Origin of the sequence: Streptomyces sp. NPDC051963, from assembly GCF_044593495.1 — a bacterium.
GTDB lineage: Bacteria > Actinomycetota > Actinomycetes > Streptomycetales > Streptomycetaceae > Streptomyces.
The window spans coordinates 56,936-114,606 of the sequence record NZ_JBIUCC010000014.1 but is presented as its reverse complement, the minus strand read 5'-3'; the positions used below and the strand labels follow the sequence as shown (position 1 = coordinate 114,606).

43 protein-coding genes (2 of these 43 running past the window's edge) are annotated in these 57,671 nt (G+C 71.4%); 34 read left to right on the top strand and 9 right to left on the bottom strand.

Going from position 1 to position 57,671, the window contains the following annotated elements; all coding sequences use genetic code 11:
- The 3 genes from ACIHFB_RS42340 to ACIHFB_RS42330 all read left to right on the top strand — a co-directional run.
- On the top strand, positions 1-594 hold the final stretch of the coding sequence (locus tag ACIHFB_RS42340; protein ID WP_400129660.1) for an ATP-binding protein. It extends 1,524 nt beyond the left edge of the window; the window shows 594 of its 2,118 coding nt (coding positions 1,525-2,118); the start codon falls outside the window, past its left edge; it ends in the stop codon at positions 592-594.
- Positions 595-712: 118 nt separating this feature from the next.
- A complete protein-coding gene (locus ACIHFB_RS42335; protein ID WP_400129659.1) occupies positions 713-2,290 on the top strand; it encodes a PucR family transcriptional regulator in 1,578 nt (525 codons plus the stop codon).
- 241 nt (positions 2,291-2,531) lie between these two features.
- Positions 2,532-3,977 (top strand): aldehyde dehydrogenase family protein, encoded by a 1,446-nt coding sequence (locus ACIHFB_RS42330; RefSeq protein WP_365285625.1) that lies wholly within the window; start codon positions 2,532-2,534, stop codon positions 3,975-3,977.
- Between the two features lie 96 nt (positions 3,978-4,073).
- On the opposite strand, the gene ACIHFB_RS42325 is transcribed toward ACIHFB_RS42330, so the two are convergent.
- A complete protein-coding gene (locus tag ACIHFB_RS42325) occupies positions 4,074-6,890 on the bottom strand; it encodes a glycoside hydrolase family 3 C-terminal domain-containing protein (RefSeq protein ID WP_400129658.1) in 2,817 nt (938 codons plus the stop codon).
- A 326-nt stretch (positions 6,891-7,216) separates the two neighbouring features.
- Here ACIHFB_RS42325 and ACIHFB_RS42320 point away from each other — a divergent pair, with 326 nt between their 5' ends.
- The 7 genes from ACIHFB_RS42320 to ACIHFB_RS42290 all read left to right on the top strand — a co-directional run bounded on the left by ACIHFB_RS42320 (position 7,217) and on the right by ACIHFB_RS42290 (position 18,243).
- Complete coding sequence (locus tag ACIHFB_RS42320) at positions 7,217-8,905, top strand: extracellular solute-binding protein (RefSeq protein WP_400129657.1); 1,689 nt, start codon at positions 7,217-7,219, stop codon at positions 8,903-8,905.
- A gap of 27 nt (positions 8,906-8,932) precedes the next feature.
- A complete protein-coding gene (locus tag ACIHFB_RS42315) occupies positions 8,933-9,973 on the top strand; it encodes an ABC transporter permease (RefSeq protein ID WP_400129656.1) in 1,041 nt (346 codons plus the stop codon).
- On the top strand, positions 9,970-10,905 hold the full coding sequence (locus tag ACIHFB_RS42310) for a carbohydrate ABC transporter permease (RefSeq protein ID WP_400129655.1): 936 nt from the start codon (positions 9,970-9,972) through the stop codon (positions 10,903-10,905). Before ACIHFB_RS42315 ends, ACIHFB_RS42310 begins: the two co-directional genes overlap by 4 nt.
- Positions 10,906-11,049: 144 nt before the next feature.
- On the top strand, positions 11,050-13,230 hold the full coding sequence (locus ACIHFB_RS42305; RefSeq protein ID WP_400129654.1) for a 1,4-beta-glucanase: 2,181 nt from the start codon (positions 11,050-11,052) through the stop codon (positions 13,228-13,230).
- The gene (locus tag ACIHFB_RS42300; protein WP_400129653.1) at positions 13,230-15,209 is read left to right on the top strand and encodes a beta-galactosidase; all 1,980 of its coding nucleotides are present in this window, start codon (positions 13,230-13,232) and stop codon (positions 15,207-15,209) included. The genes ACIHFB_RS42305 and ACIHFB_RS42300 overlap by 1 nt, the downstream gene beginning before the upstream one ends.
- Positions 15,206-17,488, top strand: a complete 2,283-nt coding sequence (locus ACIHFB_RS42295) for a glycosyl hydrolase family 95 catalytic domain-containing protein (protein WP_400129652.1) — start codon at positions 15,206-15,208, stop codon at positions 17,486-17,488. The genes ACIHFB_RS42300 and ACIHFB_RS42295 overlap by 4 nt, the downstream gene beginning before the upstream one ends.
- Before the next feature lie 35 nt (positions 17,489-17,523).
- Entirely contained in the window at positions 17,524-18,243 is a 720-nt protein-coding gene (locus ACIHFB_RS42290; RefSeq protein ID WP_400129651.1) for a hypothetical protein, read from the top strand.
- A gap of 28 nt (positions 18,244-18,271) precedes the next feature.
- Here the strand turns inward: ACIHFB_RS42290 and ACIHFB_RS42285 are convergent, their stop codons facing one another.
- The 3 genes from ACIHFB_RS42285 to ACIHFB_RS42275 form a co-directional block, all read right to left on the bottom strand.
- Positions 18,272-19,459, bottom strand: coding sequence for a sulfotransferase family protein (locus tag ACIHFB_RS42285; RefSeq protein ID WP_400129650.1), 1,188 nt, complete (start codon positions 19,457-19,459; stop codon positions 18,272-18,274).
- A gap of 87 nt (positions 19,460-19,546) precedes the next feature.
- A complete protein-coding gene (locus ACIHFB_RS42280) occupies positions 19,547-21,598 on the bottom strand; it encodes a TIM-barrel domain-containing protein (RefSeq protein WP_400129649.1) in 2,052 nt (683 codons plus the stop codon).
- A gap of 63 nt (positions 21,599-21,661) precedes the next feature.
- On the bottom strand, positions 21,662-22,675 hold the full coding sequence (locus tag ACIHFB_RS42275) for a LacI family DNA-binding transcriptional regulator (RefSeq protein ID WP_365285603.1): 1,014 nt from the start codon (positions 22,673-22,675) through the stop codon (positions 21,662-21,664).
- Positions 22,676-22,883: 208 nt separating this feature from the next.
- Between ACIHFB_RS42275 and ACIHFB_RS42270 the strand changes: the two genes are divergently transcribed.
- From ACIHFB_RS42270 to ACIHFB_RS42250, 5 genes are all read left to right on the top strand, one after another.
- Positions 22,884-24,974 carry a PQQ-binding-like beta-propeller repeat protein gene (locus ACIHFB_RS42270; protein WP_400129648.1) on the top strand — a complete coding sequence of 697 codons (2,091 nt, stop codon included), beginning with the start codon at positions 22,884-22,886 and terminating at the stop codon, positions 24,972-24,974.
- Positions 24,975-25,034: 60 nt separating this feature from the next.
- Complete coding sequence (locus tag ACIHFB_RS42265; protein ID WP_400129647.1) at positions 25,035-27,038, top strand: PQQ-binding-like beta-propeller repeat protein; 2,004 nt, start codon at positions 25,035-25,037, stop codon at positions 27,036-27,038.
- 5 nt (positions 27,039-27,043) lie between these two features.
- On the top strand, positions 27,044-29,218 hold the full coding sequence (locus tag ACIHFB_RS42260) for a protein kinase (protein WP_400129646.1): 2,175 nt from the start codon (positions 27,044-27,046) through the stop codon (positions 29,216-29,218).
- A gap of 66 nt (positions 29,219-29,284) precedes the next feature.
- Positions 29,285-30,094, top strand: coding sequence for an endo-1,4-beta-glucanase (locus ACIHFB_RS42255; protein ID WP_400129645.1), 810 nt, complete (start codon positions 29,285-29,287; stop codon positions 30,092-30,094).
- Between the two features lie 120 nt (positions 30,095-30,214).
- Positions 30,215-32,155, top strand: a complete 1,941-nt coding sequence (locus ACIHFB_RS42250) for an acyl-CoA dehydrogenase family protein (protein ID WP_400129644.1) — start codon at positions 30,215-30,217, stop codon at positions 32,153-32,155.
- Between the two features lie 14 nt (positions 32,156-32,169).
- Here ACIHFB_RS42250 and ACIHFB_RS42245 read toward each other — a convergent pair whose 3' ends face one another.
- Complete coding sequence (locus tag ACIHFB_RS42245; RefSeq protein ID WP_365285591.1) at positions 32,170-32,625, bottom strand: lamin tail domain-containing protein; 456 nt, start codon at positions 32,623-32,625, stop codon at positions 32,170-32,172.
- A gap of 188 nt (positions 32,626-32,813) precedes the next feature.
- Here ACIHFB_RS42245 and dxr point away from each other — a divergent pair, with 188 nt between their 5' ends.
- The 6 genes from dxr to ACIHFB_RS42215 all read left to right on the top strand — a co-directional run bounded on the left by dxr (position 32,814) and on the right by ACIHFB_RS42215 (position 40,731).
- Positions 32,814-34,070 carry a 1-deoxy-D-xylulose-5-phosphate reductoisomerase gene (gene dxr / locus ACIHFB_RS42240; protein WP_365285589.1) on the top strand — a complete coding sequence of 419 codons (1,257 nt, stop codon included), beginning with the start codon at positions 32,814-32,816 and terminating at the stop codon, positions 34,068-34,070.
- 8 nt (positions 34,071-34,078) lie between these two features.
- The gene (locus tag ACIHFB_RS42235) at positions 34,079-35,371 is read left to right on the top strand and encodes a M50 family metallopeptidase (protein WP_400129681.1); all 1,293 of its coding nucleotides are present in this window, start codon (positions 34,079-34,081) and stop codon (positions 35,369-35,371) included.
- A 201-nt stretch (positions 35,372-35,572) separates the two neighbouring features.
- The gene (ispG, locus tag ACIHFB_RS42230) at positions 35,573-36,730 is read left to right on the top strand and encodes a flavodoxin-dependent (E)-4-hydroxy-3-methylbut-2-enyl-diphosphate synthase (protein ID WP_365285587.1); all 1,158 of its coding nucleotides are present in this window, start codon (positions 35,573-35,575) and stop codon (positions 36,728-36,730) included.
- A gap of 764 nt (positions 36,731-37,494) precedes the next feature.
- Complete coding sequence (locus ACIHFB_RS42225; protein ID WP_400129643.1) at positions 37,495-38,343, top strand: GNAT family N-acetyltransferase; 849 nt, start codon at positions 37,495-37,497, stop codon at positions 38,341-38,343.
- A 35-nt stretch (positions 38,344-38,378) separates the two neighbouring features.
- A complete protein-coding gene (locus ACIHFB_RS42220) occupies positions 38,379-38,945 on the top strand; it encodes a GNAT family N-acetyltransferase (protein ID WP_365285583.1) in 567 nt (188 codons plus the stop codon).
- 82 nt (positions 38,946-39,027) lie between these two features.
- Positions 39,028-40,731: a proline--tRNA ligase gene (locus tag ACIHFB_RS42215; protein ID WP_365285581.1), complete on the top strand. Its 1,704-nt coding sequence runs from the start codon at positions 39,028-39,030 to the stop codon at positions 40,729-40,731.
- 63 nt (positions 40,732-40,794) lie between these two features.
- Here the strand turns inward: ACIHFB_RS42215 and ACIHFB_RS42210 are convergent, their stop codons facing one another.
- Complete coding sequence (locus tag ACIHFB_RS42210; RefSeq protein WP_365285579.1) at positions 40,795-41,175, bottom strand: hypothetical protein; 381 nt, start codon at positions 41,173-41,175, stop codon at positions 40,795-40,797.
- Between the two features lie 24 nt (positions 41,176-41,199).
- Here ACIHFB_RS42210 and ACIHFB_RS42205 point away from each other — a divergent pair, with 24 nt between their 5' ends.
- From ACIHFB_RS42205 to ACIHFB_RS42190, 4 genes are read left to right on the top strand one after another with little or no spacing between them, the layout of a single operon-like run.
- Positions 41,200-42,162 carry an FAD:protein FMN transferase gene (locus ACIHFB_RS42205; RefSeq protein ID WP_400129642.1) on the top strand — a complete coding sequence of 321 codons (963 nt, stop codon included), beginning with the start codon at positions 41,200-41,202 and terminating at the stop codon, positions 42,160-42,162.
- Entirely contained in the window at positions 42,159-42,740 is a 582-nt protein-coding gene (locus ACIHFB_RS42200; protein WP_400129641.1) for a ferric reductase-like transmembrane domain-containing protein, read from the top strand. Before ACIHFB_RS42205 ends, ACIHFB_RS42200 begins: the two co-directional genes overlap by 4 nt.
- A gap of 2 nt (positions 42,741-42,742) precedes the next feature.
- Positions 42,743-43,954 carry an NADH-ubiquinone oxidoreductase-F iron-sulfur binding region domain-containing protein gene (locus ACIHFB_RS42195; protein ID WP_400129680.1) on the top strand — a complete coding sequence of 404 codons (1,212 nt, stop codon included), beginning with the start codon at positions 42,743-42,745 and terminating at the stop codon, positions 43,952-43,954.
- A gap of 1 nt (position 43,955) precedes the next feature.
- Positions 43,956-44,156, top strand: a complete 201-nt coding sequence (locus tag ACIHFB_RS42190) for a ferredoxin (RefSeq protein ID WP_365285573.1) — start codon at positions 43,956-43,958, stop codon at positions 44,154-44,156.
- Positions 44,157-44,224: 68 nt separating this feature from the next.
- On the opposite strand, the gene ACIHFB_RS42185 is transcribed toward ACIHFB_RS42190, so the two are convergent.
- The 3 genes from ACIHFB_RS42185 to ACIHFB_RS42175 are packed head-to-tail and all read right to left on the bottom strand — an operon-like array spanning position 44,225 to position 46,149.
- Positions 44,225-45,124, bottom strand: coding sequence for an aminoglycoside phosphotransferase family protein (locus ACIHFB_RS42185; RefSeq protein WP_400129640.1), 900 nt, complete (start codon positions 45,122-45,124; stop codon positions 44,225-44,227).
- A gap of 30 nt (positions 45,125-45,154) precedes the next feature.
- Entirely contained in the window at positions 45,155-45,613 is a 459-nt protein-coding gene (locus ACIHFB_RS42180; RefSeq protein WP_400129639.1) for a ferritin-like domain-containing protein, read from the bottom strand.
- Complete coding sequence (locus ACIHFB_RS42175) at positions 45,610-46,149, bottom strand: hypothetical protein (protein WP_365285567.1); 540 nt, start codon at positions 46,147-46,149, stop codon at positions 45,610-45,612. The genes ACIHFB_RS42180 and ACIHFB_RS42175 overlap by 4 nt, the downstream gene beginning before the upstream one ends.
- A 194-nt stretch (positions 46,150-46,343) precedes the next feature.
- Here ACIHFB_RS42175 and rimP point away from each other — a divergent pair, with 194 nt between their 5' ends.
- From rimP to ACIHFB_RS42130, 9 genes are all read left to right on the top strand, one after another.
- The gene (gene rimP, locus ACIHFB_RS42170) at positions 46,344-46,871 is read left to right on the top strand and encodes a ribosome maturation factor RimP (RefSeq protein ID WP_400129638.1); all 528 of its coding nucleotides are present in this window, start codon (positions 46,344-46,346) and stop codon (positions 46,869-46,871) included.
- A 2-nt stretch (positions 46,872-46,873) separates the two neighbouring features.
- Positions 46,874-47,872: a transcription termination factor NusA gene (nusA, locus tag ACIHFB_RS42165; protein WP_365285563.1), complete on the top strand. Its 999-nt coding sequence runs from the start codon at positions 46,874-46,876 to the stop codon at positions 47,870-47,872.
- 101 nt (positions 47,873-47,973) lie between these two features.
- Positions 47,974-48,252, top strand: coding sequence for a YlxR family protein (locus ACIHFB_RS42160; RefSeq protein ID WP_365285561.1), 279 nt, complete (start codon positions 47,974-47,976; stop codon positions 48,250-48,252).
- A gap of 146 nt (positions 48,253-48,398) precedes the next feature.
- A complete protein-coding gene (gene infB, locus ACIHFB_RS42155) occupies positions 48,399-51,551 on the top strand; it encodes a translation initiation factor IF-2 (protein WP_365285559.1) in 3,153 nt (1,050 codons plus the stop codon).
- A gap of 194 nt (positions 51,552-51,745) precedes the next feature.
- Complete coding sequence (locus ACIHFB_RS42150) at positions 51,746-52,039, top strand: DUF503 domain-containing protein (protein ID WP_365285557.1); 294 nt, start codon at positions 51,746-51,748, stop codon at positions 52,037-52,039.
- Positions 52,040-52,076: 37 nt separating this feature from the next.
- A complete protein-coding gene (gene rbfA / locus ACIHFB_RS42145) occupies positions 52,077-52,523 on the top strand; it encodes a 30S ribosome-binding factor RbfA (protein WP_365285555.1) in 447 nt (148 codons plus the stop codon).
- A complete protein-coding gene (truB, locus tag ACIHFB_RS42140; RefSeq protein ID WP_400129637.1) occupies positions 52,520-53,425 on the top strand; it encodes a tRNA pseudouridine(55) synthase TruB in 906 nt (301 codons plus the stop codon). The genes rbfA and truB overlap by 4 nt, the downstream gene beginning before the upstream one ends.
- Before the next feature lie 257 nt (positions 53,426-53,682).
- Entirely contained in the window at positions 53,683-57,435 is a 3,753-nt protein-coding gene (locus tag ACIHFB_RS42135) for a trypsin-like peptidase domain-containing protein (RefSeq protein WP_400129636.1), read from the top strand.
- Between the two features lie 131 nt (positions 57,436-57,566).
- Positions 57,567-57,671: the beginning of a bifunctional riboflavin kinase/FAD synthetase gene (locus tag ACIHFB_RS42130; RefSeq protein ID WP_365285549.1), read on the top strand. It continues 855 nt past the right edge of the window; 105 of the gene's 960 nt are visible here — the first part of the coding sequence; it begins with the start codon at positions 57,567-57,569; the stop codon falls past the right edge of the window.

The following is a 57,671-nucleotide window of genomic DNA, read 5'->3' as shown; positions in this document are numbered from 1 at the left end:
CGGATCGACCTGCCCGAGCGCGGGCACGCGGACGCCTCGCGGATGCTGGCGCGGCTGGTGCTCGCGCAGTTCACGGCGAGTGTGGCGGTGCGGGAGGACCGTTCGCTGTTCGCCTGTCTGATCCTGGACGACGCCTCGGGTGTCGTCACCCCAGAGGCCGTCAAGGGGGTTCAGCGGCTGCGGTCCGCGCATGCCGGAGTCGTCCTGACCCTGCGCACCCTCGACGACGTACCGAGGCCGCTGCGCGGTCCGCTGCTCGGAGCCGCCGGCTGCCGGATGGCGCTGTCCGGGCTGACGCCGTGGGACGGGCAGGACTTCGCCGAGGTGTGGGGCAAGGAGTGGACCGAGGCACGGGACGTCACCGACCGGCAGATCATCGCCGAGACCCCGGCCGGGAAGGCCGTGCACATGGTGCGGCGCGTGATCACCGGGAAGGCGCCGACCGCGCGGGCCGTGACCGTGCGGCAGGTCGAGCGGGAGCGGTGGTCCGCGTCCGAGCTGGCACACGGCGTCCCGCCGGGACACGCGGTGCTGTCGTTGACGACCGTGCAGGGTGAGCACGCGCCGCCGCTGCTGGTGGATCTGCGCGACTGACGTCCGGGCGAGAGGGCGTGCGGCGACCGTACGGTGAGGCAGAATCGGCATAGGCCGTTCATACGTGGCGGCCAAAGGATCACAATGATCACGCAACCCTCACCGACCTGAAGGCTCCATGCCCCCGACGCTCGCCTCCCTCGTCCACCACTCCGCGCTCAAGCTCACCGTGCGCGCGGGCGAGGACCGGCTGGACGTGCCCGTCCGCTGGGCGCACGTCAGCGAGCTGGCAGACCCCGTGCCGTACATGGAGGGCGGGGAGCTGCTGCTGATCACCGCGCTGAAGCTGGACGCGGAGGATCCGGAGGCGATGCGGCGCTATGTGAAGCGGCTGGCGGGGGCGGGGGTCGTCGGGCTCGGCTTCGCCGTCGGCGTCAACTACGACGAGACCCCCAAGGCCCTCGTCGACGCCGCCGGGGAGGGGGGTCTGCCGCTGCTGGAGGTGCCGCGCCGCACGCCCTTCCTCGCCATCAGCAAGGCCGTCTCGGCGGCGATCGCCGCCGACCAGTACCGGGCGGTGACGGCGGGGTTCGCGGCACAACGCGAGCTCACCAAGCAGGCGTTGACGGACGGGCCCGAGGGGCTGCTCGCCGCGCTCGCCTCGCAGGTCGACGGATGGGCGGCGCTCTACGACGCCTCGGGCGCCGTCGTCGCCACCGCCCCGGAGTGGGCGGGACGCCGGGCCGCCCGGCTGACGGCGGACGTGGAACGCCTGCGGGAGCGGCCCGCGCCGGCCTCCTCGGTGGTGGGCGGGCCGGAGCACGAGGACCGGGTCGAACTGCACTCGCTGGGCACCGGCCGCCGCCCGCGCGCGGCGCTCGCGGTGGGCACGGCGGCGGCGCTGGGGACCGCCGAGCGGTACGCGGTCCACTCGGCCATCGCCCTGCTCACCCTGACCACCGAACGCTCCCGTGCCCTGCACGCCGCCGAGCAGCGGCTCGGGGCGGCGGTGCTGCGCATGCTGCTCGCCGGGGAGCCGGACCACGCCCGCACGGTGGCCGGTGACCTGTACGGCGCTCTCCTCGACGCCCCCTTCCGCGTGATCGTCGCCGAGCCGGCCACCACGAACGGAGATCCGTTGGCCGGCCTTGCGGAGGTCATCGAGTCGGCGGGCGCGCGGTCGGGGGAGGCCGTACTGGTGGTGCCCGAGGGAGAGCGGCTGGTGGCGCTGGCCGCGGACGGCGGGGCGGCGGTCGAGGCCTGCGCGGAGTATGCGGCGGCCGTCGAGGCGGCGCGGGCCACCGGGCCGGAGCAGCCGCTGACCGACGAGGACGAACTCGTCATCGGCCTGTCGGCCCCCGTGGGACCCATCGCCGCGGCGGCCGCCTACAAGCAGGCCGAACAGGCGCTGTCCGTGGCCCGGCGGCGGGGGCGGGTGGCCGTGGAGCACGAGCAACTGGCCGCGGGGTCCGTGCTGCCGCTGCTCGCGGACGACGCGGTGAAGGCGTTCGCGGACGGTCTGCTGCGGCCGCTGTACGAGCACGACGCCACCGGTCGGGGTGACCTGGTCGCCTCACTCCGGGCCTGGCTCTCCCGGCACGGCCAGTGGGACGCGGCGGCGGCCGACCTGGGCGTCCACCGGCACACGCTCCGGTACCGGATGCGGCGCGTGGAGGAGATCCTCGGCCGCTCGCTGGACGATCCGGACACACGGATGGAGCTGTGGCTGGCGCTGAAGGCGACGTCGGCGGAGTAGGCGCGCGGGGTTGGTGCCGGGCGGGGGTGGGTCGCGCAGCCCGGCGCTGACGGGGTGCCGCCTGTGCCCACCCGTGCCGCCCCAGGCGGCACGACTGCCCGCAGCCTGTGCCTGCCATTCCGGCACACTCGGCCCCCCGACCACTACGCCCCGGACAAACGCCTCCTCCCCTCCCCACCCCTACCGTGGACCGCGAACGCCAAGAACCATCACCCCCAACGCGGAAGGGCCGGGACTCCCAATGACTTCCACCCATGCCTTCTGGCTCGCCGGCCGCCAGGTCACCGGTGAGGCCACCTTCGACGTCACCTCCCCGTGGGACGGACGCCTCGTCGGCAAGGTCGGTGTGCCGACCGACGCGCAGGTCGAGGAGGCCGTGGCCGCCGCGTACGCCGTACGGGACGAGTTCGCGGCGACACCCGCGCATGTCCGCGCCGCCGCCCTCGACCACGTCAGCCGGCGTCTCGTCGAGCGCACCGAGGAGATCGCGCGGCTCATCTCCGCCGAGAACGGCAAGCCGATGAAGTGGGCCCGGGGCGAGGTCGGCCGCGCGGTGTCCGTGTTCCGGTTCGCCGCCGAGGAGGCCCGGCGCTTCAACGGCGGCGAGGCCCAGCGCCTCGACACCGACCTCGGCGGCCAGGGCCGACTCGCGCTCACCCGCCGCTTCCCGAAGGGCGTCGTCCTCGGTATCGCGCCCTTCAACTTCCCGCTGAACCTCTGCGCCCACAAGATCGCCCCGGCGATCGCGGCAGGCGTGCCGATCATCCTGAAGCCGGCCCCGGCCACCCCGCTCTCCGGCCTGATGATCGGCGAACTGCTCGCCGAGACCGAACTGCCCGCGGGCTCCTGGTCCGTCCTCCCGGTCGCCAACGACCGTATGCCCGCCCTCGTCCAGGACGAGCGGCTGCCCGTGATCTCCTTCACCGGCTCCGAGAAGGTCGGCTACGCGATCATGGACTCGGTGCCGCGCAAGCACTGCACGCTGGAGCTGGGCGGCAACGGTGCGGCCGTGGTGCTCGGTGACTACGCCTCCGACGCCGACCTCGACTGGGCGGCCACCCGGATCGCCACCTTCTCGAACTACCAGGGCGGCCAGTCCTGCATCTCCGTGCAGCGGGTCATCGCCGACGCGTCCGTCTACGACCGTCTGCTCCCGCGCATCGTCGCCGCGGTGGAGGCCCAGGTCACCGGCGACCCGTCCGACGACGCGACCGATGTCGGCCCGCTGGTCAGCGAAGACGCCGCCAAGCGCGTGGAGTCCTGGGTCCAGGAGGCCGTCGACGCCGGTGCCACGCTTCTCGCCGGTGGCAAGCGCGACGGCGCCTCGTACGCGCCGACGGTCCTCACCGACGTACCGGCCGACACCACGATCTCCTGCGAGGAGGTCTTCGGACCCGTCCTCACCGTGCAGAAGGTGGACGGCGAGGCGGCGGCCTTCGCCGCGGCCAACGACTCCAAGTACGGCCTCCAGGCAGGCGTGTTCACCCATGACCTCCAGGTCGCCTTCCGGGCCCACCGTGCCCTGGAGGCCGGCGGTGTGGTCATCGGCGACGTGCCCTCCTACCGTGCCGACCAGATGCCGTACGGCGGCGTCAAGCAGTCCGGCGTGGGCCGTGAGGGCGTGAAGTTCGCGATGGACGACTACACCTATGAGCGGGTGCTGGTGCTCACCGGCCTCACGCTCTAGCTCATGGGAACCATTTTCATATAGAGTGCTCGAAAGGGCCCGGCACCGATGCCTTCCGGTGCCGGGCCCTTTCTTTGTGCCGGCTCCTCCGGACCCTCAGCCGGAGAAGCCGACATGCGCGAGCCGCACTGGGCCGCGCAGCCTGAGGTGCACGTCGTGCACGCCTGCGGCGACCAGACCGGCGCCGAGGGTGGTGTAGTCGTACGGCCCCGATCCCGACGCCTCCAGGACGGCCAGCACCGGACCGCCGTCCAGCGACACCTCCACCGCGCCCTCGCCCGCCACAGCCGCACCGACCCGGGTGACACCAGCCGCGAAGTCGCAGTCCCGGTAGACGAGTTCGGCCGTTCCCCGGCCCGCCGGCGTCACCGCGTCGCCCGCCACTTTCGTACGGTCGACGATCTCGACACCGCTCTGCTCGTCGAAGTCGGCCGCGTCCAGGCCGTACCGGGTGACCGGGCGGGGCGCGGCGGGCTCGCCGTCGAGGACGACGGTCGTCCGCAGCCGGATGTCCTCGCTGGACGCGCCGGCCAGTACGTCGTACGGACCCGGCTCCCGCCGCCACCTCCCGTGCGCGACATCCCAGAACTCGAAGGCGGACAGCGGGACTTCGAAGGCCGGCCGCTCGCTCGCCCCCGGGGCGAGTGTCAGGCGGCGGTGCGCCACCAGCTCGCGGCGCGGGCGCGGGACCGACGGGTCCACGGCGCGGATGTAGAGCTGGGCGACCTCGTCCGCCGTCACATCGCCGGTGTTGGTGACGCTGAAGGAGACGTGCACCGTCTCGCCCTCGACCCGGACGGACGGATCGCCGTACGAGAAGGACGCGTACGACAGACCGTGGCCGAAGGGGAACAGCGGCGTGCCCTCGAAGTAGAGGTACGTCTGACGGCCGCCGATCACGTCGTAGTCGAGGAGATCGGACAGGTCGGCGTCGTCGGCGTACCAGGTCTGCGGGAGGCGGCCCGCGGGGGAGACGTCACCCGCCAGGACCCGGGCCAGCGCGGTGCCGGCCGCCTGGCCGCCGTGCGCGGTCCAGAGCAGCGCGGGGAGGGCGGCCGTCTGCACCGCGTACGGGTAGGCGGAGACCAGCGTCAGCACCGTGTCGGGGTTCGCGGCACGGGCCGCCCGCAGCAGGCGCTCCTGGTGGGCGGGGAGCCGCAGCGTCGTACGGTCCTCGGTCTCGCGGCCGTTGATGTGCGGGTCGTTGCCCGCGACGACCAGGACGACGTCCGCCTGGGCGGCGACGCGCGCCACCGCGTCCTCGCCGCGCTCGACGATCTCCACCCGGAAGATTTCCGGGTTCTCCTCGGCAACCTTCACGCCGTCGGCGGCGACAGAGATGTGGCGACCCGTACCGATGTGCTGGAGGAGGTGTCCGTTCTCATGGGATTCCAGGCGGAATGTCTCCTGGACGACCCAGCCTCCGGGCTGGTCGGCGGAGGCCCGCACATAGCCGTCGTCGGCGACCGAGAGATAGCGGCCGTCGGGGGCGCGCAGGGTCAGCACGCCCTCGCCCCAGTCGACGAGCGCGAGTTCGGTGCCGGTGGCGTCGGTGGTGAGCGGCGGGAGGTCCGTGCGGCCCGCGAGGAGCGCGGGGTCCAGTGCGCCCTCGGCGCCGCGTACTTCGTCGACGCCGTCGGCGGGCGGGACGTACAGGAAAGCACCGCTCGACGTCCGCAGCCGTACGCGGTCCACCCCCTCCGCGAACTCCACGCGCTCGGCGCCGAACCGCTCGTACAGGCCCTCCAGCGGCGTAGAGCGATGGAGGAGCGTGCCGCTGTACCAGTCGAGCTTGCACTCGTCGGCGAGCAGGCCGACGACGGCGAGACGGGTGTCGTGGGCGAGCGGCAGCAGGCCGTCGTTCTTGAGCAGGACGACCGCCTGCTCGGCCGCCTCCTGGGCGAGCGCGCGGTGCTCCGGGGTGTCGAAGGCGCCCGTCTCGTCGTAGGCGTCGAACTCGCCGAGCCGGAAACGGACCGAGAGCTGGCGGCTCACCGCCGCGTCGAGGTCGGCCTCGGTCAACAGGTCCCGCTCCAGGGCGCCCCGGACACGGGCGACGATCTGCGAGCTGTCCGTCCCGTGGTCGGTGAAGCTGTCGACGCCGGCGAGGACCGCGGCCGCGGTCGCCTCCTCATGGGTGTCGAAGTAGTGCTCGGAGTCGACCAGGTTGGAGGGCGCGCCCGCGTCCGAGCACACCAGCAGCTCGTCGTCGCTCCAGGCGCGCAGCTGCTCGCGGAGGTAGGGCGAGACGTGGTTCGGGCGGCCGTTGACCAGGTTGTACGCCGGCATGACCCCGGCCACCGCGCCCGCTTCAACCGTCTCGCGGAAGGCGCGCAGGTCGTACTCGTGCAGGACGCGGGGACGGACGGAGGACGATGTGACGTCGCGGCCCGTCTCGTTGTTGTGCGCGAGCCAGTGCTTGAGGACGGGGGCGGTGCGCCAGTACGTGGGGTGGTCGCCGCGCAGGCCGTGCGTGTACGCCGTGGCGATCGCCGAGGTGAGTTTCGGGTCCTCCGAGTAGCCCTCCTCGTTGCGCCCCCACAGGGGGTTGCGCAGCAGGTTGACGGTCGGGGACCAGACGTTGAGACCGACGCGGTCGTCGCGGACGCGCATGGCACGGGTCTCCTGGGACACCGCGTCGCCGACCCGTCGTACGAGGTCCGGGTTCCAGGTCGCGCCCAGACCCACCGCCTGCGGGAACACCGTGGCCGGGCCCATCCACGCCACACCGTGCAGCGCCTCCTGGCCGGTGCGGAACGCTGCGACGCCGAGCCGTTCGACGGCCGGGGTGAACTGGTGCAGGAATCCGATCTTCTCGTCGAGGTTCAGCCGCGACAGCAGATCGTCGATGCGCTTCGCGAACGGAAGGTGCGGATCGCGGAAAGGCGGCGTGTACGGCGTGGGTGCGGTCACGTTGGGATCCCCTTGCGATGGATCGGGTCGATGCTTTCGAAGCGCTTCGATGCTCATTCGACTCAGGGGTGGGTGTCAAGAGATCAACACCCTCACTTCAAGCAGTGCATAAGGAAAGGTCACCTCCCACACCTCGGAGGAATCTTGGAAGCGACCCTTGTGTACCCCCGAGTGTTCACTTAACCTCGCAGCAACATCGAAGCGCTTCGACTACTGATCGCCCTGGTATGGGGCGGAGGATCGCTTCCGCTCAGCGAGTTCCACTCAAGACACCGCAGCCGACGGCCCCCGCCGGGTGTCCTGGTGCGCCACGAAGGGTTGACGCAATGACGCCGAACGCCGCTTCCGCCTCCGCTCCCAGCCGGAGAAGCTTCCTCGCCTCCACGGCGGTCGCCGCCGCGGCGGTGGGTGGGGGGATGCCGTTGCTTGCCGCGTGCGGCGGGTCGGACAGCAACTCGCGTGAGGGAACCACGTCGGGCAAGGACGCGAAGAAGATCCTGCCGGCGTTCGTGGCCAGCAACGTGGTGACGCCGGACATCCCGGCCAAGAACGGCTCCGCGATCGGGTTCACCGGCAAGCTGGACCTCGCCACCCTGAAGACTTCGGTCACCAAGAAGCTCGGCAAGGGCGGCAAGGTCACCATCATGTCGCCGTTCTGGGGGTCGCCGCCCAAGAGCGACAACGCCTACTACAAGGGCATGAACGACCTGATCGGTGTCGACGTCGTCTGGCAGAACCAGGACGGGAACACCTACGAGCAGAAGCTCGGCGCGGTGCTCGCCTCCAGTGACGTCCCGGACGTGGTGGTCGTCCCCGGCTGGAACATGAGCGGCAAGATACCCACCGCCATCATCAGCAAGTTCGCCGACCTCGGGCCCTATCTGTCCGGCGACGCGGTCAAGGAGTACCCGAACCTCGCCGCGATCCCCACGGACTCCTGGCAGCGCTCCATCTTCGGCGGCCGGTTGCGTGGTCTGCCGATGCCGGCGCCGTGGGCCCCCAGCATGGTGCCCCTGTACCGCCAGGACATCTTCGAGAAGGAAGGGTACGAAATACCCAAGTCCTGCGACGAGTTCATGGCCCTGGCCAAGGAGATCACCAACGCCAAGGCCAAGCGCTGGGCGTGTCTGGACATGAAGTGGACCGCCCTCCAGGCCTTCGGTGTGCTCTCGGGCAGCGAGAAGCCGCTCGGCTGGAACCTGGTCGACGGCAAGCTGGTCTACCGCGTCGAGACCGACGAGTACCTGGAGGCGCTGGAGTGGTCCCGCAAGCTCTTCGAGGCGGGGGTCGTCCACCCCGACTCCCAGATGGGCAAGAACGCCCCTGACCCGGGCCCCAAGTTCGCGGCGGGCGAGTTCCTGATCTACCCCAACAACATCTCCCAGTGGTGGAGCCGCACCGCCGAACAGGCCACCCAGAACCCGGACTTCAAGATCTGGGGCATGGACGTCTGGGGCCACGACGGCGGCAGCCCCACGATGTGGGCCGAACAGCCCGCCGGAATCTTCGCCTTCGTCAACAAGAAGGCCTCCGAGTCGGTCATCCGCGACGTGCTGGCCGTCGCGAACGTCACCGCGGCGCCGTACGGCACCAAGGAGTACATGATGACCAACTACGGCGTGGAGGGCACCCACTACACCGTCAAGGACGGTGTCCCCACCAAGACCGACCAGGGCAACATCGACGTGCTGAACGCCTACGTCATGGTGGCGAGCCCCGCCGCGACCCTCGCGCACCCCGACTTCCCCGACGTCGCCAAGGGCCAGGTCGAGTGGGAGCAGCGGATGGGCGCCTTCACCAAGAAGTCCTCCTTCTGGGGCATGCAGATCACCGAGCCCAGCCGCTACACCAACCTCTCCAACGACTTCGAGCAGCTGGAGGACGACATCGTCCGCGGCCGCAAGAAGATCAGCGACATGCAGCAGGCCGTCTCCGACTGGAAGAGCAAGGGCGGCGACAAGCTGCGCGACTGGTACAAGCAGATCCTCGACGAGAACGGCTCCGCGGCCAGCTGACCCGGTACCGAGGCAAGGAGAACGGCCGTGTCCCACAGCACGGTGCCTCGGAGCAGGGCCGAGGCCGACACGACGGACAAGACCCCGGTGGCGTCCGGCGGCGCCACCGGTCCGCGCTCAGTGCGGAAACGATCCCCCGGGAAGCTGAGTCTGCGGCACAGGCTCAGACGAGACCGCGTCCTGCTCCTGATGACGCTGCCGGCCGTCGCGCTGGTCCTGCTCTTCAACTACGTGCCGATCCTCGGCAACCTGGTCGCCTTCCAGGACTACGACCCCTACATCAGCGACAACGGCGTCGTGTCCATGCTGCACAGTCCCTGGGTCGGTCTGGAGAACTTCCAGCGGATCTTCGAGGACTCCTCGTTCTGGCAGGCGGTCCAGAACACCCTGGTGCTGTTCTTCCTCCAGCTCCTGCTGTTCTTCCCGATCCCGATCCTGCTCGCGCTGCTCATCAACAGCGTGGTCAGGCCCCGGGTGCGGGCCATCGCGCAGGCCGTCCTCTATCTGCCGCACTTCTTCTCGTGGGTGCTGGTCATCGCGGTCTTCCAGCAACTGCTGGGCGGCGCCGGGCTGCTCTCGACGCTGCTGCGCGACCACGGGTACGACGGCCTCGACATCATGACCGACCCGAACACGTTCAAGTTCCTGGTCACCGCGCAGGCGGTGTGGAAGGACGCCGGCTGGGGGATCATCGTGTTCCTCGCCGCGCTGGCGTCCGTGAGCCCGGACCTCTACGAGGCCGCCGCCATGGACGGGGCCTCGCGGTGGCGCCGGATGTGGCACGTCACCCTGCCCGCGCTGCGGCCGGTGATCGCACTGCTGCTGGTGCTGCGGGTGGGGGACGCGCTGACGGTCGGCTTCGAGCAGATCCTGTTGCAGAGAGACGCCGTGGGACCGGGCGCCGCGGAAGTGCTCGACACCTTCGTGTGGTGGAACGGCGTCCGCAACCAGGACTTCGGCTACGCGGCCGCCGCCGGACTGGTCAAGGGCGTCATCAGCATCGGTCTCGTCCTGGCCGCGAACAAGGTGGCCCATCTCATGGGCGAGCAGGGGGTGTACAAGAAGTGACCGCCGTGATGGACAAACCGGTGCGCAGGCCCGGGCGTTGGGCCGGGCCTCCGCGGCCCGTGTGGGACGAGGAGCCCACCAAGGTGGGGCTGGCGGGCAAGGGGCTGGTCCTGGCGCTCGCCTGCTTCGCCGTTCTCTTCCCGCTGTGGATCGTCGTGGTCACCAGTCTCTCCTCGCGCAAGACCATCGACGAGGCCGGCGGGCTGGTGATGATCCCCAAGGACATCACCTTCGTCGCCTACCAGGAGCTGCTCAGCGGCGGTCAGGTCACACGGGCCGCGATCGTCAGCGTTCTGGTCACACTGGGCGGTACGGCGTTCTCGATGACGGTGTCCGTGCTGTGTGCGTACGGGTTGTCCCGGACCGGGTCGCTCGGGCACCGGTGGATTCTGATGATGCTGCTGGCGACCATGTTCTTCAGCGCCGGGCTCATTCCCACGTATCTGCTGGTGCAGACCCTCGGGCTGACCGACTCATATCTCGCGCTGATCCTGCCCAGCGCGATCAGTGTCTTCAACATCCTGGTGCTGCGCGGGTTCTTCATGGGGATCTCGCAGGAGCTGATCGACAGTGCGCGGATCGACGGGGCGGGGGATTTCCGGATCCTCCGGCAGATCGTGATGCCGCTGTCGCGGGCCGTCATCGCGGTGATCACGTTGTTCTACGCGGTGGGGTACTGGAGCGCGTGGTTCAACGCGTCGCTGTATCTGAACGACCAGGACATGATGCCGTTGCAGAACGTCATGATCCAGCTGGTGCAGAAGCAGGAGGCGCCGGTGGGGCTGGGGCAGGCCATCAAGACGGGGCAACTGTCGGGGCTTGCCGTGCAGATGGCGGTGATGGTGATGGCTCTGCTGCCGGTGGCCGTGCTCTCGCCGTTCGTGCAGCGGCATTTCAAGAAGGGCATGTTGACGGGGGCGGTGAAGGGGTGACGGGGGGAGCTCGGGGGTGCGCGTTGTTCTCTGGCTGCAGGTAGTCCGTGGCTGGTCGCGCCCACGCGGCGGAGCCGCACATTGATACAGCCCCGCGCCCCTTTAGGTCTCTCCAGTTCCCCCAATTCGTAGAAGAGGTCTGTCATGCGCACGTCTCGCCTGAGTCGGAGAGCCGTTCTTGCCGGGGCCGCGGCCGTCGGCGCGCTTACCGCCGTGCCCTCCCTGCAAGGGCGCGCGCAAGCTGCCGAAGCCGCTCCCGCCTACCGCTGGCGCACCGCCGCAATCGGCGGCACCGGATTCATCACCGGCGTGCTCTTCCACCCCTCCGTCCGCGGCCTCGCCTACGCCCGTACCGACATCGGCGGCGCCTACCGGTGGGACGACCGCGCCGCCGTCTGGACCCCGCTCACCGATCACATCGGGTGGGACGACTGGAATCTGCTCGGTGTGGAAGCCATGGCCGTCGACCCCGCCCACCCGAACCGGCTGTATCTCGCCCTCGGCACCTACGCCCAGTCCTGGGCCGGCAACGGTGCCGTTCTGCGCTCCGATGATCGCGGTGCCACCTGGACGCGTGCCGACCTCACGGTGAAGCTCGGGGCCAACGAGGACGGGCGGGGGGCCGGGGAGCGGTTGGTCGTCGACCCGCGCGACAGTGACACGCTGTGGCTGGGGACGCGGCATGACGGGCTGCTCAAGTCGACCGACCGGGGCGCTGCTTGGGCGGCCGTGAGCGGCTTTCCGCCCCGTCCGAATCCCACCGGGCAGGGTGTCACCTTCCTCCTCGCCGTCGGACGCCATGTCTACGCGGGATGGGGCGATGACGGTGCCGGCCTCTACCGCACCGCCGACGGGACGACCTGGGAAGCAGTCCCCGGGCAGCCCACCGGCACCTCCGCCGAGGTCCCGATCCGCGCCGCCTACGATCGCCACACCCGTGCGCTCTACGTGACGTACGCCAACGCCCCCGGGCCGAACGGCCAGTCCGACGGCAGTGTGCACAAGCTGACCGTCACCACCGGTACGTGGACCGACGTGACCCCGGTCGTGCCCGGCGGCAGCGACACCTTCGGCTACGGCGGGGTCGCCGTCGACGCCCGCCGCCCCGGCACCGTGGTCGTGTCCACCAACAACCGCTGGGCCGAGATCGACACCGTCTTCCGGTCCACCGACGGCGGTGGCACCTGGACGTCCCTCAAGGACTCCGCCGTCTTCGACGTGTCCGAGACCCCCTACCTCAAGTGGGGTGAGGAGCAGCCGAAGTTCGGCTGGTGGATCCAGGCGCTGGCGCTCGACCCGTACGACTCGAAGCACCTCGTCTATGGCACCGGCGCGACCCTCTACGGAACACGGGACCTGAAGCACTGGGCCCCGCAGATCCGTGGGCTGGAGGAGAGCTCCGTGCGGCAGCTGATCTCGCCGCCGGCGGGGAAGGCGCATCTGATCAGCGGGCTCGGGGACATCGGCGTGATGTACCACGAGCGGCTCACGGCGTCTCCGTCGCGCGGCATGGCGACGAACCCCGTGTTCGGGACGGCGACGGGACTCGCACAGGCCGCGGCCAGACCTGAGTACGTCGTGCGCACCGGGTGGGGCGACCACGGCAACGGTGCCCACTCCGGCGACGGCGGGCGGACCTGGGCGCCCTTCGCGGCCCAGCCCGACCTCGCCAAGGACGCACCGGGGCCGATCGCCACCAACGCCGACGGCAGTGTGCTGCTGTGGACCTTCGTGCACTGGGACGGCACGAAGTACGCGGCTCACCGCTCGACGGACAACGGCGCGACCTGGTCCGAGGTCTCCTCCTTCCCGAAGGGCGCCACACCGGTCGCCGACCCGGCCGACCCGACGCTGTTCTACGCGTACGACACCGACACGGGAACGCTGTACGCCAGCACGGACGGGGGCCGGACGTTCATGGCCCGTGCGGGTGGACTCCCCTCCGGCGACAGCCAGTTCAAGCTCGTCGCCGCGCCCGGCAGATCCGGTGACCTGTGGCTGAGCGTGAAGTGGAACGGGCTCTATCGGTCCACGGACGGCGGCGCCACGTTCGCCAAGGTGGAGAGCTGCTGGGCCTCGTACACCCTCGGGTTCGGCAAGGCCGCCGACGGCGCCGACTACCCGGCGATCTTCCAGGTCGGCGCCACCGAGACCATCACCGCCGTGTACCGCTCCGACGACCGGGCCAGGACGTGGGTGCGCATCAACGACGACGCCCACCAGTGGGGCTGGACCGGCGAGGTCATCGTCGGTGATCCGCGGATCCACGGTCGCGTCTACCTCGCCACCAACGGGCGTGGCATCCAGTACGGGGAGCCGGTCTGATGCCTCGACCCATGACGCCTCGACTCGGCGATGCCACCCGCGGTCGCATCCTCTACGGCGGCGACTACAACCCCGAGCAGTGGCCGGAGGACGTCTGGTTGGACGACGTGCGCCTGATGAAGGAGGCCCGCGTCAACTCCGTCACCCTCGGTGTCTTCTCCTGGGCCAAGCTCGAACCCCGGCCGGGGGAAAGGGAATTCGGGTGGCTCGACCGGCTGATGGATCTGATGGACGACAACGGCATCGGCGTCGTCCTCGCCACCCCCACCGCCTCGCCCCCGCCGTGGCTCGGCCGGCTCCACCCCGAGACCCTGCCCCGTGACGAGGACGGCCGGGTCGAATGGTGGGGCGGGCGGCAGCACTTCTCGCACTCCAGTGAGGCGTATCGCCGTTACGCAGCCGCGATCACGGAGGACCTGGCCGGCCGGTACGGCGGCCATCCCGCCCTCACCATGTGGCACATCAACAACGAGTACTGCACCTTCGACTGGGGCGACGAGGCCGCCGCCCGCTTCCGGCAGTGGCTCGACGACAAGTACGGCACGCTCGACGCGCTCAACACCGCCTGGGGCACGGCCTTCTGGAGCCAGGGCTACGGCGACTGGGACGAGGTCCTGCCGCCCCGCCACGCCCACTACCTCAAGAACCCCACCCAGGTACTGGACTTCAAGCGCTTCACGTCCGACATGCTCCTGGAGTGCTACACCGCCGAGCGTGACATCGTCCGCCGGCACACGCCTCATATCCCGGTCACCAGCAACTTCATGCCGCTGTGGGTGGGGCAGGACGCCTGGCGCTGGGCGGCCGAGGAGGACGTCGTCTCCGTCGACCTCTACCCCGACCCGCGCGATCCGCTCGGTGCCCAGAGCGGTGCCCTCGTCCAGGACATGACCCGTTCGCAGGCCCGCGGCCCCTGGGTACTGATGGAACAGGCGGCGGGGCCGGTCAACTGGCGAGGCGCCAACCACCCCAAGCCGCGCGGACTGAACCGCCTCTGGTCCCTCCAGGCCGTGGCCCGCGGCGCCGACGCCGTCTGCTACTTCCAGTGGCGGCAGTCACGGCAGGGCGCCGAGAAGTTCCACTCCGGGATGGTCAGCCATGCGGGGGAGGAGGGCCGTACGTATCAGGAGGTCAAGCAGCTGGGGGCCGAGCTGCACAGGATCGGCGGCGAGGTGACGGGGGAGCACAGCACATCGGACATCGCGATCCTGCACGACTGGCACTCCTGGTGGGCCGGCGCCCAGGACGGCCGTCTGTCCACCCACGTCGACCACCCCGACGTCCTCCGCGCCTGGCACCGCGCGCTGTGGGAGGCCCACCTCACCACCGACTTCGCCCACCCCGAGCACGACCTCACCCCGTACCGGCTCGTCGTGGCACCGCAGCTCTACCTCCTCACGGACGCGGCGATCGAGAATCTGATCGCCTACGTCCGCGGCGGCGGCACCCTCGTCTGCGGCTTCCTGACCGGCATCGCCGACGAGGACGACCGGGTACGTCCCGGCGGCATGGACGCCCGGCTGCGCGAGCTGTTCGGCATCCGCACCCTGCACGAGTGGTGGCCGCTGGACGCCGGGGAGAGCGTCGAGTGCGACGGATTCCGCGGGACGCTGTGGTCGGAGGAGATCGAGGCCGAGAGCGACGCCACGACCGTCCCGTACAAGGGTGGTGAACTCGACGGTCTGCCCGCCGTGCTCCACAAGGACCGCGCCTGGTACGTCTCCACGCTCCCCGAGCCGGAGGCGCTCCGCGAGCTGCTCGCCCGGATCGCCGGCGAGGCGGGCGCCCGGCCGGTGCTCGACGGACTGCCCGAGCGCGTGGAGGCCGTCCGCCGCGGTGACCTGCTCTTCGTCCTCAACCATGGCCGCGAGCCGGTGACCGTCGACGTCCCCGGCACCCACCGCGACCTGCTGACCGGCGCGACCGTCACCGGCCGACTCGCCCTCGCCCGCTACGGAGTGGCGGTGCTGCGCCCATGACCACGACCGGCGGCCCCGTCCACGGCACGTGGGAGCCGCACCCCGCCCCCCGCTGGGAGGACGGCTACCTCAGCGGCAACGGCCACCACGGCACCCTTGTGTTCGGTGATCCGAACGACGAACGGGTCGTCGTCACCCATCACACCCTCGTCCGTCCCAACGGCGGCGAGAGCGCCCGACCGCCCGAGCTGGCGTCCCGACTGCCCGCACTCCAGGACCGGTTGCTCGCCGGGGAGCTGCGGGCGGCGGAGGCCTTCACGGACGGGCGCGACCTCCAGTGGGTGCAGCCCTTCCATCCGGCCTTCCACATACGGCTGCGCAGGGCGTCCGGCGCACACGCGCACTACCGCCGCTCCGTCGACTTCACCACCGGTGTCGCACAGTCGGAGAGCGACGGCTGGGACAGCCGCGTCTTCGTCTCCCGCGCCGACGACGTGATCGTCCAACGCGTCACCGCCTCCGACCTGACCATCACCCTCGACCACCTCCTCCCCGGCGCCCCGCACGACCTGGCCGTCGGTCACGGCGCGGTCCTCACTCCCGACGGCGCCCTGCTGAACCTGCGCGCCCGCTACCCGGGCAGCGACCGCGCGTACACGGGCATCACGCTGGTCATCGTCACCGGCGGCCGTACGACGCTCACCCCTCCCGGCCTCCGGGTCACCGGCGCCGCCTCGGTCCTGCTGCTGACCCGCGTGCGGCGCCACACCGGCGAGCCCGATGTACAGGCCGAGTCCCGAGTCCTGCGCGACCTGGTGCCGGAGGGCGACGACCCGTACGCCCGTCTGCTGGACCGGCACACCGCGCTCCATTGCACCGCCTACACGCGCGTGACGCTCGACCTGGGCGCCGACCCCGCCGAACGTGCCCTGCCGGGCTCCGAGTTGCTCGGGCACCCCGAGAGCCCGGCCCTCCTGGAACGCCTCTTCGCCGCCGGCCGCTATCACCTGCTCTCCGCCTCAGGCCTGTTCCCGCCCCGGCTCACCGGCCTGTGGACCGGCGACTGGGACACGGCGTGGTCGGGGGCGTTCACCAACGACGCCAACGTCAACCTCCAGACCGCATCCGCCGCGGCCGCCGCACTCCCCGAAGTCACCGAGGCCCTGGCCGGCCTGATCTCCCGTCAGCTCCCGGACTGGCGCGCCAACGCCCGCGCGATCTTCGGCACCCGGGGTGTCGTGGCCCCCGCCCACAGCGACGGCGAGTCCGGGCTGACGTACCACTACAGCCGCGCATACCCACTGCACCTGTGGACCGCCGGCGCCGACTGGCTGCTCAAGCCGCTCGTCGACCACGACGAGATCCGCGGCGAGCACGACCCGCGCACGGCGGACGCCCTCGCCGAAGTCGCCCTGTTCTACGAGGACTTCCTCACCCGCACCGACGAGAACGGCCACCTGATCGTCGTCCCCTCCTACTCGCCCGAGAACCGCCCCGCGAACGCGAGCTGGGGCACGATCAACGCGACGATGGATCTTTCGGCGGCCCGGCACGCCCTGCGCACGGCCGCCACGTACCACCCCGAGCACGCCGACCGCTGGCGCGCACTCGCCGACAGGCTGCCACCACACCGGACCAACAAGGACGGCGCCCTGGCGGAATGGGCGTGGCCCGACCTCGACGACACCTACGACCACCGCCACCTGAGCCACCTCTACGGCGTCTGGCCGCTAGAGGAGATCGCCCCCGACGAAACCCCGGGCTGTGCAGCGCCCCAAAGGGGCGCGGGGAACTGCGCGACCAGCCACGACAGACCTGCAGACGAACGACGGCCCCCCGCGGAGCGCTTCGCGGCAGCTGCCCACCGCGCCCTAGAACTCCGCGGCGCCGAGAACGACTCCGCACACGGCCACCTCCACCACGCCCTCGTCGCCGCCCGTCTCAGCGACAGCGCACGCGTCGCGCACGCCCTCGGCCAGGTCCTCAAGGGCGACTACTTCCACACGTCGCTGATGAGTTCGCACTATCCGAACCTCGACGTCTACAACGCGGACGCCGCCCACACCCTGCCCGCCGTGGTCATCGAGATGCTCGTGCAGTCGACGCCGGACCGGCTGGTGCTGCTGCCCGCGCCGCCGGCCGCGTACCCGAAGGGCGAACTCCGGGGCATCCGCACGAGGTTCGGGGCGGAACTCGACCTCAGCTGGAGACCGCACCTGGCGATCGCCGTCCTGCGCCCCACCCGCAGCTGCCGCCTCGAACTCCGGACTTCCTCCGGCGCACGGCCGCTCGACCTCGAAGCCGGAGAAGACCACGTCCTCACCCTGGAGACGTGGTGACCCGTGCAACGCCCCCCACCCATGGAAGGGACACCATGGCAACAACCCGCACGCTGAACAGAGTCACCAAGGCCCTGCTGGCCCCGGCCCTCGCGCTCGGCGCCACCGTCGGCCTCGCCTCCGCCCCCGCCCAGGCCGCCGTCTGGAACTCCTGCGACCAGTGGGGCAACACCAGCCTGAACGGCTACACCCTCTACAACAACATCTGGGGCTCCGGCGCCGGCAGCCAGTGCATCTGGGCCAACTCCGGTACCAACTGGGGAGTCTGGGCCAACCACCCCAACACCGGCGGCATCAAGTCCTACCCGAACTCCAAGAAGGTGATCAACAAGACGATCGCCTCCCTGGGCTCGCTCAGCAGCAGCTACAACGTCACCGTCCCGTCGTCCGGCGCGTACAACACGTCGTACGACATCTGGGACACCGACTACGACTACGAGATCATGCTCTGGGTCAACTACAACGGCGCCGTCGGTCCGCTCGGCACCTCGCAGGGCAGCGTCACCCTCGGCGGCCACACCTGGAGCGTCTACAAGGGCAGCAACGGCGCCAACGAGGTCTTCTCGTTCCTGCGGACGTCCGACTCCAGCTCCGGCACCGTGAACATCAAGCCGATCCTGACCTGGATCTCGGGCACCAAGGGCTGGATGTCCAGCAGCGAGACCATCGGTGACGTCCAGTTCGGCTACGAGGTCACCTCGTCGTCCGGCGGGCTCGACTTCGTCACCAACAACCTGACGGTCAGCAGCAGTTGACCGGCCGGGCCGGGGCCGGTCCGGGCCGTCAGGCGCGGTCGACCTCGGCCCGCAGCACGTTGTAGTCGGCGAAGGCGGACTCGATGTCGGCGTGGGTCAGCCCGTAGCGGGACAGGTCGTACCGGTGGGGGCGGCTGCCCTTGAGACGGGTGGCGACCTCGGGGAGCCGGGCGGCGTCGGTGTCGGTCCAGTGGGCGCCGACGGCGTCGTAGAGCTTCGGGGCGCCGGTGGCGGGGTCGGAGCCGAGCCAGGAGTACGGCACGTCCACCAGCGCCTCGCGTGGTATGCCGGCCCGGGCCGCGAGTCCGCGTTGAGTGGCGCGGCTCAGCAGGTCGAGCCAGGTGGCGCCCACGGCGTGCGGGTCGATTCTGCGCCGGGAGATGGCCATCCCGCACTCGACCAGGCTGCAGAACGAGGCGACGGCGGTCGCCGGGTCGCGATGGGTCCACACGAGCGTGGCGTCGGGGAACACGGAGAGCAGGGCGTCGAGGTTCCCGGTGTGCATGGGGGACTTCAGGATCCAGCGGCGCCGCGGGCGGCCGTACTGGAGCACCTGGAAGCACTGCTTGAGGTGGCGGTAGTCGGGGACGAAGTCACGCTCGAACTGCCAGGCGTGGTACTCCGGCAGGTGGGCCTGCGACAGCGGCACCAGGGCGTGCGGCAGGAGGAAGGTGCATTCCTCGGGGCCCTCGGCGGTCATCAGGTGGATGTCGCGGAAGCGCGGGCTGAGCATGTAGGTGCCGTCGAGCGTCCGGCGCGCGGACGTGATCGCCTTCTGCCGCTCGCGGGGCGACGGGTCGAGGCCCGGGGCCAGCAGCTCCCACAGCCGGGGGCAGCGGTGTTCGTCGGAGAGGGACAGCACGCTGTGGGTGAGCGTGGTGGCGGTGCGCGGGAGCCCCACCACGAACACCGGCTTCTCGATGGGCTCCTGCTCGATGTCGGGGTGCTCGGCGATCAGCCGCCGGATCCGGGCCCGGTTGGTGAGATGCCTGCGGACGTGGGCCTGTCCGGCCTGCCAGCCGACCGGCGACAGCTCCTCGTCGGCCGCCCACTCGCGCAGCAGCAGCCGGAACCCGTCGGTGAACCACTCGTCCCCGTCACTCTGCCCGGCCTTGCCGACGATCCGGTCGAAGGCCCGGTCCGGATCGCGCCGGGAACCGAACGCGGGCCGCAGCAGCACATTGGCCAGCGTCAGAGGGAGGGGAGCGGAGGACACGAGACGGGGTTCCTTTCGCCGGGCCAGGACGACACGATCACCCAACAAGTGTGCAGGACAGGGAAGTTGACGAGACCGTCGCCCCTCCTACTCGGCGATCGGCAGGCTCGCCCCGTCCCGCAGGAACAGCGGGATCCGGTCCAGCGGGGCGTCCACCGTGACCGCCGTACCGCCCTCGTACGTCGCACCCGTCCACGCGTCCGTCCAGGTCGCGCCCGCCGGGAGATACGCGGTGCGGGCCGTGGCACCCGCCGTGAGCACCGGAGCGACCAGCAGATCCCGGCCGAAGAGGTAGGCGTCGTCCACCGACCAGGCCGCCTGGTCCTCGGCGAACTCCAGGAACAGCGGGCGCATGACCGGCAGTCCCTCCTCGTGGGCCTCGCGCATGACCTGGAGGACGTACGGCTTCAGGCGCTCGCGCAGCCGCAGGTACCGCTCCAGGATCGCGCCGGCCTCCTCGCCGTAGGACCAGACCTCGTTCGGGCCGCCGGTCATGTCGGGACCCAGCGGCATGCCCGGGTCGCGGAAGCCGTGCAGACGCATCAGCGGGGACAGGGCGCCGAACTGGAACCAGCGGACCATGACTTCCTGGTAGGCGGGGTCGGTCGGGTCGCCGCCGTGGAAGCCGCCGATGTCCGTGTTCCACCAAGGGATGCCGGACAGGGCGGTGTTGAGGCCCGCCGCGAGCTGGCGGCGCAGGGTGGGGAAGTCGGTGCCGATGTCGCCGGACCACAGGGCGGCGCCGTGGCGCTGGCTGCCCGCCCACGCCGAGCGGTTGAGGGTGACGATCTCGGACTCGCCCTCCGCGGCCAGGCCCTCGTGGAAGGCGCGGGAGTTCTCGGCCGGGTACATGTTCCCGACCTCCAGGCCCGGGCCCGCCCAGTAGCGCAGGTTCTCCTGGAAGCCCGGCTTCAGCTCGGGCTCGCAGGCGTCCAGCCAGAAGGCGGTGATGCCGTACGGGTCGAGGTAGTTCGCCTTCACCTTCGACCACATGAACTCACGCGCCTCGGGGTTCGTGGCGTCGTAGAAGGAGACCTGGACGGTCGAGGCGACCTCCTTGTCGGGCCAGTCGGCGTGGGCCATCGGGCCGTACTGGGTGCCGATGAAGTAGCCGCGCTGCTCCATGACCGGATGGTTCTCGCTGAGCGGGGACACCGACGGCCAGACCGACACGACGAGCTTGATGCCCAGTTCCTCCAACTCCCGCACCATCGCCCCGGGGTCGGGCCACTCCTTCGGGTCGAACTTCCACTCGCCCAGGTGGGTCCAGTGGAAGAAGTCGCAGACGATGGCCGAGATGGGCAGCCCCCGGCGCTTGTACTCCCTTGCCACCGCCAGGAGTTCGTCCTGGGTGCGGTAGCGCAGCTTGCACTGCCAGAAGCCCGCCGCCCACTCCGGCAGCATCGGGGTGCGGCCGGTCACCGCGCTGTAGCGGCGCTGGGCGTCCGCCGGGTCGCCCGCGGTGATCCAGTAGTCGATCTGGCGGGCCGAGTCGGCCACCCAGCGGGTGCCGTTGCCGGCCAGCTCGACGCGGCCGATCGCCGGGTTGTTCCACAGCAGGGTGTAGCCGCGGCTGGAGGTCAGGACCGGGATGCCGACCTCGGCGTTGCGCTGGACCAGATCCAGGACCAGGCCCTTCTGGTCCAGCCGCCCGTGCTGGTGCTGGCCGAGGCCGAACAGCTTCTCGCCCTCGTAGGCGGCGAACCGCTGCTCCAGGCGGTGGTGGCCGTTGCCGACGGCCGTGTAGAGACGGGGGCCCGGCCACCAGAAGTGGGCGCGTTCCTCGGCGAGGATCTCGGAGAGGTCGTCCGTCCGCAGGAACCGGATCATCCCCTCCGCGTCGACCTCGACGGTCAGCGCGCCGACCGTCAGCCGGCCCTCGCCGTCCCCGATCTTGACCATGGCCTCGGTCGCCGGCGCCTCGTCGAGCAGCGCGCCGGGCAGTCCTTCGAGGACCGGACCGCCGAGCCGGGCGCGGACCCGCACCGCGTCCGGACCCCATGGCTCGATGCGGACGGTCTCCTGGCGGCCGCTCCACTCCAGCGCACCGCCCCGCTCACGGAACGTGCCGACGGTCGGGGACGACTGCGCGAGGCTGACCGCGCCGGTCGGGGTCGGGTTTTCGGCAGGCTGATTCACGAGGCGTACTCCTCAGGACATGGGGGAGCCCCGGTGGGGGCCGACACGTGGAAGGGGAAGGGGTCAGGACGCGGCCGGGGCCGGACCCGTGCTCGCCCGTACCGTCAACTCGGGTGCGATCAGCAGGACTTCGTCGGCTCCACGGCCGTCGAGCTTGGCGACCAGCTGCTGCACGGCATGCCGGCCCATCTCCTGGGCGGGGAGGGCGACCGAGGTCAGCCGCACCGAGGCCTGGACGGCGACCTGCTCGGGGCAGATCGCGACCACCGACACGTCCTCCGGAACGGCGCGGCCCTGCTGGCGCAGCAGAGCGAGGAGCGGTTCGATCGCCGACTCGTTCTGGACGACGAACCCCGTGGTGCCGGGGCGTTCGTCCAGGATGCGGGCGAGCGTCACGGCCATCGCGTCGTACCCGCCCTCGCAGGGCCGGTGCAGCAGTCGTACGCCCAACTCCTGGGCGCGGCCGCGCAGTCCGTCGAGCGTGCGCTCGGCGAAGCCGGTGTGCCGCTCGTAGACCGCGGGGGCCTCGCCGATGACAGCGATGTCACGGTGCCCCAGCATCGCCAGGTGCTCCAGGCACAGCGCGCCCGTCGCCCTGAAGTCCAGGTCGACGCAGGTCAGTCCGGTGGTGTCGGCGGGCAGCCCGATCAGCACGGACGGCTGGTCGGTGCCGCGCAGCAACGGCAGCCGCTCGTCGTCGAGTTCGACGTCCATCAGGATCATCGCGTCGGCGAGCCCGCTGCCGGTGACGCGGCGGACGGCGTCCGGGCCCTCCTCGCCGGTGAGCAGCAGGACGTCGTACCCGTGTGTCCGGGCCGTGGTGGCCACCGCGATGGCGATCTCCATCATCACCGGCACATACATGTCCGTGCGCAGCGGGATCATCAGCGCGATGATGTTCGACCTGCTGCTGGCCAGGGCGCGGGCGCCCGCGTTCGGGTGGTAGCCGAGCTGGCGGATGCTCTGCTCGACCCGCTGCCGGGTGGTCGTGGAGATGGACCGCTTGCCACTGAGGACATAGCTCACCGTGCTCGCCGAGACTCCGGCGTGCTGGGCGACCTCGGCGAGGGTGACCATCCAGCTCTCCAATTTTGTGAAGCGCTTCGACAGTGCGCACTGCGAATACGGGCGGGTGAGGGTGGTTCGACAGTAGCTCCACCGGGAGTGGGTGTCCATAGGTTGTCGAAGCGCTTCGACTCGGACTTGCGGGAAGGGGTGGCGACTGGGCTGATTCGTCCCTGGTGGGCCTTCCGGGGGTGCGGGTTCCTGCCTACCATGACCCGCCGTGGGGGGCCATGGAACGGGGACGGAGGAGCCCGTCCGCCGGATCGGGCCGTACCGGATCGTCGCGCCGCTCGGCGAGGGCGGGATGGGCGCGGTCCACCTGGGACGGGACCGGCGCGGGCGACCGGCGGCCGTGAAGGTGCTGCGCGCCGAACTGGCGCAGGACGCGGAGATGGTGCGGCGCTTCCGGCGCGAGGCGGACGCGGCCTCGGCCGTGCGCGGACCGGGGGTGGCGCAGGTCCTGGGGTACGACCTCGACGGGCCCGTGCCGTGGATCGCCGCCGCCTATCTCGCGGGGCCGACGCTCCAGGAAGCGGTGCGGGCATGCGGGCCGTTCGCCGGGGACGCGGCACGTGCGCTGACGGCCGAGCTCGCCCGGACCGTCGCCGTGATCCACGATGCCGGGCTCGTCCACCGCGACCTCAAGCCGTCCAACATCGTCCTGACCCGGTCCGGCGCGCGGATCATCGACTTCGGCATCGCCCGCCCCGAGTACGGCCTGACCCTCACCCAGCCCGGCGTGGCCCCCGCGACCCCCGGCTACGCACCCCCCGAGCAGATCACCGGCCGCCGCGCCGGACCGCCGGCCGACGTGTTCGCCCTGGGCGCGGTGCTCGTCTTCGCCTGCACGGGGGAGGGGCCCTTCGGCTCGGGGTACCCCGCGACGGTGGGCTACCGCGTCGTCCACGAGGAGCCCCCGCTGGACGGGGTGCCCGAGGCGCTGCTGCCGGTGGTACGCGCGTGCCTCCAGAAGGAACCGACGCGGCGGCCGACGCCAGGCGTGGTGGCGGGGTGGATGGAGAAGGAGACGCAGAGGGACGGCCCCGGCTGGCTCACCGCACCCCTCACCACCGAGATCGCCCGCCGGGCAGAGGAAGCCGACCGTCTCCTCCGTGCCGCCGCTCCTTCCCGCCGTCGCGTGCTGACCGCGGCCGCGGCCGTCCCGGTCGCCGGGATCGCGACCGGCGCCTGGTGGCTCACCCGCGACCGGGCCACCCCGGCCGAAGGCCCCCGCACCGAGAACGGCGTCCCCGTGGCCGCCCCTCTCGCCGCGCCCACCGCCGACACCGTCCCCGCTCCCCTCTGGCGCGCCGAAGGCCTGCACCCGGACGGCCCCGGCCCGGTCACCGTCGGCCCGGTCGTCGCCGCGGGCACCGCCGACGGTGTCGCCGCCTGGACCCAGCACACCGGCCGACGGGCCTGGACCTGGACGGGCCGGACGGCGCGCGACCGACACGGCGACCTCCTCGTCAGCGGCACCGCCGTCCTCGTCGTCACCGCCGACGGCCGCCTCACCGCCCTCGACTCCCGTACCGGCGGCGCGCGTTGGCGGACCGGCGACATCGGCGCCGTACAGACACTCGCCGTCGACGACGGGTCGGCGTACGTCCTCGACGGCGATCGGCGTGTGCAGGCGGTGGCCCTGACGGACCACCGGTCGCGTTGGACATCGCCCCGTCCTGTCGGCGGCACCGGCACCGCCCGCGCGGCCGTGACCCGGCAGCGGCTCATGGTCAGCACCGACGACGGCACCGCCCTGGTCCTCGACACCCGTGACGGATCGGCGAGTTGGCGCTGGACCGTCGGCAAGCCGGTCCTGTGGAACGACGGCCGGGCCGGCGCCCCCGCCCCGGCCGTGCACGACGGAGCCTTCTGCGTCGGCGGCGATTCCCTCGCCCTCCTCGACGCGCACAGCCGCCGGGTGCGCTGGTCGCACGACCCGGACTCCGGCTGGTACGGCGCCCCGACCGTGGCAGGCGGGCGCGTGTACGCCGGACTGCCCGCCGACCTGTGGTGCCTGGACGCCGGCACGGGGGACGCCGAGTGGACGGTATCCCTGGCGTACAGCGGCATACCGATGCGGTCCGACGTCGTCGTCGGTCACGCGCTGTACGGGCTGATGGGCAGTCCGGCTGATTCCACGGACGGCACGGGTGCGGACGAGGGCGTGTTCACCGTCGACATCCGCTCCGGCACGCTGCTGTGGACCTTCGACGACCAGGCAGAGCGGCCCGGTTGGCGGCTCGCGGGTGGAGCCGGACGGGTCTTCGTCGCCCGCGGCACGACCCTGCGCGCCATGCCGACGCTGTGAAACGGCCGACCCCGGCGCGAGCGTCGTACTGCACGCCGTGGAGCGCGATGGGGGGATCGCATGGAGGAGCTGCGCGCCGACGACCTGCGTCTGCTGGGACCGTACGTCCTGCTGGCCGCCCTGACACCGGCGGGCGGTGAGCCACGTCTGCTGGCTCGGCGGTCCGCGGGGGACGGACTCGCCGAGATCACGCTCGTCCGGGGGGAGGGCCTACAGGCGTCGACGGCCGCCCTGCGCGCCACCGCGGGACCGGGGTTGCCGGAGCTGCTGGAGGACGGCAGTGCGGCCCGGCCGCCCTGGCTGGCCTGGCGGTTCGTGCCCGCGCTCACGCTCGCCGAGGCCGGTGCCCTGATGTACGGCGGGCTGCCCCGCGCGACCCTGCGCGCCCTCGGCGCCCGGCTCGCCGTGCCGCTGGCCCGGCTGCACGCGCACGGCACCACGCACGGGGCGCTCACCCCGGACGCCGTGCTCGTCGCTCCCGACGGCCCCCGCCTGATGCGCCCCCGCCGCACCGGCACCCCGCAGGACGACATCGCCGCGCTCGGCGCAGTCCTCACCCACGCCGGCGCGGGCCGCGCTCCCGACGACCCGCTGCTGCGGCGCTGCTCCCACGAGGACCCCGAACAGCGGCCCACCGCCGAGGAGTTGGTCCAGGAGCTCCAGGAGGAACCCTTCGAGCTGCCCGCCCGGCTCGTCGGCGCCCTCGCCCGCGAAGCCGACCGCGCGCTGGCCCTGGAGTCCGCCACCGACGCGCCCCCGCCCGCCGGCGCCGCCCGCACCACCCGCCGCACACTCCTCACCGCCGCCGGAGCCGGGCTGCTGCTCGGTGCGGGTGGCGTGGCCGGGTGGGTGGCCGGGCGCGGCGGCACGGAGGCGCTGACATCACCGGCCTCGTCGACCCGTCGTACGACACCTCGGGCGGCGGCCGTACGCGGCACCGCTCCCGCCGTGCTGTGGCGGTACGACGCCGAGGACCCGCGTCTGACCGAGCGCAACAGCTCGCTGGCCCACTCCTCGGGCAGGGTGCACCTCCTGGAGTACCCCGAGCTGACCGCGCTGAGCCTGGCCGACGGGCGGCCGGTGTGGCGGACCGGCGGGCTGGGGTCGCTGGACCGGGTGGAGGCCGCCGAGCCCGGCACGCTGATCCTCCACCGCGGGGACCGTTTCCAGGCCGTCTCCGCCGAGGACGGCTCCCAGCTGTGGACGGAGCCGATCGACCTGCGCGGTCTCACCTTCGGCCAGTTCATCGGCTACGAGCGGAAGTACGGCCTCCTGCACTACAGCGCCATCGGCGCCGAGGGCTCCGTCCCGGGCGCGACCGGGCGGACGTATCTCATCTCCTTCGACGTGCGCCGCCGTACCGAGGCCTGGCGGCTGCCGGTGCCCGCGGACAAGGCGGGGGAGTTCGTGCCGGTGTTCGACGAGAAGGACGCCCTGTACGTGCTGTACGCGGCCGGCGGCGCCCTCAACCTCGTCGAGGTCGACCGGCGCACGGGCAGGGCGGGCCGTCCGTTCCGGCACACCTGGCGGCCCGCCAACCGGAAGGTGGGGGTCAGCTCGGTCGGCCCCCGGCAGATCTACACGTTCGGCGAGGGCCGTATCGAGGCCGCGCCCCTGCGCGAGAACAAGCCTCTGTGGCGGCTCGACCTCAGCTCCGACCCCGTCTCCGGCGAACCCCCGGCGGTCAACACACCGAGCCTGGCGAAGGTCCCCGGCCTGGGCACCGTCCTCTACACCAGCGACACCACCCGCACGGTGTACGCGATCGACCCGGTCCGCGGCCGTGAACTGTGGCGCCGCACCCTGCTCCCCGACCCGCCCTCGCCCGGCATCCTGGACGGGCCGGTCGCGCCGGGCCTGTCCATGCCCACCTCGGCGCGCACGCTGCTGGCGTACGGCCGCAGTGCCGGAGTGGTGGCGCTGGACCCGCGTACGGGCGCGGTGAAGTGGACCTTCCAGTCGAACCAGTCGGCCTCCTCGCTCTACCACGCCTACATCGTGGACGACCTGGACCTGGCCCTGATCGCCAACGGCCCCTCCCTCTTCGCCTTTCCGGCCGGGTGACCGCGATGCCGCTGCACCCGCTCACTGAAGGCGACCCTCAACTCATCGGCGGCCACCGCCTGTTGGCGCGGCTCGGCGCCGGCGGCATGGGCACCGTCTACCTGGCCCGCACGCCGGCCGGCCGCACGGTCGCCCTCAAGGCCGCGCATCCCGCACTCGCCGCCGACCCGGAGTTCGTGACGCGGTTCCGCCGGGAGACCGAGACCGTACGGGCACTCGGCGAACTGCCGCACACCCCGCCCTTCGCGGGCGCGGGCACGGACGACGACGGACGGCCCTGGCTGGCCACCGCGTACGTGGTGGGCCCCTCGCTCGCCGAGGCCGTCGGCGCGCACGGCCCCTGGCCCGAGGAGTCCGTACGCTCCCTGGGCGCCCGGCTCGCCACCGGACTCGACGTGCTGCACCGGGCCGGCGTGGTCCATCGCGACCTCAAGCCGTCCAACATCCTGCTCATGCCCGCGGGCCCGCTCCTCGTCGACTTCGGCATCGCGCACGTGGCCTCGGAGCGCCTCACCGACACCGGCGCAGCCCCCGGCACCCCCGCCTACATGGCCCCGGAGCAGCTGCTGCCCGACGGCCACGCGGGCCCGCCCTGCGACGTCTTCGCCCTCGCCTGTGTGCTGACGTACACCGCCTGCGGTCTCCCGCCCTTCGGCGAGGGCGCCCCCGGCGAGGTGCTCTACCGCGTCACCCACCAGGAGCCCGAACTCGCCGCCGTACCGGACGAGTTACGGCCGCTGCTCGCCGACTGCCTCGCCAAGGAGCCCGAGCGGCGGCCCACCGCTGCCGTCGTGGGCCGGCGCTCGGGCGGTACCGGCTGGTTCGGGGACCGGCTGCCCGGCGCCGTCCTCGCCGACATCGCCGACCGCACCGCGAGGGTCGGCGACCCCCCGCCACCCCGCACGCGCCCCGGTCAGACCCGCCCCACCCGCCGCCGGCTGCTCACCGGCGTCGCCGCCGTGGCCCTCGCGGGAGCGGGCGGCGCCGTCTGGGCGACCCACCCAGAAGACGAACGGCGCACGAGTGCCGGGCCCCTGCCGTCCCCCTCCGCGTCGCTGGACACGGGCGGTGCGCCGAGCGCCCGCTGGGAGTACCGGGGCGACTTCTCCGTGAACCGGGGCGTCGGCGAGCGGGCCGCGCTCATCGACGGCACCGTCCTCGTCCCGGCGGGCGACCACGTCACCCACGGCATCGACGCCCGCCGGGGCACCCTGCGCTGGACGGCGGAACGCGTCGGCTCCGCCTGTCTCACCGCCTGCGGTACGGCGGCCGTCATCCGCAGCACGGTTCGCCGCGGACGGCTGGCCGCAGTGGAGGCCGCCGACGGCCGCGTCTGGTACTCGGCCCCGCTCGGCGTCAGCTTCGACCTCTACAACGACCCGGTGTTCACGACCGACGGCCGGACCGTCTACGTCATCGGCCACGAGCCCGGCGCCACCTACGGCGACGACCGCGCCGAGCTCGACCGTCACCTCCTCGCCTACGACGTCACCGACCGCCGCCTGCGCTGGCGCCGCCGTCTGCCGCCCAGCCCCGCCGAGCGGGCCGTCGGAGCGGTCGCCGAGGGCGTGCTGGTCTTCCTGGAGAACGACGCCGTCACCGGCCACCGCGCCGACACCGGCGCCCCGCTGTGGCGCCGCGCCCTGTCCACCACCGCCCTGAAGCCCGACTGGACCGACGCCATGACCGACCGCACGGTCACCGCCGGACACGGCATCGCGTTCGTCACCGGCCGCGGCTGCCTCTGCCTCGACCTGCGCACCGGCCGCACCCGCTGGAGCCTCGACCCCGAGAACACCGGGACGGAGCTGGCGGGCGACGTCCTCTACGGCGGGGCGACGATCGACGGCGCCACGATCTATCTGACCCTCGTCGGCCAGGACCTGATGGCCGTCCGCAGCGACCGCCGCAAGCTCATCTGGAACTGGGAACGCCCCGGCACCATCGGCTCCGGCGCGGCACCGCCCCCACTGCTCGCGGGCGGCTACGTCTTCCCCCAGACGGCCGTCAACCTCACCTCGCCCGTGGAGGACGCCGTCGCGGTCGACCCGCGCACCCACCGCACGGCGTGGACGGTCAAGTCCATCGACGGCGCGGCCACCGAGCCCCAACTCCTCGCCGACGAACGGACGCTGTACGTCCTGCGCGGCGACCGCCTCAAGGCGTACCCGCTGATCTGACGGCAACCTTCCCCCGACCGGCGGCCACTGGAAGGACGTACTCGATCCGCCCCCGGAAGGACCCCCATGCAGCACCGCCGCCCCCGTCCGTCCAAGAAGACGAAGGCCCTCACCGCCACCGTGGTCGCCCTCGCGGCCGCCGCCGGTGCGACCGTCGCCCAGGCGGGCGAGGAGAGCAAGAAGTGCACGGCCTTCGACACCGTCACGCTCGGCAAGTACTACGTGAGCAACAACCTCTGGAACCAGGAGAAGGCCACCGGCGGCCAGTGCGTCTGGGACAACTCCCGGTCGGGGTCGACCATCTCCTGGGGCACGGACTACAGCTGGGCCAACAGCGGATCCGGCAAGGACTACGACGTGAAGACGTACGCCAGTAGCGTCCTCGGCTGGCACTGGGGCTGGAAGGTCGACAAGGCGACCACCGGACTGCCCATCCGCGTCGGTGACCGCAAGCCGGTGCAGACGGCCTGGGACTTCTCGGTCAGCGCGAACCCCGGCACGATGAACGTCGCCTACGACCTGTGGCTGCACACCAAGAACACCGCCGACTGGCAGGACCAGCCCACCGACGAGGTCATGATCTGGCTCAACCGGCAGGGCGGCGCGGGCCCGCTGGGCACCAAGTACGGCAGCGTCAGCCTGGGCGGCGCCATGTGGGACATCTACCAGGGCGACATCGGCTGGAAGGTGTACTCCTTCGTCCGCCGCACCAACACGACCAGGGCCGCACTGAACCTGGACGACTTCACCCAGGCCCTGGTCCGCCGCGGGCTGCTGAGCGACGACAAGTACGTCTCCGGCATCGAGGCGGGCACCGAGGTCTTCAAGGGAACCGGCCGACTGGACACCCAGGCGTACTCCGTGAACATCGGCTGATCGGGGAGCGGGGGCCGCGCGAGGGGTGGTGGGGTCGTCCCGTATCGGGTACTAACGATCCAGTAGCACCAGTCAGTAACGTGCGGCCCCAAGATCCCTATTCGCGGCGAGGTGAGCCTCATGTCCGCAGCACCGTCCTCTTCTTCGCGCCCTTCCGTCACGGAGCGCGAAGCACGCCAGGTGGCCGAGGCCGCCCGGGACCAGGACTGGCGTAAGCCCAGCTTCGCCAAGGAACTGTTCCTGGGCCGCTTCCGGCTCGACCTGGTCCACCCCCACCCCACCCCGCCCACGGAGGACGTGCAGCGAGGCGAGGAGTTCCTGGCCAAGCTGCGTGACTTCTGCGAGACCAAGGTGGACGCGGCGCTGATCGAGCGCGAGGCCAGGATCCCCGACGAGGTCATCAACGGGCTCAAGGAGCTCGGCGCCCTCGGCATGAAGATCGACACCAAGTACGGCGGGCTCGGCCTCACCCAGGTGTACTACAACAAGGCGCTGGCCCTGGCGGGCTCGGCCTGCCCCGCGATCGGGGTGCTGCTGTCGGCGCATCAGTCGATCGGCGTACCGCAGCCGCTGAAATTGTTCGGCACCCCCGAGCAGAAGGAGCAGTTCCTCCCGCGCTGCGCCCGTACCGACATCAGCGCCTTCCTGCTCACCGAGCCGGACGTCGGCTCCGACCCCGCGCGGCTCGCCACGTCGGCGGTACCCGACGGCGACGACTACGTCCTCGACGGCGTGAAGCTGTGGACCACCAACGGCGTCGTCGCCGACCTGCTGGTCGTGATGGCCCGGGTGCCGAAGAGCGAGGGCCACAGGGGCGGCATCACGGCCTTCGTCGTGGAGACCAACTCACCCGGCGTCACCGTCGAGAACCGCAACGCCTTCATGGGCCTGCGCGGCATCGAGAACGGCGTCACCCGCTTCCATCAGGTCCGGGTCCCCGCCGCCCACCGCATCGGCCCCGAGGGCGCCGGCCTGAAGATCGCCCTCACGACGTTGAACACCGGCCGGCTCTCGCTCCCCGCGTCCTGCGTGGCGGCCGGCAAGTGGTGCCTGAAGATCGCCCGCGAGTGGTCGGCCGCCCGCGAGCAGTGGGGCAAGCCGATCGCGCAGCACGAGGCGGTCGGGGCGAAGATCAGCTTCATCGCGGCGACGACCTTCGCCATGGAGGCGGTACTGGACCTGTCCTCGCAGATGGCCGACGAGGACCGCAACGACATCCGCATCGAAGGCGCCCTGGCCAAGCTGTTCGCCTCCGAGCAGGCCTGGCTCGTCGCCGACGAACTGGTCCAGATCCGCGGTGGCCGCGGCTTCGAGACGGCGGAGTCCCTCGCCGCCCGCGGTGAGCGCGCGGTCCCCGCCGAGCAGGTCCTGCGAGACCTGCGCATCAACCGCATCTTCGAGGGCTCCACCGAGATCATGCACCTGCTGATCGCCCGCGAGGCCGTCGACGCCCACCTGTCGGTCGCCGGCGACCTGATCGACCCCGACAAGTCCCTCCAGGACAAGGCGAAGGCGGCCGGGAACGCCGGTGTCTTCTACGCCAAGTGGCTGCCCAAGCTGGTCGCCGGACAAGGCCAACTCCCGCGCGCATACGGCGAGTTCAACCACGCCGTCGATCTCTCCCCGCACCTGCGGTACATCGAGCGCACCGCCCGCAAGCTCGCCCGCTCCACCTTCTACGCCATGTCCCGCTGGCAGGGCCGGATGGAGACCAAGCAGGGCTTCCTGGGCCGGATCGTCGACATCGGAGCGGAGCTGTTCGCGATGAGCGCGGTCTGTGTCCGGGCCGAACTCCTGCGCAGCCAGGGCGACCACGGCCGCGAGGCCTACCAACTCGCCGATGTCTTCTGCCGCCAGGCCCGCATCCGCATCGACGAACTCTTCGGCCGCCTGTGGACCAACACCGACGACCTGGACCGCAAGGTCGTCAAGGGCGTCCTCGGCGGCGCCTACACCTGGCTGGAGGAAGGCATCGTCGACCCGTCGGGCGAGGGCCCGTGGATCGCGGACGCAACCCCCGGGCCCTCGGAGAAGGAGAACCTGCACCGACCGATCAGGTAGGCGTCAGACGGTCCTCAACACCACTTGTCGCTCGGGTTCGCCGTCGTCCAGGAACAGGCGTCGGCCTTGGTGCCGTTCGCTCTGTTCAGGGTCGCCGTGTCGCTGGTGTTGTTCCAGACGTACCAGCCGCGGTCCTGGTACTTGTTCGTCGTGGTGTCCGAGCCCTTGCCCGTGCGCACCTTCATCGTCTTGCCCTTCCCGATCTTCACGTTCGGGAAGACGTAGCGGTGGTTGGCCTTGTCCTTGAGGACCCAGCTCTTCAGCGAGATCGCCGCACCACTGGTGTTCTTGATCTCCACCCACTCGCCGTTGAGGCTGGTGTTGGAGCCGTTGTCCGAGCCCGGGCTGTCGAACCAGACGTGGCGGATGACCACGCCCCCGGCGGCCTGGGCCGGAGTGCTGAGGACGGAGCCGGTGAGAGCCATGGCGCCCGCGACTGCGGGCACGACGAAGGCGGCGCGTATGCGCATGGAGAAATCCCCCCTGGATGTCTTCCGGTGATCGGTCGACCGCCGACCACGACAGAAGATTTATCACACGACCTTCACGTGAACTTCACAAAGGGGGAAGTCGCCTCAATCACCGCCAAGAACTGATAAGGCACCCTCCCGAGGGATGCCCTGTCCTTCCCGTCAGTGGTTGCCGCCACAATGGGAGGATGAGCGACAGCCCAGCCCCCCTCGCCGACCCACACCTCGTCTACGACCCGGTGACGGGCGACGGTCCGAAGGACGTGGTCATCCTCGGCTCCACCGGGTCGATCGGCACCCAGGCCATCGATCTCGTGCTGCGCAACCCGGACCGGTTCCGGGTCACCGGACTCTCCGCCGCCGGCGGACGGATCGCCCTCCTCGCCGAGCAGGCGCACCGACTGCGCGTGCGCACGGTCGCGGTCGCCCGCGAGGACGTCGTGCCGGCGCTGCGCGAGGCCCTCGCCGCCGAGTACGGCGCGGGGGAGCCGCTGCCCGAGATCCTCGCCGGACCGGAGGCGGCCACCCGGCTCGCCGCAGCCGACTGCCACACCGTGCTGAACGGCATCACCGGCTCGATCGGCCTCGCCCCGACCCTCGCCGCCCTGGAGGCGGGCCACACCCTCGCGCTCGCCAACAAGGAGTCGCTCATCGTGGGCGGCCCGCTGGTCAAGGCGGTCGCCAAGCCCGGCCAGATCATCCCGGTCGACTCCGAGCACGCGGCCCTGTTCCAGGCCCTGGCGGCCGGCACCCGGGCCGATGTGCGCAAGCTCGTCGTCACCGCGTCCGGCGGCCCGTTCCGCGGCCGTACGAAAGCGGAACTGGCGAACGTCGCCGTCGAGGACGCCCTCGCCCACCCCACCTGGGCGATGGGCCCGGTGATCACGATCAACTCCGCGACCTTGGTCAACAAGGGCCTGGAGGTCATCGAGGCACACTTGCTGTACGACATTCCCTTCGACCGTATTGAGGTGGTCGTGCATCCCCAGTCGTATGTCCACTCGATGGTGGAGTTCACGGACGGATCGACGATCGCCCAGGCGACGCCCCCCGACATGCGCGGGCCGATCGCCATCGGGTTGGGCTGGCCCGAGCGCGTCCCGGACGCGGCGCCCGCCTTCGACTGGAGCAAGGCGTCGACGTGGGAGTTCTTCCCGCTCGACAACGACGCGTTTCCGTCGGTGAACCTCGCGCGACACGTGGGGCAGCTCGCGGGCACGGCCCCGGCGGTGTTCAATGCCGCCAACGAGGAGTGCGTGGAGGCCTTCCGGGCCGGCGCGCTGCCGTTCAACGGGATCATGGAGACCGTGACGCGGGTGGTGGACGAGCACGGCACCCCGCGCACGGGAACCTCGCTCACCGTCGCGGACGTCCTCGAGGCGGAGGCCTGGGCGCGGACCCGGGCGAGGGAACTGGCGGCACAGACGGCGGAGGCCCGTGCATGACGACCTTGATGTTCATCCTCGGCATAGTGCTCTTCGCGCTCGGCCTTCTGGTCTCGATCGCATGGCACGAGCTGGGGCACCTGTCCACGGCCAAGCTCTTCGGCATCCGCGTGCCGCAGTACATGGTCGGCTTCGGCCCGACGATCTTCTCGCGGAAGAAGGGCGACACCGAGTACGGCATCAAGGCCATCCCGTTCGGCGGCTACATCCGCATGATCGGCATGTTCCCGCCGGGCCCCGACGGCCGTCTGGAAGCCCGGTCCACCTCACCGTGGCGCGGCATGATCGAGGACGCCCGCTCGGCGGCCTTCGAGGAACTGCGCCCCGGTGACGAGAACCGCCTCTTCTACACGCGCAAGCCGTGGAAGCGGGTCATCGTGATGTTCGCGGGCCCGTTCATGAACCTGATCCTGGCGGTGGCGCTGTTCCTCACCGTCCTGATGGGCTTCGGCATCTCGCAGCAGACCACCACCGTCAGCTCCGTCTCCCAGTGCGTCATCGCCCAGACCGAGAACCGCGACAACTGCGAGAAGTCCGACCCCGCCTCCCCGGCCGCGGCCGCCGGTCTGAAGGCGGGCGACAAGATCGTCTCCTTCGGCGGTGTGCGCACGGACGACTGGAACAAGCTGTCCGACCTCATCCGCGCCAACCCCGGCAAGGAGGTGCCGATCGTCGTCGACCGCAAGGGTGAGGAAGTCACCCTGCACGCGAAGATCGTCGCCAACCAGGTCGCCAAGAAGGACTCCAGCGGTCAGATCGTCCAGGGCGAGTTCGTCTCGGCCGGCTTCCTCGGATTCAGCGCCGCCACCGGCATCGTCAAACAGGACTTCGGCTCCTCCGTGACCTGGATGGGCGACCGGGTCGGCGACGCCGTCGACTCCCTCGCCGCCCTGCCCGGCAAGGTCCCCGCCCTGTGGGACGCGGCCTTCGGCGACGGCGAGCGCGAGGCGGACTCCCCGATGGGCGTGGTCGGCGCGGCCCGCGTGGGCGGCGAGATCTTCACCCTGGACATCCCGCCGACGCAGCAGCTGGCGATGGCGTTGATGCTGGTGGCAGGCTTCAACCTCTCCCTGTTCCTGTTCAACATGCTCCCGCTGCTGCCGCTGGACGGCGGCCATATCGCGGGCGCCCTGTGGGAGTCCCTGCGCCGCAACCTGGCGAGGGTGCTGCGCCGCCCGGACCCGGGCCCGTTCGATGTGGCGAAGCTGATGCCGGTGGCCTACGTGGTGGCCGGAATCTTCATCTGCTTCACCCTGCTCGTCCTCGTCGCGGACGTGGTTAACCCGGTGAGAATCTCCTAGTCATACGGAGTTCGTGGCGGCCTGGCACGCTGTGTTCCCCGGGGGACCACCCCCCGGAGACCCCGGCGTGCCAGGCCGCTCACCATTGAGTGGGTTTACGGGCGCGATGTGCTCGCGCACTGGCAGGTGCCGTAATCTCGAAGCCTGGAGCCCGTCCTTCCGGGAACCGGACTTGATCCACGACTTGGGGTTGCACAGCAGATGACTGCGATTTCTCTCGGCATGCCGTCCGTTCCGACCAAGCTCGCCGAACGCCGCAAGAGCCGGCAGATCCAGGTCGGATCCGTGGCGGTCGGAGGAGACGCCCCGGTCTCGGTCCAGTCCATGACGACGACCCGTACGTCGGACATCGGCGCGACGCTCCAGCAGATCGCCGAGCTGACGGCCTCCGGCTGCCAGATCGTGCGGGTGGCCTGCCCCACGCAGGACGACGCGGACGCCCTCGCCACGATCGCCCGCAAGTCGCAGATCCCGGTGATCGCGGATATCCACTTCCAGCCGAAGTACGTCTTCGCGGCCATCGAGGCGGGCTGCGCCGCGGTCCGCGTCAACCCCGGCAACATCAAGCAGTTCGACGACAAGGTCAAGGAGATCGCGCGGGCCGCGAAGGACCACGGCACCCCGATCCGTATCGGCGTGAACGCGGGCTCGCTGGACCGGCGGCTGCTCCAGAAGTACGGCAAGGCGACCCCCGAGGCGCTGGCCGAGTCCGCGCTGTGGGAGGCGTCCCTCTTCGAGGAGCACGACTTCCGGGACATCAAGATCTCGGTCAAGCACAACGACCCGGTCGTGATGGTCGAGGCGTACCGCCAGCTCGCCGCCCAGTGCGACTACCCCCTCCACCTCGGTGTGACGGAGGCGGGCCCGGCCTTCCAGGGCACGATCAAGTCGGCGGTGGCCTTCGGCGCCCTCCTCTCCCAGGGCATCGGCGACACGATCCGCGTCTCCCTCTCCGCGCCGCCCGTGGAGGAGGTCAAGGTCGGCAACCAGATCCTGGAGTCCCTGAACCTCCGGCAGCGCGGCCTGGAGATCGTCTCCTGCCCCTCCTGCGGCCGCGCCCAGGTCGACGTCTACAAGCTGGCCGAAGAGGTCACCGCCGGCCTGACCGGCATGGAGGTCCCGCTCCGCGTCGCCGTCATGGGCTGCGTCGTGAACGGCCCCGGCGAGGCCCGCGAAGCCGACCTCGGCGTCGCCTCCGGCAACGGCAAGGGCCAGATCTTCGTCAAGGGCGAGGTCATCAAGACCGTCCCGGAATCCAAGATCGTCGAAACCCTCATCGAAGAGGCCATGAAGCTGGCCGAACAGATGGAGGCAGCAGGAATCGAATCGGGCGAGCCGTCGATCTCGGTCGCGGGCTGAGCAGCCCACCGATCCCGAGCCTGCACCCACCCGCTACCCCGGGTCGCGCCTTCCGGCGTAGGTGTAAATCCGCCCTGTCCGGCCCCTGGACACGGGACAGGCCGTCCCGTTGGCGGCACGGCTCACCTTTCGGTATCGGTCGGCGTCCGAGGACGAGACCGGCCGTCCCGAGCCCTCACTCACTCGCTGGGTGCGCTTTTCAGTGTGGGCTTGTGCAACTGGGTTTGTCCGGTGTGGGGGGGGTGAGAGCGGCTGTCCCGAGCCCTCGCTCACCTGATGGGCGTGCCTTTCAGTGTGGGCTTGTGCAACTGGGTTTGTCCGGTGTCCGGGGGCCAGAACAGCCGTCCCAAGCCCCCACCCACCCGCTGGGCACCCCTCTTAGCGTGGGCTGGTACACACTCGGCTGTCCGTGTCCGGGGGCGAGAGCGGCCGTCCCGAGCCCCCACCCACCCGCTGGGCACCCCTCTTAGCGTGGGCTGGTACACACTCGGCTGTCCGTGTCCGGGGGCGAGAGCGGCCGTCCCGAGCCCCCACCCACCCGCTGGGGCCACCTCCCGGCGCAGGTCCGCATTTTCAGCCCGTCCGGCGTTTGAGGACGAGGCCGTTCAGGCCGAAGCGGGGGTCTGGGGGCGGCAGCCCCCAGGGACGGTCACCGCGACTCACGGCCACCGAGGAACAGGCGGTCACCTCCACGGGGGCGGCGCGGCAAAGCTTCCGCAGGTACAGTGCGGAGATCAGCAGACCTTAGGGTGAGGCCCCCGCACGTGTTGACCCAGACCACCTCCCGGGTTCTCGAACCGAGCGACCTGGAAGCCGCGCTCGCCGTTCTCGACCGCGAGCCGGTCGCGAACGCCTTCGTGGCATCCCGCGTGCAGATCGCGGGCCTCGACCCGTGGCGGCTCGGCGGCGAGATGTGGGGCTGGTACGAGGACGGCATGCTGACGTCCCTGTGCTACGCGGGCGCCAACCTCGTCCCGATCTGCGCCACCCCGAGGGCCGTACGGGCCTTCGCGGACCGGGCGCGAAGGGCCGGCCGCCGCTGCTCCTCCATCGTCGGCCCCGCAGAGGCCACCGCACAGCTGTGGCGCCTGCTCGAACCGAGCTGGGGCCCGGCCCGCGAAGTCCGCTCCCACCAGCCCCTCATGGTCACCGACCACCTCTCCGCCGACGTCACCCCGGATCCATACGTCCGCCGCATCCGCAAGGACGAGATGGAGACGATCATGCCGGCGTGCGTGGCGATGTTCACCGAGGAGGTCGGCATCTCACCCATGGCCGGCGACGGCGGCCTCCTCTACCAGGCCCGCGTCGCCGAACTCGTCGGCGCCGGCCGCTCCTTCGCCCGTCTCGACCCCGACGGCAAGGTCCTCTTCAAGGCGGAGATCGGCGCCGCGACGGACCGCGCCTGCCAGATCCAGGGCGTATGGGTGGCTCCCGAGTACCGGGGGAGGGGCGTCGCGGCCCCGGGCATGGCAGCGGTCCTGCGCTACGCGCTCGCGGACGTGGCCCCGGTGGTCAGCCTGTACGTCAACGACTTCAACACGGCGGCGAGAAGGACGTACCGACGGGTGGGCTTCACAGAGGTCGGCGCCTTCATGAGCGTGCTCTTCTGACAGAGGCTCCCGAACCCCCCTGTAGTCTCCCCGACATGCTGCGCTTTCCCGGTCACGGCCCCCGCCACCCCGAAGACATCGTGATCGGCCCACTGGACCTCGCGGCAAGGGTGGACGAAGCGCTGGCCGTCCAGGCAGTCGCCTTCGGACTCGGCTCGGACGAGGTCGCCGTACGCCGCCAGATCGTCCTGCGCCATATGACGTTCCCCGGGGCAAGAGCGCTCGGCGCCACCACCGGAGGCCGGCTCGTGGGGTTCGTCTACGGCATGCCCAACGACCGTACCCACTGGTGGTCCACCGTCGTGGAGCCCTACCTCCGCGCCCAGGGCCACGACGAATGGCTCGAGAACTCCTTCGTGATCACCGAGCTGCACGTCCACCCGCGCTACCAGAACCGCGGCATCGGCCGTTCCCTGATCACCACGATCACGGACGACGCCGACGAACCCCGCTCGATCCTCTCCGCGATCGACACCGACAGCCCCGCACGCGGCCTCTACCACTCCCTCGGCTACCAGGACCTCGCCCGCCAGGTCCTGTTCCCGAGCGCTCCGAAGCCGTACGCCGTGATGGGAGCCCCGCTGCCGCTGCGCAAGCGATGACGGGCGCCAACCGATTTCCACCGTCCCGTACCCCCCGGCTAACCTCCTGCCATCACCCTTACGCAGCAGGAGTACGAGACACATGGCGAACGCACCGGTCCAACGCATGTCCCAGTTGATGGCGAAGACGCTGCGTGACGACCCGGCGGACGCCGAGGTCCTCAGCCACAAGCTGCTCGTCCGCGCCGGCTACGTCCGCCGCACCGCCGCCGGCATCTGGTCCTGGCTGCCGCTGGGCAAGAAGGTCCTCGCCAACGTCGAGCGCGTCGTCCGCGAGGAGATGGACGCGATCGGCGCCCAGGAGGTACTGCTCCCCGCACTGCTGCCGCGTGAGCCGTACGACGCGACGGGCCGCTGGGACGAGTACGGCCCCGAGCTGTTCCGCCTTCAGGACCGCAAGGGCGGCGACTACCTCCTCGGACCGACCCACGAGGAGATCTTCACCCTGCTGGTGAAGGACCAGGCGTCCTCCTACAAGGACCTGCCGGTGATCCTCTACCAGATCCAGCACAAGTACCGTGACGAGGCCCGCCCGCGCGCAGGCATCCTGCGCGGCCGCGAGTTCCTGATGAAGGACTCCTACTCCTTCGACACCGAGGACGAGGGCCTGGCCAAGTCGTACGCCCTGCACCGCAAGGCGTACCAGAAGGTCTTCGAGCGTCTCGGCCTCGACTACCGCATCTGCGCAGCCACCGCGGGCGCGATGGGCGGCTCGAAGTCGGAGGAGTTCCTCGCCCCCGCCGAGGCCGGCGAGGACACCTTCGCGGACTGCCCGAACTGCGACTTCGCGGCCAACACCGAGGCGATCACGTACGAGCTGAAGCCGGTGGACGCCGACGGCGTGCCCGCCCTCGAAGAGATCCCCACCCCGGACACCCCGACCATCGAGACCCTCGCCGCCTCCCTCGGCGTCCCGGCCTCCGCGACCCTGAAGAACCTGCTCGTGAAGGTCGACGGCGAGATCGTCGCCGTCGGCGTGCCCGGTGACCGCGAGGTCGACATGGGCAAGGTCGAGGCGCACTTCGCCCCGGCCGCCGTCGAGATGGTCACCGAGGGCGACTTCGCCGGCCGCCCGGACCTGGTCCGCGGCTATGTCGGCCCGCAGGGCCTGGGCGAGAAGGTCAGGTACCTCGCCGACCCGCGCGTGGCCCCCGGCACCTCCTGGATCACGGGCGCCAACAAGGAGGGCATGCACGCGAAGAACGTCGTCGCGGGCCGTGACTTCGAGGTCGGCGAGTACGTCGACGTCGTGGTCGTCCAGGAGGGCGACCCCTGCCCGAAGTGCGGCACCGGCCTCAAGCTGGACCGCGCCATCGAGATCGGCCACATCTTCCAGCTGGGCCGTAAGTACGCGGATGCGCTGAAGCTCGACGTCCTCGGCCAGCACGGCAAGCCGGTCCGCGTCACCATGGGCTCGTACGGCATCGGCGTCTCCCGCGCCGTCGCGGCCCTCGCCGAGCAGACCGCCGACGACAAGGGCCTGTGCTGGCCGCAGGAGGTCGCCCCGGCCGATGTGCACGTCGTCGCCGCGGGCAAGGCCCTCCAGACCGAACTGGCCCTCGACGTCTCGCAGAAGCTGGCCGCGGCCGGTCTGCGCGTCCTGGTCGACGACCGGGCGGGCGTGTCCCCGGGCGTGAAGTTCACGGACTCCGAGCTGATCGGCGTACCGCAGATCCTGGTCGCGGGCCGCCGCTCGGCCGAGGGCGTTCTCGAACTCAAGGACCGGAAGACCGGCGAGCGCGAGGAGCTGACGGTCGACGAGGCGATTGCCCGCCTGACCGCATAAAGGAACGCAGCAGAGGAACGTAAAGGAACCCCTCAGGAACTTCTCCGAGGGCCTATAGGAGCCTCACAGGCTTCTCTCAGGCCGTTCCCCGACCGTAGGACGTGACACAGCGTCACTACGGAGGGGAACGGTCATGACGGTCAGGGAGAGACGAGCCACCGCCGCGGTCCGCAGGGGCACGCGGCGCGTGGCGGCGGCGACCGCCGCGGTGACACTGGCGGCGGCAGCCGGAGTGTTCGCACTCATCGGCACGATGCAGGCGGACACCGCCGACACGACGGCGAGCGACAGCACGGGGTCGAGCAGCTCCAGCAGTGCCACGAGCGGTGACTCGGACACATCGTCCAGCGCTACGGACTCCTCGACGTCGGACAGCTCCACCGACTCCTCCACGTCGGACAGTTCGTCGTCCTCCGGCCTGACCTCCGGCAGCGGCGGCTCCACCGACTCCACCTCGGGGGCGTCGTGATGAGCGCATCCCCGCGTACGACCGCCGCCGCGGACTGGCGTGCCCTCGGCAGCAGCGTCCGGCTGGTCGTCACCGACCCGGCGCTGCTGGACTCCTGCAACGTGCTGCTGGCCCGCCACCTGGCCGAGGTGGACAGGGCGTGCAGCCGCTTCCGCACGGACTCCGAACTCTCCGCCCTCGACGACGCGGCAGGCCGCCCCGTCCGGGTCAGCCCCCTGCTCGCGGAGGCTCTCTCCGTGGCGCTGCACGCGGCCGAGGCGACGGACGGCGCCGTCGACCCGACGGTCGGTTCGGCACTGGAAGCGATCGGCTACGACCGTGACTTCACCCTCGTCCGGGAGGACGACCGCCCGGTCCGCCTGACCGTCAAGCGGGCTCCCGGCCGGCGCCGGGTGAATCTGGACCGCGTGACCGGCACGGTCACCGTCCCGCCCGGCGTCCGCCTGGACCTGGGCGCCACGGCCAAGGCCTGGGCCGCGGACCGGGCCGCCAGGACTCTGGCCCGGGCCGCGGACTGCGGCGTGCTGGTGAGCCTGGGCGGTGACACGGCCGTCGCGGGCGAACCTCCGTCGGGCGGCTGGCAGATCCGCGTCCAGGACGTCACGGGCCGGGTCGAGGAGACGCCCGCGCAGGGCTCGTACACCACCGTCGGCCTGCACAGCGGAGGCCTGGCCACGTCCGGCACGACGGCCCGTAGCTGGCGCCGCGGCGGACACGCCCTCCACCACATCATCGACCCCCGCACCGGCCTGCCCGTGCGCACCCCTTGGCGCACGGTCACGGTCGCCGCGGCGACCTGCACAGACGCCAACGCGGCGAGCACGGCAGCGCTGGTGAAGGGCGCGGGCGCGGAGCGGTGGCTGACGAGGCAGGGCCTGCCGGCGCGACTGGTGAGCCGGGAGGGCCTGGTGGTGACGACACCGGGCTGGCCGATCCCCGCACACCCGGAGACGGCCGCATGACCTCCGAAACGCTCTGGTACGCCAACCGGGCCACCGGCGCCGTCTGTCTCGTCCTCTTCACCGCCGTGGTCCTCCTCGGCATGGCCGTCAGACTCAGAACCCGTCTCCCGGGCCTGCCCCGCTTCGGCACGATCACCCTCCACCGCACCCTCTCCCTCTCCGCCACCGCTTTCCTGGCCCTCCACATCACAGCCGCGATCATCGACGGCTATGTCGACATCACCGCCCTCGACGCCGTCATCCCCTTCGTCGCCGACTACCAGCCCCTCTGGCTCGGCCTCGGCACGGTCGCCTTCGATCTGCTGCTCGCCGTGCTGGTCACCAGCCTCCTCAGGGCCAGGCTCGGCCACCGCACCTGGCGGGCGGTCCACTGGCTGGCCTACGCCTCCTGGCCGTTCGCCCTGATCCATGGCATCGGCATCGGCACGGACACCGGCACCGACTGGATGACCTGGCTCACCGTCTCCTGCGTGACCGCGGTGGTCCTCGCCTTCGGGTTCCGCGTGGCGCACTCCGCCCGCGCCGCCCGCCGCGCCCCCGCCGCCCTTCTCCGCACGGCCGAAGGAGCCCGACCGTGACCATGACCGCCATCGACCTCTGCATGCCCCCGAGACTGCTCGCCCCGGGCGGCACCCCGGCCGACTTCCGCACCCACGAGCAGCGTTACGGCTCCCTGCCGTACGGCGATCCGGCCGGCCTCCTGCGGATTGTCGCCGAGTCCGGCCTCACCGGCCGCGGCGGAGCCGCCTTCCCGACGTACCGCAAGCTGGTCTCGGTGGCCGAGGCCGGCCGGAGCAAGGGCCGCGGCCCCGTCGTGATCGCCAACGGCGCCGAGGGCGAGCCCGCGAGCCGCAAGGATAAGACGCTGCTGCGCCTGTCACCCCACCTCGTCCTGGACGGACTCCAGGTGGCCGCCGCCGCGGTGGGCGCGGGGGAGGCCCACCTGGCGGTCGACGACGGCGCGTCCTACCTGGAATCGGCGCTCGCCCAGCGGCACGACCCGCTGAGCGTCCGGATCGTCAGGCTCCCCGCGGGCTTCCTCTCCGGCCAGTCCTCGGCCCTCGCCCAGTACGTCGGCGGGGGCGCCGCCCTCCCCTCGTACCAGCGCCGGCCGGTCCACGAACGCGGCGTGCGCCGCGCCCCGACCCTCGTGCAGAACGTCGAGACCCTGGCCCACCTCGCGCTCATCGCCCGCTACGGCGCCGACTGGTTCCGCTCCGCCGGCACCCCGGCCCAACCCGGCAGCGCCCTGTGCACCGTGCACGTCCCCGGACGTGAAGTCCGTGTCATCGAGGCCCCGTTCGGCCTGCCGCTGGGTCGCCTGCTGCCCCTGAACGGGATACGGGCCGTCCTCCTCGGCGGCTACCACGGCACCTGGATCCCGGCCACCGAGGCCGCTCAACTCCGCCTGGACGCCGCCACCTTGGGTGCGGGCGTCCTCGCCGCACTCCCCGCCGCCCACTGCGGCCTCACCGAAACCGCCCGTGTCCTGCGCTACCTGGCCCGGCAATCGGCCGGCCAGTGCGGCCCCTGCCTCAACGGCCTCCCACGCATCGCCGCCGCCTTCACCACCCTGGCCACCCCCGGCCCCCAGGGCACCACCCGCGCCGACATCACCCACTGGTCCGGCCTGGTCGACGGCCGCGGCGCCTGCCACCACCCCGACGGCACGATCCGCCTGGTCCGCAGCGCGCTGACCACGTTCACGGCCGAACTGGACGCCCACGCAAGGGGTTTCTGCACCGCAACTGACGGCACGCCACTGCTGCCCGTACCCGCTGAGGAGCACTGACATGGAGCAGCGCATCGACATCGACTGGACATCCTGCGAGGGCCACGGCCTCTGCGCCGAACTGCTTCCCGATCACATCACACTCGACGAGTGGGGCTACCCGCTCGTAGACGGCGCCACGGTCCCGGCCCACACGGTAAAGCGGGCCCGCAGAGCCACAGCCGACTGTCCGGCCCTCGCTCTGAAACTCAGGTCCAGGTGACGCGCCCCTTCAGGGGCGCGGGGAACTGCGCGACCAGCCCCCACCGGCTCGCACCCAAAACACAACCCTCAAAGCCACCCGGCAAATTCAAGCAACAGTTCCGCATCCCTGGGCCGCCCCACCCTCAGCGCCCGCACCCCCGACTCCACCGCCCGGAACAACGTCCACCCCCGCAACCGCTCCTGATCCACATCCAACGACTCCGCAAGCCGCTTCACCCGCCGGCGGCAAGTCGCCGCCCCCGACGGCGAGGCGATCAAATCCTCCACCCGATCCCGCACCAGCCGCGCCAGATCGAACGCACACTCACCGACCACCGGATCCGGCCCCACGGCCAACCACGGCATCCGCTCCCCGGCCAGCACCTTGCTCTGCCGAAACGTCCCATGCAGCAACCGCGACTCCGGCGGCGCAGCCAACAACTCCTCCCGAGCAGAAAGCGCCGCATCCACCAGCACCGTCACCCCCGCATCACCGGCGGAGCCACGCCGCATCGCCTCGGCCTGCCGCCCGGTCCGCTCGGCCACGGTCTCGAAGGAATGCCCGCCCGGCGGCTCCACCCACAGCCGCCGCAAGGTCCCCGCCGCTTCCAGCAGCGCCTTCGCCTCGGGCAGAGACCGCACGGACACATCGGGATGCAGCCGCTCCAGCAGCAACACGCCCTCGGTGGAGAGGGGTTCGAGCAGCTTCACGGCACCCCGCCCGTCCCACTGGGCCAGCGCCGCCCGTTCGCTCTCCGGACGGGCCCGGGACGGGGCCAGCTTCAGCACGGCGGGATTCCCGTCAGGGCGCCGCACCAGCACGACCAGGCTGCTGCGCCCGCCGGGCACCTGCACCCGCTCCAAGGTCAACTCGCGTAGAGCGACGGCCTGTTGCGCCGCCTGAGGCAGCTTCTCCAGCCAGTCGTCACCGTCCGGTGCCGTCTCACCGAGCGCCCTGACCAGACGCCGCGGCGGTTCGAAAGCCATACGCGAGCATTTCCCTTCCGGTACGAGGCGTCAGGCCGTCGGCGAAGCCGACGCGGCGGCGGTCCGCTCGGCGAGCCCAGGGAAGGCTACGCTCTCGCCGCGCCAGCGCACCGCCCGCACCGCCGCTTCCCGCAGCGCCTCGGCGGCCGTCCGCCGCCGCTCGCCCTCGGTGGCCCGCACCAGGTCGGAGTAGACCCCGGCCACCCGGTCCTCCAGCTCGGCGGCGAGCCGGACGGCGGCCGGGTAGTCCGGCACCGCGAAGGGCAGCGCGTAGCCCGCGGCCGCGGACACCGGCGTCCCGCCCAGGTCCCGTACCGCCCGCGCCAGCGCGTCCCGCCGGGCCCGGTGGGCGTCGTACGCCGCCCTGGCCTCCGTACGACGTGCTTCGCCGATCCGTCCGCCGACGACGCCGTAGCCGTACACGGCGGCATGCTCGGCCGCCAGTGCCGCCTGGAGCGCCTTCAGGTCCCCGTCCTTGGCCTCGCTCACTTGTCACCTTCCGTCAGCAGATATGCGTGCGCGGCCCCGGCCGCCGCCACGGACGCCAGCACCCGTGCCAGCTCGCCCGGCATGTCCAGCAGCGTCTCGGTCCGCCGGTCCGCGAGCGCCCGTTCGGCGGCGGCCAGTTCGGCGAGGACGGTCTTGTCGTCGGCAAGTGCGGTGCCGGCCGGGGACTCTGAAGCGGACGGCGAGGAAGTGGCCGGAGAGGACGTGGACGGCGGGGCCGTCTTCGTCGGCGTCGCGCCGAACGCCTCCGCATGCCGCGCCGCCTCCGTGCGCAGCGGCCGCAGCCGCTCCGCCAGCGCCGGACGCGCGGCGATGACGGCGTCGTACCGCGCCACCATCCCCTCGCTGTCGCGGGCCGCACGCGCGCGTGCCCGGTCGGCGGCCGACGGGCTGCCGGCGGTGCCGTCGGCGTCGGACTCGGCGGAGCAGCCCACGAGCAGGGCGGTGCCTGCGACGGCGGCGAACAGGCTCCTTCTGCGCGGCCCCGAGGGGGTGCGCGGCGGCAGGGGGAACGACACGGCAGACGTCCTCGGGGCTCGTACGAAGGGGGAGGGCAGCACGCCCGTGATCACGGTACCCGCGCATACGTCCGATACCACTCACCGGCACCCGGCCGAGTTCAGGTGGACGGCAACACCCCCCGTGACCGGATACCCTTTGACCAGACACGCGACCTAACCACAACAGCACACGCGGCCGAGGAGTCACCCGGATGAGCACCACCCAGAGCGAGAGGCTGCGAGAACTGCTCGAACCGCTCGTCGCCTCCCAGGGCCTGGATCTCGAAGAGATCGCAGTGGACTCGGTCGGACGCAAGCGGGTGCTGCGCGTGGTCGTCGACTCCGACGAAGGTGCCGATCTGGACGCGATCGCCGATGTGAGCCGCGCGCTCTCGGCGAAGCTCGACGAGACGGACGCGATGGGCCAGGGGGAGTACACCCTGGAGGTCGGAACCCCCGGTGCCGAGCGTGAGCTCAGCGAACACCGTCACTACGTACGCGCCGTCGACCGGCTGGTGAAGTTCCAACTCGCCGAAGGCGGGGAACTGGTGGCCAGAATCCTGGTCGTGGACGACGAAGGAATGGACCTCGAAGTACCCGGCGTGAAGGGCCGCAAGGCCACCACCCGCCGGCTCGCCTTCGCCGACATCGCCAAGTCCCGGGTGCAGGTGGAGTTCAACCGCAAGGACAAGCAGGACCAGCAGGACGAGAAGGACATGAAGGAAGAGGAGGAGGCGTAGCCGTGGACATCGACATGAGTGCCCTGCGGGGCTTGGTGCGGGAGAAGGAGATCTCCTTCGACCTGCTGGTCGAGGCGATCGAGTCGGCCCTCCTCATCGCCTACCACCGCACCGAGGGAAGCCGCCGCCACGCGCGCGTGGAGCTCAACCGGGAGACCGGGCATGTGACGGTGTGGGCGAAGGAGGACCCGGAGGACATCGAGGAGGGCCAGGAGCCCCGCGAGTTCGACGACACCCCGTCCGGATTCGGCCGTATCGCCGCCACCACCGCCAAGCAGGTCATCCTCCAGCGGCTGCGCGACGCCGAGGACGACGCCACACTCGGCGAGTACGCCGGCCGCGAGGGCGACATCGTCACCGGGGTCGTCCAGCAGGGCCGGGACCCGAAGAACGTCCTCGTCGACATCGGCAAGCTGGAGGCCATCCTGCCGGTGCAGGAGCAGGTCCCCGGCGAGACCTACCCGCACGGCCTGCGGCTGCGCTCGTACGTCGTCCGCGTGGCCAAGGGAGTCCGCGGCCCCTCCGTCACCCTCTCCCGCACACATCCCAATCTGGTGAAGAAGCTCTTCGCCATGGAGGTGCCCGAGATCGCCGACGGGTCGGTGGAGATCGCCGCCATCGCCCGCGAGGCCGGCCACCGTACGAAGATCGCCGTCCGGTCCACCCGCAGCGGCCTGAACGCCAAGGGTGCCTGTATCGGCCCCATGGGCGGCCGGGTGCGCGCCGTGATGGGCGAGCTGAACGGCGAGAAGATCGACATCGTCGACTGGTCGGACGACCCGGCCGAGATGGTGGCGAACGCGCTGTCCCCGGCCAGGGTCTCCAAGGTGGAGGTCGTCGACCTCGCCGCCCGCTCCGCGCGCGTGACCGTGCCCGACTACCAGCTGTCACTGGCGATCGGCAAGGAAGGGCAGAACGCCCGGCTCGCGGCCCGGCTCACCGGCTGGCGGATCGACATCCGCCCGGACACCGAGCAGCCGTCCGAGCAGGGCGGGGAATAGATCCAAGCCGCGCATGGTTCGGATCACGACAGTTGTATGCGCGGAACTGTTCGATTCTTGCCCCAAAGGGGTGAGGTCGCCACGGGGAGGTAGACTTAAGCGTGTCTGGCCGGACGCCTGCCCGCGCATGCCCTGAGCGCACCTGTGTGGGGTGCAGGCAGCGAGCGGCCAAGAAGGATCTGCTGCGCATCGTGGCGGTCGAGGGTGAATGCGTCCCCGATCATCGCGGTACGCTGCCCGGCCGGGGTGCGTATGTGCATCCCGCCCTGGTCTGTCTCGACCTGGCGGTACGCCGCCGGGCGTTCACGCGGGCGCTGCGCGCCCCGGGAGCGCTCGACACAAAGGCGTTGCGCCTCTATGTCGAGCAGGCAACACCGTAAGACGCGTCGTACGGAACCTCCGTGCGGCCCTGGTACCCCGCGAGTTGGAAGTAGGTCGAGATTGCGATGAGCACTCGATGAGCACGCGATGAGTACGCCCATGAAGTAGCGACGGTCCGGACGCACCCGGACCTAAAAGGAGCGAAGTGGCTAAGGTCCGGGTATACGAACTCGCCAAGGAGTTCGGGGTTGAGAGCAAGGTCGTCATGGCCAAGCTCCAAGAACTCGGTGAATTCGTCCGTTCGGCGTCTTCGACCATCGAAGCGCCCGTCGTCCGTAAGTTGACGGACGCCCTCCAGCAGGGCAACGGAGGCGGCAAGCCCGCTTCCGCACGCAAGGCTGCCCCGGCACGTCCGGCAGCCCCCTCTCCCGCGCAGGCCGCCCGTCCGGCCGCCCCGCGCCCGCCGGCTCCCAAGCCGGCCGCCGAGAAGCCCGCCGCGGCACCCGCCGCGCCGACCGCTCCCGGCCCCCGTCCCACCCCGGGCCCGAAGCCCGCGCCGCGGCCCGCCCCGGCGTCCCCGGCTCCGACCGCGCCCGAGTTCACGGCACCTCCGGCGGCTCCCGCCGCCCCGGCCGCCGCATCCGGTTCCGGTTCCGGTACCGGAACCGGTTCCGCTCCCCGTCCGGGCGCCCCGCGTCCGGCCGGCCAGGCTCCGCGTCCGGGCACCCGTCCGAGCGGTCCCGGCCAGGGTCGTGGCGACCGTGGTGACCGCGGCGACCGTCCCGGTGGCGCTCCGCGTCAGGGTGGCGGCGCTCCGCGTCCCGGTGCCCGTCCGGCCGGTCCCCGTCCGGGCAACAACCCGTTCACCTCTGGTGGCTCCACCGGCATGGCGCGCCCGCAGGCGCCCCGTCCGGGCGGTGCCCCGCGTCCCGGCGGCCCCGGTGGTGCCCCCGGCGGCGCTCCGCGTCCGCAGGGCGCAGACCGTGGCGGTCCGCGTCCCCAGGGCGCGGCGGGCGGTCCCCGTCCGCAGGCTCCGGGCGGCTCGCGTCCGACCCCGGGCGGCATGCCCCGTCCGCAGGGCGGCGGTCCCCGTCCCGGCGGCGGTGGCCCCGGCGGCCCGCGTCCCAACCCCGGCATGATGCCGCAGCGTCCTGCTGCCAGCCCGCGTCCCGGTGGCGGTGGCCCCGGCGGCCGCGGTCCCGGCGGCGGCGGTCGTCCCGGTGGCGGTGGCGGCGGCGGTCGTCCCGGAGGCGGCGGCGGCTTCGCCGGTCGTCCCGGTGGCGGCGGCGGTGGCGGCGGCTTCGCCGGTCGTCCCGGCGGTCCCGGTGGCGGTGGCGGCGGTTTCGCCGGTCGTCCGGGTGCCCCCGCCGGTGGCGGTGGCGGTCGTCCCGGATTCGGCGGTCGTCCCGGCGGTCCCGGTGGCCGTGGTGGCACGCAGGGCGCCTTCGGTCGTCCCGGCGGTCCCGCGCGTCGCGGTCGCAAGTCGAAGCGGCAGAGGCGCCAGGAGTACGAGGCCATGCAGGCCCCGTCGGTCGGCGGTGTGATGCTGCCTCGCGGCAACGGCGAAGCCATTCGCCTGTCGCGCGGTGCCTCCCTCACCGACTTCGCGGAGAAGATCAACGCCAACCCGGCGTCGCTCGTCGCGGTCATGATGAACCTCGGCGAGATGGTCACGGCCACGCAGTCCGTCTCCGACGAGACGCTGGAGCTCCTCGCCGGCGAGATGAACTACACGGTTCAGATCGTCAGCCCCGAGGAAGAGGACCGCGAGCTGCTCGAGTCCTTCGACATCGAGTTCGGCGAGGACGAGGGCGGCGAGGAAGACCTCGTGGTCCGTCCTCCGGTCGTCACCGTCATGGGTCACGTCGACCACGGCAAGACCCGCCTCCTCGACGCCATCCGCAAGACGAACGTCATCGCGGGCGAGGCCGGCGGCATCACCCAGCACATCGGTGCCTACCAGGTCGCCACCGAGGTCAACGACGAAGAGCGCAAGATCACCTTCATCGACACCCCGGGTCACGAGGCGTTCACCGCCATGCGTGCCCGTGGTGCCCGGTCGACCGACATCGCGATCCTGGTCGTCGCGGCCAACGACGGCGTCATGCCGCAGACGGTCGAGGCGCTCAACCACGCCAAGGCGGCCGACGTCCCGATCGTCGTCGCGGTCAACAAGATCGACGTCGAGGGCGCCGACCCGACCAAGGTGCGCGGTCAGCTCACCGAGTACGGGCTGGTGGCCGAGGAGTACGGCGGCGAGACGATGTTCGTCGACATCTCCGCCAAGCAGGGTCTGCACATCGACTCCCTGCTGGAGGCCGTCGTCCTCACCGCCGACGCCTCGCTCGACCTGCGGGCCAACCCGAACCAGGACGCGCAGGGCATCGCGATCGAGTCCCGTCTCGACAAGGGCCGCGGTGCCGTCTCCACGGTCCTCGTCCAGCGAGGCACCCTGCGGGTCGGCGACACGATGGTCGTGGGCGACGCCTACGGCCGAGTCCGCGCCATGCTCGACGACAACGGCAGCAACGTCGCCGAGGCCGGCCCGTCGACGCCGGTCCAGGTCCTGGGCCTGACCAACGTCCCGGGTGCGGGCGACAACTTCCTGGTGGTGGACGAGGACCGTACGGCCCGTCAGATCGCCGAGAAGCGTGCCGCCCGTGAGCGCAACGCGGCCTTCGCCAAGCGCACGCGCCGCGTCTCGCTCGAGGACCTGGACAAGGTGCTCAAGGCCGGCGAGGTCCAGCAGCTCAACCTCATCATCAAGGGTGACGCTTCTGGTTCCGTCGAGGCCCTCGAGTCCTCCCTGCTCCAGCTGGACGTCGGCGAAGAGGTCGACATCCGCGTCTTGCACCGCGGCGTCGGTGCGGTCACGGAGTCGGACATCGACCTGGCGATGGGCTCGGACGCCATCGTGATCGGCTTCAACGTCCGTGCGGCAGGCCGCGCGGCGCAGATGGCCGAGCGCGAGGGCGTGGACGTCCGCTACTACTCGGTCATCTACCAGGCGATCGAGGAGATCGAGGCGGCCCTCAAGGGCATGCTCAAGCCGGAGTACGAAGAGGTCGAGCTCGGTACGGCGGAGATCCGCGAGGTCTTCAAGTCGTCCAAGCTGGGCAACATCGCGGGTGTTCTCATCCGCTCCGGCGAGGTCAAGCGCAACACCAAGGCACGACTCGTCCGCGACGGCAAGGTCATCGCGGAGAGCCTCAACATCGAGGGTCTGCGTCGCTTCAAGGACGACGTCACCGAGATCCGCGAAGGGTTCGAGGGCGGTATCAACCTCGGCAACTTCAACGACATCAAGGTCGACGACGTCATCGCGACGTACGAGATGCGGGAGAAGCCGCGGGTGTAACGCCTACGGTTCGATGCCGGCCGGCGGGACTTCGGTCCCGTCGGCCGGCTCGCATGTGTGAACGGGCGCTCCCGGGTCTACGGAGCGTAATATCCGTCGATCGGCCGGCCCCTTCGATGTACCGTTCTTGATGTCCCCGCCCACCAGATGGCGGGGCCATCGATCCCGTACCGGCGGGTGAACCGGTTACACACATGTATGTGGGGACGCTGTCCTTCGACCTGCTCCTCGGCGACATACGGTCGCTGAAGGAGAAGCGCTCCGTCGTCCGGCCGATCGTCGCAGAGCTCCAGCGGAAGTACTCCGTGAGCGCGGCCGAGGTGGATCACATGGACCTTCATCGCCGGGCCGGGATCGGCCTCGCGATGGTGTCCGGCGACGCGGGGCATCTGACCGACGTACTGGACCGGTGCGAGCGGCTGGTCGCCGGACGCCCCGAAGTGGAGCTGCTGTCGGTGAGACGCCGGCTCCACGGCGACGACGACTGACCGAAGAACAAGACAGGAAAGAACGGGAGACGGACCAGTGGCCGACAACGCGCGCGCCAAGAGGCTGGCGGACCTCATCCGAGAGGTGGTGGCCCAGAAGCTGCAGCGTGGGATCAAGGACCCGCGGCTCGGCTCGCACGTCACCATCACGGACACCCGGGTGACGGGCGACCTGCGGGAGGCGACCGTCTTCTACACCGTGTACGGCGACGACGAGGAGCGGGCCGCAGCCGCGGCCGGGCTGGAGAGCGCCAAGGGCATCCTGCGCTCCGCGGTGGGCGCGGCGGCGGGCGTGAAGTTCACGCCGACCCTCGCCTTCGTCGCGGACGCTCTCCCGGACACCGCCAAGAACATCGAGGACCTCCTCGACAAGGCGCGTGCCTCCGACGCGAAGGTGCGCGAGGTGTCCGCGGGCGCCGCGTACGCCGGTGACGCGGACCCGTACAAGAAGCCGGATGACGACGAGGACGACGCCTCCGAATGACGCAGAAACACCAGACGCCCGACGGGCTTGTCATCGTCGACAAGCCGTCGGGCTTCACTTCGCACGACGTGGTCGCCAAGATGCGCGGCATCGCGCGCACACGACGCGTCGGGCACGCGGGCACGCTCGACCCCATGGCGACGGGCGTTCTCGTCCTCGGCGTCGAGAAGGCCACCAAGCTCCTCGGCCATCTCGCGCTGACCGAGAAGGAGTACCTCGGCACGATCCGCCTCGGGCAGACGACCCTCACCGACGACGCCGAGGGCGAGATCACGAGGTCGGTGGACGCCTCGAAGGTCACCCGGGACGCCGTCGACGCCGGGATCGCCAAGCTGACCGGCGACATCATGCAGGTGCCGTCCAAGGTCAGTGCCATCAAGATCGACGGCGTACGGTCCTACAAGCGGGCCCGGGACGGCGAGGACTTCGAGATCCCGGCCAGGCCGGTCACCATCTCCTCCTTCGCGGTGTACGACGTCCGGGACGCCGTCGCCGAGGACGGCACCCCCGTGCTCGACCTGGTCGTCTCGGTGGTCTGCTCGTCCGGCACCTACATCCGGGCGCTCGCCCGTGACCTGGGCGCCGACCTGGGCGTCGGCGGACACCTCACCGCGCTGCGCCGGACGCGCGTCGGACCGTACAAGCTCGATTCGGCCCGCACCCTGGACCAGCTCCAGGAGGAGCTGACCGTGATGCCGATCGCCGACGCGGCCACGGCCGCGTTCCCGCGCTGGGACGTCGATGCCCGACGGGCCCGGCTGCTGACGAACGGTGTACGGCTGGAGATGCCCGACGAGTACGCGGGCAGGGGCGCCGTGGCCGTGTTCGACCCCGACGGCGCCTTCCTGGCGCTCGTCGAGGAGGAGAAGGGCAAGGCGAAGAGCCTGGCCGTCTTCGCCTGAAGAGCCTCTTCAGGTCAGCTGACTGCCCGCGGAGCGGCGGGCACGGGGTCGTACTCTGCCCGCCGCTCCACGGTCCCCCTCGGTTCCCCCACCCCTAGGGTGTATCCAGCGACCCCCTCCTGTTCACCCGTCCGGGCAGGCGCTCGGAGTGAACCGAGGGAGTGGAAGGGGGCGCGTTCGCGACGCGATCTGTCCCGCTGATCACCTTTTGCCTACGGTCGAATACGAACACGGGTGTAGGGCGGGGAGGTTCGGCCATGGGGGGCCCGGGAGGTGGGTGCGACGAAGTCCTCGTCCGCATCAGAGACTTGGCGGGGCGCCCGCGCGGTACCGGATTCGTCGCCGACCACCAGGGCACGGTCGTCACCAGCCATGAAGCCGTGGACGGCCTGACGCGGCTCGTGCTGTACGGAGCCGAGGACCGCACCGTGCTGGTGACCGCCGACGCGGTGACCCCGCTGCCCGCACTGAACCTCGCCCTCGTACGCACCGAGGGGCTCGGCGTGGACCCGCTGCCCATCACGGTCCGGGACAAGGTCGAGACCGGCAGATACGTCCGGGTGCCCGCGGGTTGCTGGCGCGAGGCCCGCGTCCTCGACGTGACCACCGTGACGTACACGGCCACCGACCGCTTCCATCTCCTCGACGGCGCACTGGAGTTGGCGATCGGCACCGCGGGCCGCGACGCGCTGCGGCTCGGCGGCGGCGCGGCAGGCGGACCCGTTCTCGACGTCACGACCGGCGCCGTAGTGGCCGTCCTGGGCACGGCACTCCAGTCCGGACACCGCGACATCGGTTTCGCCGTCCCCCTGCCCCGCACCACCGACGGCCCACTCGCCGACGTACTGGCCCGAAACGCGGAGACGGTCCCCGCCTACGGCTCCGACCTCAACCTCGCCGGAGTACTGCAACTCACGGCCACGACGGTCGAACAGGCGGCCCTGTCGGGACTGGTCGAGCCGGTCGAACGCTCGGCGACAGCAAGGGAGTTCGCCGAGTTCACGCAGTCGCCGGCGTCCGTGCTCGCCCTGGTCGGGCCCCCGGGCAGCGGCCGTACGACGGAGCTGGCATCCCTGGCCTCCCGCCGCCACCGAGCCCCACAACCGGCCCCCACCCTGTGGCTGCGCGGCGCCGACCTGGCCCCCGAGGACACCTCGATCGCGGACGCGGCCCACCGAGCGCTGGACCGTGCGGCGCGAGTCATGACCGCGAGTTCCCTCACCCCGGCACACCTCTCCCACGTGGCCCACACCGCCGACCGCCCCCTGCTCCTCGTCCTGGACACCCCAGAGCAAATGCCGCCGCCGCTGGCCCACCGCCTCCCCGAGTGGACAGCGGCAACGGCGTCGTGGCTGCGGGAGACAGGGGCGAGGCTGGTACTGGCGTGCCGGGAGGAGTATTGGGAGGGGGCGGGGGTGGGCTTTCCGGGAGACTTGTTGCACGTCCCAGGGCGTGGGGCTCGCGAAAGGAGCTCGCTCATTCCGGAGAGTCGGGCTTCTGACACGGGCCCGCTCACTTCAGGGCGTCGGGCTCCTGACACGGGCCCGCTCACTTCAGAGCGTCCAGCTCATGACGCTTGCCTGAGCAACTCAGAGGGTCGGGCTCCGGACACAGGCTCGCTCAACTCAGCCGCCCCAGCTCCTGACGCCGGTCCGCATGACTCAGCCCGTCCGGCGTTTGAGGACGAGGCCCTTCAGGCCGATCGGGGGCCAGGGGCGGAGCCCCGGTGGGGTGCGGGGGCGGAGCCCCGCGGGGGTTCAGGGGGCGCAGCCCCCTGGCGGGGTCGAAGGGGCGGAGCCCCTGGGGACGGGAAGGGTAGGGGCGGCGGGGGCGAAACTCCCGGCCGGTCACCACGAACCCACCCCCACCTAGCCCACCCCCACCTACCCCCCTGCGTTCACCTCGGCGACCTCACCGCCGACGAGGCCGCCCAGGCCCGCGCCCGCTACGCCATCCCCGAAGGCACCCTCACCACCCCCGACGCCCGCCACCCCCTCACCCTCCGCCTCCTCTCAGAGGTCCAGGCCGCCCTCCCCGAGGCCCCCGCCGTCCCCCTGGACCGCCACGACGTCTTCGCAGCCCACCTCGACCTGACGTGCCTCCGCATCGCCGACCGCCTCGCCGCCGAGAACGACCGGCACGGCACCGCCGTACGAAGGCTCGCCGCAAAGGTCTCCGGCCGGATCCACGAGGCCGCCCGCCGCACCCTCGGCGCGGGCCAGGGCGAACTGGACAGGGAGTCGTTCGAAGAACTGTTCCCCCAGGGCCACGCCCACTCAGGCCCCGCCCACACAGACCCCGGCCCCGACTGGGCGTCAGCCGTCCTCACCGAGGGCCTCCTCGTCCCCAACGGCCCCGGCACCGGCTATCGCTTCACCCACGAAGAACTCGCCGACTGGCTCCAGGGCATCCACCTGGACCTGGACGAAGCCCTGCACACCCTGCTCACGCATCCACAGGACCCGCACCACCGCATCGCCCCGGTCGTCCAGTCCCTGCTCCTCCTCGCCCGCCGCCAGGGCGCCCCCGAACTCGCCGCCCGCCTCCAGAAGTTGGTCGACGCCCTGGACACCGACCCGCACTCCTGGTGGGCCGCCCGCCTCCTCACCGAGGTCCTGCCCCGGGTACCCGACGCGACGCCGTACACGGGCGTACTACGCCTGCTCGCCGACCGTTCGGTGGCCTGGCGCCGGCACCAACACCCCGCACTGTCACGAGAGTTCGGCCCGGCCTTCTGGACCGCCCTCCCCCTGCCCGAGGTCACCCGCTTCGACCTCCTCCGCCGACTGCTCCTCGCCGACCCCGCCCCGGACGACACCGACGGCCCCCGCTACCTCGACGCCGCCGCACATCTGCTCGCCGCCGACCCCACCGCCGTACAACCTCACCTCACCCGCTGGTTCGACGACGAGCGCCCGCTGCCGGCCACCCCGCACGCGACCGTCGCGAAGGCGGCGCAGGCGCTGCTGCACACGCACCGGCGCCGGGCCCTGGACGACCTCACGGAGGTGCTCGTCGACTGTGCGCACCGCCGCGCCGACGAGCTGCTCGCCGTACTGGCGGAGGACGAGCCGTCGGCCGTGTGCCGGGCAGTCGACCGATGGGCGCACGACGGGCGGCCCGAGCGGCGGGTCGCGGCGGCGGCGTACGGGCTGCGGGCCGCGCCCCATGTACGCACCGAGGCCGACCGCGAGCTGCTGCGCTACGCCGCCCTCGCCCTGCTGGCCCACCCCGCCCTGCACGGCGGCGCGCTCGCCCTCCTCGTAAGGGATCCGCGCACCCGCGCCCGCCATCTCCCGCAGGCGCTACGGCACTTCGCGTCCGGGGACCCGCAGTTCCCGCCGAGCGCGCTGGTCGCCGCCCTGACGACCCACCCCGACCCGGTCCTCGACGCCTTCCGGGAACGGCTGCGCCGGCCGGACGGCGGGGAGGCGCTGCGCACCCTCGCCGATGTCACGACCCCGACCCTGGCGCGCCGGGTCGCGGCCCTCGTACGGGAGGCGGTGCAGCGGCGCCCGCAGACCGCGGAGGATGTGGCGGCGTACGTCGACCGGCGCCTGGACCAGGGGCAGGCGGCCCGTTCCGTACTGTTCCCGCTGGTCACCGGCCTGCTGGACGGCGGTCCGGACGAGGTGCGGGCCGCCCTGGCCGCCGTACTGGCCGCTCGCGGCGCCCCCGTCTCCCGCCCGCTGCGCCGCGAACTCCTCGACTTCCTCCTGGCCCACGAACACACCCCGACGGTCCTCGACGCCCTCCTGAAGGCCACCGCGCGACACAGCGGCCCCGACACCCGCGACCTGGTCCGCCACATCGGCCTCCTCCTCGTCCGCACCCCGGACGGAGCGGCCCGCTTCGACCGCGGCCTGGTCGACCTGGGCCGTCACGTACCCGGCTTTGCGACGCTGGTCACGGGCTGGCTCAGCGACGCCCCCGACGAATGGGCGGCGGTGGTCGGCCCCAGCACCCGCCGCATGATCGAGAACCTGGCGGGCGTACACGTCCCCGCCTGAACGTGCGCCCCGTCACAGCCCACCATGCCGATGCGAGCGGGGTGGACGCGGCATGGCACCCTTAGACCTGCGTAGGAACAGGCACAGACACGGACACGGGTTCCACGAGTGTGCGACAAGGAGCAGACACAGTGCAGCGCTGGCGTGGCTTGGAGGACATCCCCCAGGACTGGGGGCGCAGCGTCGTCACCATCGGGTCCTACGACGGAGTCCACAGCGGACACCAGCTGATCATC

Coding starts and splice junctions, on each gene's coding strand:
- ACIHFB_RS42300 (WP_400129653.1), top strand. CDS start 13,230: ATGCCTCGACCCATGACGCCTCGACTCGGCGATGCCACCCGCGGTCGC.
- ACIHFB_RS42235 (WP_400129681.1), top strand. CDS start 34,079: ATGTTCATCCTCGGCATAGTGCTCTTCGCGCTCGGCCTTCTGGTCTCG.
- ACIHFB_RS42150 (WP_365285557.1), top strand. CDS start 51,746: ATGTATGTGGGGACGCTGTCCTTCGACCTGCTCCTCGGCGACATACGG.
- ACIHFB_RS42200 (WP_400129641.1), top strand. CDS start 42,159: ATGACCTCCGAAACGCTCTGGTACGCCAACCGGGCCACCGGCGCCGTC.
- ACIHFB_RS42245 (WP_365285591.1), bottom strand. CDS start 32,625: ATGCGCATACGCGCCGCCTTCGTCGTGCCCGCAGTCGCGGGCGCCATG.
- ACIHFB_RS42330 (WP_365285625.1), top strand. CDS start 2,532: ATGACTTCCACCCATGCCTTCTGGCTCGCCGGCCGCCAGGTCACCGGT.
- ACIHFB_RS42195 (WP_400129680.1), top strand. CDS start 42,743: ATGACCGCCATCGACCTCTGCATGCCCCCGAGACTGCTCGCCCCGGGC.
- ispG (WP_365285587.1), top strand. CDS start 35,573: ATGACTGCGATTTCTCTCGGCATGCCGTCCGTTCCGACCAAGCTCGCC.
- ACIHFB_RS42260 (WP_400129646.1), top strand. CDS start 27,044: ATGCCGCTGCACCCGCTCACTGAAGGCGACCCTCAACTCATCGGCGGC.
- ACIHFB_RS42215 (WP_365285581.1), top strand. CDS start 39,028: ATGGCGAACGCACCGGTCCAACGCATGTCCCAGTTGATGGCGAAGACG.
- ACIHFB_RS42185 (WP_400129640.1), bottom strand. CDS start 45,124: ATGGCTTTCGAACCGCCGCGGCGTCTGGTCAGGGCGCTCGGTGAGACG.
- dxr (WP_365285589.1), top strand. CDS start 32,814: ATGAGCGACAGCCCAGCCCCCCTCGCCGACCCACACCTCGTCTACGAC.
- ACIHFB_RS42265 (WP_400129647.1), top strand. CDS start 25,035: ATGGAGGAGCTGCGCGCCGACGACCTGCGTCTGCTGGGACCGTACGTC.
- ACIHFB_RS42290 (WP_400129651.1), top strand. CDS start 17,524: ATGGCAACAACCCGCACGCTGAACAGAGTCACCAAGGCCCTGCTGGCC.
- ACIHFB_RS42320 (WP_400129657.1), top strand. CDS start 7,217: ATGACGCCGAACGCCGCTTCCGCCTCCGCTCCCAGCCGGAGAAGCTTC.
- ACIHFB_RS42135 (WP_400129636.1), top strand. CDS start 53,683: ATGGGGGGCCCGGGAGGTGGGTGCGACGAAGTCCTCGTCCGCATCAGA.
- ACIHFB_RS42250 (WP_400129644.1), top strand. CDS start 30,215: ATGTCCGCAGCACCGTCCTCTTCTTCGCGCCCTTCCGTCACGGAGCGC.
- ACIHFB_RS42255 (WP_400129645.1), top strand. CDS start 29,285: ATGCAGCACCGCCGCCCCCGTCCGTCCAAGAAGACGAAGGCCCTCACC.
- rimP (WP_400129638.1), top strand. CDS start 46,344: ATGAGCACCACCCAGAGCGAGAGGCTGCGAGAACTGCTCGAACCGCTC.
- ACIHFB_RS42305 (WP_400129654.1), top strand. CDS start 11,050: ATGCGCACGTCTCGCCTGAGTCGGAGAGCCGTTCTTGCCGGGGCCGCG.
- ACIHFB_RS42190 (WP_365285573.1), top strand. CDS start 43,956: ATGGAGCAGCGCATCGACATCGACTGGACATCCTGCGAGGGCCACGGC.
- ACIHFB_RS42295 (WP_400129652.1), top strand. CDS start 15,206: ATGACCACGACCGGCGGCCCCGTCCACGGCACGTGGGAGCCGCACCCC.
- ACIHFB_RS42335 (WP_400129659.1), top strand. CDS start 713: ATGCCCCCGACGCTCGCCTCCCTCGTCCACCACTCCGCGCTCAAGCTC.
- ACIHFB_RS42275 (WP_365285603.1), bottom strand. CDS start 22,675: ATGGTCACCCTCGCCGAGGTCGCCCAGCACGCCGGAGTCTCGGCGAGC.
- truB (WP_400129637.1), top strand. CDS start 52,520: ATGACGCAGAAACACCAGACGCCCGACGGGCTTGTCATCGTCGACAAG.
- ACIHFB_RS42205 (WP_400129642.1), top strand. CDS start 41,200: ATGAGCGCATCCCCGCGTACGACCGCCGCCGCGGACTGGCGTGCCCTC.
- ACIHFB_RS42220 (WP_365285583.1), top strand. CDS start 38,379: ATGCTGCGCTTTCCCGGTCACGGCCCCCGCCACCCCGAAGACATCGTG.